The following is a 49,940-nucleotide window of genomic DNA, read 5'->3' on the forward strand; positions in this document are numbered from 1 at the left end:
CGCGGGGTGTCCGCTCTCGCTCCACAAACTCCAAGTCGATCCACTCGGTACACTCGGTGAGGCGGGCGGTTTTCGGCATAGAGCACTGAATCCTCGTCCCGCCTCTTCCTTAACTTAACACCGCGCGCCGATCGGGACGTAGTTTTAAGTCCCCGTACCGGGAGAAGCCGGACGAATGAGCCCTCCCACCACCGACGGGCCGCCGGCGCCGACGACCTCCCGGGAGGAGGCGTGGGTAGCTCACGCCGCGCTGATCGACGCCGCGACCGCGGCCACCGACGACGACAGGCCGTACCGCCGTTCGATCGAGTCGATAGAGCGCGGCGCGGCGCTCGACGACGAGGGGATCGCCCTGCTCAGGGACGCGCTCGTCGACTACCTCGGCGACGCCCCGGTTCGCGACCGCGCCCCCGCGCGGGCGCTGCTGCGGCGCACCGACGACGCCGCCGACCCGCGGTCGCCGCACGCGTAGGGTCGAATGGTCCCGAAAAACGAGTCCCCGACCGCTACGAGCCGGCCTCCACCGCCTCGATCAGCAGCTCCGCGATGTCGACGATCTCCACGTCGTCCTCGAAGTTCCCCGTCTTCCGCCCGTCCTCGAACATCGTCGTACACATCGGGCAGGCGACGACGAACTTCTCTATCGCCGCCCCCGCGTCGGTGTCCTCGACCGCCTCCCGGAGGCGCTCCTCGCTCGGCTTGACTTCCTCGTCGTGTTCGGTCCAGAGGCCGCCGCCGCCGCCGCCACAGCAGAACGAGTCGTCCCGCGAGCGGGGCATCTCGTAGAGGTCGGCGCCGGTCGCCCTGATGAGTTCCCGAGGCGCCTCGTACTCGTCGTTGTACCGGCCGAGGTGGCAGGGGTCGTGATAGGTGACGGTGTAGTCTAACTCGTCGCCGGCGAGGTCGAGCCGACCGTCCGCGACTAACTCCTCGACCACCTGCGTCCAGTGGAACACGTCGACCGCGCCGTCCGCGTTCCACGGCTCCTCGCGGTCGAACGGCATCATCGGGTCGTCCGCGAACTCCGCGAAGTCGACCTCGGGATACTCGTTTTTGATGGTGTTGTACGAGTGCGGGTCGGTACAGACGATGTTCTCGAACTCGCAGTCAGCAAACGTCTCGACGTGGTGACCGGCGAGTTCGAGGTAGAGGAACTCCTCGCCGATCCGCCGGATGTCGTTGCCGTCCGTCTTCTCGTCGTCGAACAGGATGCCGAACGACACGTCGGCCTCGTCGAAGAGACGCGCGAGCGCGCGGGCGACCTTCTTGTTCCGGTCGTCGAAGCTCGGGTAGTCGCCGACGTACCAGAGGTACTCGACCTCGGTCTCGCGGGCGTCGGGCACGTCGACGGCGTCGTCGAGGTCGTCGGTCCAGTCGCCGCGGGCCGACTGCGACTCGCCGAAGGTGTTCCCCTTCCCCATCACGTCCTGGAACACGTCCTGGAGGTTCGAGTCGACTGCCCCCTCGTCGACGAGCTGGCGGTTCATCTTCGTGAAGGAGGTGAGGTGTTCGATGTCGACGGGGCAGGCGTCCATACACGCCATACAGGACATACACGACTCCATCGACTCGGCGTCGATGACGCCGCCCTCGTCGGCGACGATGGGGACGGTCCCCCCGTCAGAGGCGGCGGTCCCGCCGTCGGTCGCCACCGGCCCGTCCCCGCGCCCGGCCACCGGGTCGTCGCTCACCGACTCGCGGTACGACTTCAGGTCGAGGATGACGTTCCGCGGGTCGAGGTTCCGCCCGACGGTGTCGGCGGGGCAGGCGTCTGTACACCGCCCGCACTTGGTACAGGCGTCGCCGTCGAGCAGCTCCTTCCACGTGAAGTCCTCTAACGACTCGGCGTTGGTGTGATCGAGGTCCGCGGGGACGTTCGGGAGCCGCGCGCCCGCCTTCTCGTCGCGGGCGACGACGTTCGCGAACGAGGAGATCATGTGGAACGGCTTCGCGTAGGGGATCCACGCGACGAACGCGAACGCGAGCAGCGAGTGGCTCCACCAGAGGGCGCCGTATATCGCCTCCGCGCCCGCGGCCGTGAGCCCGGCCGCCTCCAGCCCGGTCGCGAGCGCCATCCCGACGAAGCTCACGGTCTCGGTCGCCCGCTGCGGCTGGCCGACCATGCTCACGCCCTCGACGAGGAAGCCGCCGACGCCGAGGAGGAGCAGCGTCCAGACGAACGCGTCGTCTTCGAGGGAGGTGTGTTTGCCCCACAGCCGGCCCTCGCGCTGCCGGTAGCGGCGGTACGCGGCCATGCCGACGCCGACGACGAACAGCAGGCCGAACGCGTCGACGGCGAACTGGTATGCGAGGTAGAAGTCGCCGACCCAGAACGACTCGCCGGTGAGCGGGCGGTAGAGGTCGATGTCGATGCCGAGGATCGTCGTCGCGACGAGTAAGACGAGGAACCCCCACAGCACGAACGTGTGCATCACGCCGGTGTACAGGTCCCCGTCGAACTGGTTCTCGTTCGCGAGGACGGTCTTCGTCGCGGCGGCGACCCGGCCGGGCAGGTCCGACAGCCGGTCCCGCGGGTCGGCGCTACCGCGCGCGTACGCCGCGAACCGCGCGTACACGCCGTACAGAAAGACGAGGACCGCGACGGCGGCGAGCCAGTAGAACGCCGCCTTCCCCACCGGACCGATCGTCCAGAAGGTCTCTCGGGTGGCCGCCTGTAGGGGAGTCATGATCGATCACCGGGATACCGTGAGGTTAAAACTTGCCACAACCGGGCGGCCGTCGCTCGGCGTTCCCCGGTTTCGAGCGCTCGGCGACGCGCCGCCGGTGCCCTGCCGCCTCACGCGACCCGGAGGACCGCGGCCGCGAGCAGGCACCCGGCGAGCGCCAGCGCCGGGGCGTCGACGCGGCGGAACGCCAGCCGCGGGAGGGTCGGGTTCCACGCGAAACAGCGGGCGACGAGCGCCGTCCCGAGCCGGTCGGCCCGGGAGAGCGCGCGGTCGATCCCCGCGACGGCGACGATCCGCATCCGGTCGCAGACGGGGCGCTCGTCGCCGAGGCGCGCCCGCATGGCGTCGCGCGCCGCGAACAGGTCGCGCCGCAGGAGCGGCAGGAACCGGAAGACGAGTGCGACGCCCGCGCCGAGGAAGACGCCCGGGCGCCCCGGAATCGTCCGCTGAACCGCCGCGCGGGACTCCCGGACCGGCGTCGACCGGACGTACGCGGCCGCGACGACCAGGATGAGGAGGACGCGGTAGCTCGCGAGCGCCGTGCCGGCCGCGCGCTCGACCCGAAACCACGGCGCGCCGAGGGTCGCGCCGGCGACGAGCGGCGCGACGAGGAGGAACGGCAGCGCGACCCGGTACGCCCAGAGGTCGCGGGCGCCGCCGTCGGCCGCGAGGAGGCAGGCGGCGGCGAGGGGGGTGAGGACGGCGAGCCCGCGCGGCGTGGTGTGCGCGTACGCCGCCGCCGCGAAGGCGACCTGCACGAGCAGCTTCGAGCGCGGGTCGAGGCGGTGGCCGACCGAGTCGCCGGGGACGTACGACAGCGTCATCCGTCGCTCGGGCGGGGCTCGGCGGGGTCGGCCTCGGGGACGCGCACGTCGAGCCCGGGGAGCGCCGCGGCCGCCTCGGCCGGCGGCGCGTCGATCGCGACGCGGCCGTCCGCCAGGCCGACCACGCGGTCGGCGACGCCGAACACGTCCCGGAGGTCGTGGGTGACGACGACGACCCCGGTCCCCTCGCGGCGGAGCGCGCGGAGCCGCTCGACGACCGAGCGCCGCGCCGGCTCGTCGAGGCCGGTGAACGGCTCGTCCAAGACGAGGTGGTCGGGCTCCATCGCCAGCGCGCCGGCGATCGCGACCCGCTCGCGCTCGCCGCCTGACAGCGACGCGATCCGGTCGGTCTCGCGGCCGGCCATGTTGACGGCGTCGAGCGCGGCCTCGACGCGGCGGTCTATCTCCGCGTGCGAGAGGCCGAGGTTCTCCGGCCCGAAGGCCACGTCGGCGCCGACGGTCGCCGCGACGAACTGGTCGCGGGGGTCCTGAAACACCATCCCGACCGCGGTCCGGGCCGCGACGAGGTCGGTCTCGACCGGGGTCCCGTTGACCGCCACGCGGCCGGCGTCGGGGTCGACGAGCCCGTTGAACGTCCGGACCAGCGTCGTCTTCCCGGAGCCGTTCGCGCCCGCGACGATCAGGAACTGGCCGTCGGGGACCGAGAGTGAGACGTCGTCGACTGCCGTGACGCCGCCCTCGTCACCGGAGCCGCCGTACCGACAGGTGACCTCCCGGACCTCGATCACGGCGGGCCCCTCACCGCGCCGCGATCGCGTCCGACCGGACGATGCCGATCGCCGCGGCCATCTTCGCGCCCTCCGCCGGGAGGAAGACCACGGCGCCCTGGATCACGGACTCGGCGAGGGTGAGGTCGAGCGTCAGGTAGAGGCCGGCGACCCCCATCGCGTAGACGACGACCGTCCCCGCGGTCATGGCGGCCACGAGGAGCGGGGCGGAGACGGCGTCGAGGTCGCGGAGAGCGGCGCCGCGGTGCGCGATCGCCCCCACGAGCCCCGCCGCGAGCGGGTACGACCAGAGGTAGCCGCCGGTCGCGCCCACGAGCTCGCCGAAGCCCGCCGCGCCGCCGGAGAACACCGGCGCGCCGAGCGCCCCGGCCGCGAGGTAGAGGACCAGGGCGGCGGCGCCCCAGACGGGGCCGAGGAAGATCCCGGCGAGGAACACGCCGAGCACCTGGAGCGTGACGGGCGCGGGCGACACCGGGAACGGGAACGATACGTACGCGAACGCGCCGACGAGCGCCGCGAACAGCGCGGCGCGCGCGAGGTTCGTCGCCGCCTCGTCGCCGACGAGGTCGACGGACTCCGTGTTCGTTGCCATGGCTGAACGGACTCGTAAACCTACTTCAACGTAGCGGTTTACGAGTTCGACGCCGCCCGCTCGCCCCCGAGTCCGACTACCGTGAGAGCCCCCGGATAATCCTCGGATAATAACGTTCATCCCCGCCCGGCGTCCACGAGACGAGTATGCCCAAGATAAGCGTCGAGATCCCGGCGGAGCTGCTCGCCGACCTCGACGAGCACGTCGGCGACGACGGGAAGTTCGTGAACCGCAGCGACGCGGTGCGCGCGTCGATCCGCAAGAACCTCGACCTGCTCGACGAGATCGACGCCCGCCACGACCGACTCGACGGCGACCGCACGTCGACCGCGGCCGAGACGAGCGGAGGGACCGATGAGTAGCCGGACCGCGACCGGCGGGAGCGGGCCGTTCCGGACCGACCCCCTCGACCGGTCGGCGGTCGCGGCGGTCGGGCTGATCACGCTGTTCACCGTCGCGCTCGCGACCGCGCAGCTCACGGCCGCGAAGGTGCTGGCGCTGCCGCTCCCGGTCGCGTTACCGGTCGTCGGGCCGGAGATCCTGCTGCCCGGCGCGGCGCTGGCGTACGCGCTCACGTTCCTGGCGTCGGACTGCTACGCGGAGCTGTACGGGCGGCGGGCGACGCAGGTGGTCGTCAACGTCGCGTTCCTCGCGAACTTCCTCGTGTTGGCGCTCGTGTGGTCGACGCTCGCGGCGCCCGGGGTCGACCCCGAGGTGTCGGCCGCCTTCCAGACCGCGCTCGGGCCCGCGGCGAACATCGTCGCCGGGAGCCTGCTGGCGTACGTCGTCAGCCAGAACTGGGACGTGTTCGTCTTCCACGCGATCCGCGACCGCACCGGCGAGCGCATGCTGTGGCTCCGCAACCTCGCGTCGACGGCGTCGAGCCAGGCGATAGACACCGTCATCTTCGTCGGCGTCGCCTTCTACGCCGCGCCGCTCCTGCTCGGCGTCGGACCGGTGTTCGACCCGCCGACGCTGCTCGCGCTCGGCCTCGGCCAGTACATCCTGAAGCTCGGGATCGCGGTCCTCGACACGCCGGTCGTCTACCTGATCGTCGGCGCGGTCCGGGACTGACCGCGTCGCTCGGTTCCCGGTCCCTTTCTTCTCGCGGCCGTCAACCGACCGCGAGCGCCCGCGCCGCCCGGTCCGGGAGGTCGACCGGCACCTGCTCGAAGGAGTCGCCCGCGTCGCGGGTGACGAAGAGCCCGCGGTTCGAGAGCGCCCATATCTCCCCCGCGGCCCGACCGGCGGCCAGCACCGCCCGGTAGGTGCCCGCGCCCGTCGGGAACCCGCGGTCGTCGAGGCGCTCGAACGCGCCGGGACCGCGCTCCGAGCCCGCCGCTCCTCCCTCCTCGCCGCGCCGGTAGCGGTAGAGGTAGCTCTCGCCGCGGCGGTGGGCGGCCGTCGCGCCCGCGGCCGCGCTGACCAGCGCGGTGTCGGGGTCGTCCGGGTCGACCGCGAGCCCCCAGGCGTACCCGTGGTCGAGGCCGGCCTCGGGGACGCGCCACGAGTCGCCGCGGTCGTCGCTCTCGGCGAAGCCGTCGCCGGCCGCGGCGTAGACGCGGGCGGGCGCGTCCGGATGGGTCGCCATCGCGTGCGTGTCCCGCCGGGCGCCGGCCGGGCGGTCGGTCCACGTCGCGCCGCCGTCCGCGGTCACGGCGAGCGCGCCCGCCTCGATGCCGACGAGCCACCGCTCGGGGTCGGCCGGGCAGGGCTCGATCCACCGCACGTGGTGGGTGTCAGGCCGGGGCGGGAACGACCACTCCGACGCCGAGGGGAGGTCAGTCAGGCCGCCGACCGGATCGGCCGTCTCGCCGCCGTCGGCGGAGCGGTACGTCCGCGAGGGCTCCGTCCCGATCCACACGACCGCGGGGTCGTGCGGGCTCGTCGCGACCGCGGTCACCGCGTCGGGACCGGACCCCTCGGGGCCGAGCGTCGCCTCGGCCGCGCGGGCGAACCGCTCGCCGCCGTCGACGGAGCGGAACAGCCCCGCGTCGAACGTCCCCGCGAGGACGCGCGGTCGTCCGGGGTCGTCGGCCCCGGCCTCGCGGCGCGCGACGGAGAGGCACTCGACGCGCTGGCCGGAGAGGCGCGTCTCGACCGCGCCGGTCGCGGGGTCGACGATCCGGAGGCCGTCGTCGTAGGCCGCGTAGATCCGCATGGGTCGGGGTTCGGCCAGGAGGCCCAAAAGCGTACGCCGGCGCATCCCGGCGGCGAGGCTTCGGCGCGTCGACCCCGGACGCGGGCGGAACCGGGGTTCGACGAGCGCAAGAGACTTATCGCCGCCGCCCGTGTCAACTGTACGCATGGATCTTCGCGTCCAGGGGGACGTACCCCCCGACCCGTTTCTCGGCGCCGCGGACCTCTTCGAGACCGAGCGCTCCGTGGAGGCGCCGGTCCGCGTCGTGGTCCGCGAGGACCCGGACGAGCGGACCTGGGCCGGCCACTACGACGACCACCACGTGCTGAACGTCTCCCGGCGGGCCGCCACGAGCGCGATGGCGCGCGAGCTGGCGATCCACGAGCTCGCGCACATGGCCCGGTACGAGGAGGGCCACCCCTCGCACCTCCAGTCGACTGAGGAGGCGCTGTACCTCGGGCTCTCCGGCGAGACCGTGGAGCGCCGCAAGCTCGCGCATTGCTACCAGATCGCGAACCACATGAAAGACATCTACGCCGACGACATCACGCTCTCGGTCGCGCCCGCGGGCAAGCTGCTCGGGTTCCTCGAATCCACGCTGGCGGCCGCGGTCGCGGACCGCCCCGACGTGTCGCGCACCGGCTCGCCGCCGGTGACGGCGGGCGCCGACCCCGAGATAACGGCCGTCAACGCGGCGTTCGCGCTGGCGCTGGTCGAGCGCCACGGCATCGCGGGGCCCGACCACCGCATCTACGATCTCGCGCGCGCCGCCGGGAGCGACACCGACGCCGTCGACGTCGACGCGTTCAAGGAGCGCTTCCTCGACCTCGGCCACGACCCCTCCGAGAGCGACTACCGGAAGGCGCTCGTCGCCGCCGCGCGCGCCTACGCGGTCTGAACGGGGTAGCGCGTCGCTCGCGGGCGACGCTGCGGGGACGATGGTCGGTATCGGCAGTCGTCGACGGTCGATCCGAGTCCGGAAGGCGTCGGCGGCGCCGTCTCACTCCGCGTCGTTCTGGACCGGATCGCCCTCGCCGTCGGCCTCCGCCGCGTTCTCGTCGGTCGAGTCCGTGGCCTCGACGGGCGCGCTCGACTCCTCCGCCTCGGCGGCGCCGCCGTCGAGGACGGTCACGCGGGCGGACATGATCCGGGTGTTGTCGACGCGCTCGATGCGGATCCGGACACCGTCGAACTCGATCTCCTCGCCCTCCTCGACGAGCCGCCCCGCGCGGTTGAACACGAAGCCGGCGAGCGTCTCGAACTCCTCGCCCTCGGGCAGTTCGATCCCGAGTATCTCGTTGACCTCGTCGATGTTGACCTGTCCTTGGACGACCGCGACATCGTCGTCGACGAACTCCACGGGCGCCGACTCGTCGCCTTCGAGGATCTCGCCGACGATCTCCTCGGCCACGTCCTCCAGCGTGATGATCCCCTCCGTGGTGCCGAACTCGTCGATGACGGTGACCATCTGGAGGCGGTTCTCCTGCATCTCCGCGAGCAGCTCGTCGGCGTTCTTCGACTCGGGGACGTGGAGCGTCGGCTTGACGACCCGCTCCAGAGAGGGCGTCCCCTCGGAGTAGCGCAGCTCGCGGACCAGGTCGCGCACCGTGACGACGCCGACGATGTTGTCGAGGTTCCCCTCGTAGACGGGGACGCGCTCGTGGTCGGCCTGGATACACGTCTCGATCGCCTCCTCGACGGTGTCCTCCTTCGCGACCGCCGTGACGTCGAGCCGCGGCGTCATCACCTCCTTGGCGATGGTGTTGTTGAACCGGAAGATGCGGTCGAGCATCTCGCGCTCCTCCTCGTCGATGACGCCCTCGCGCTCGCCCGTCTCGATGATGTCCTGGATCTCGTCGCGGGTGACGTACGACGACTCGATCGCCGAGCGGCCGCCGGTGATCTTGTTGACGACCCGGGTCAGGTAGTCGAACAGGACCACGAGCGGGAGGAGGACGTACTCGGAGAGCTTCAGCGGGCGGGCGATGCGGAGCGCCCACGACTCGGTGTTCTCGACGGCGTACGACTTCGGCGCGCTCTCGCCGAACAGCAGGACGAGCGCCGTGATCCCGAAGGTGGCGATGGTGACGGCCTGCCCCTGCCCGAAGCCGAGGTAGACGAGCAGTCCGGTGGAGATGGAGGACATCGCGATGTTGACGATGTTGTTACCGACGAGGATCGTGATGAGGAGGCGGTGCGGGTCGGTCTTCAGCGCCTTCACCGTCTCCGATCCCGGCACCCCGTCTTCGACGAGGCTGTCGATGCGGTGCTGCGGCAGGGAGAACATCGCGATCTCCGACGAGGAGAAGAACGCCGACAGCGCGATCAACACCAGGATCGTGAGCGCGCCGAGCGCGGCGACGACGGTGTCGCCGGGCATCTGTATCTGGAGGAGACCGGCCGTCAGCGTACTCGACCACAAGCCCATATTCGTTTGTCATCCGTCGGCCCACGATTAAAGGGTTCCCTTCGGTGAGCCCCGCGGCGGGGCGGCTGAGTGCCGGCGGGGCGGCTGAGTGCCGCCGAGGCGCGTGCCGCCGCCGACACGGTTACCCGTCTCGCGGGCGAATCGCGGGACATGAGCGAGCCACAGATCACCCTGTACCGGCTTCAGGCGTGTCCGTTCTGCGAGCGGGTCGTCCGGACGTTGAACGAGCTCGACGTAGCGTACCGCTCCCGCTACGTCGAGCCGATGCACTCCGAGCGCAACGTCGTCAAGCGCGTCTCCGGCGCCCGGAGCGTGCCGGCGATCGTCGACCGCGAGACCGGCGTCACCATGTCCGAGAGCGCGAACATCGTCGAGTACCTGAAGGGGATGTACGGCGAGGAGGGGGCTTGAGATGCCGGATTTCGACGTCGTCTCCCTGCCCGAGACCGACCACGTCGCCGAGGGCGACACGGCGCCGGACTTCACCCGCCCGCTCGTGAACGGCGAGTACTGGGAGGACCGCGCGCTCGCCGACGTCGTCGACGGGCCGACGCTCCTCCTCTTCCATCCCATGGACGGCACCTTCCAGGGGACGTACCTCTACAACACGGTCGACGACCACGGGTGGAGCGACGACCTCGACGTGCTCGGCGTCTCCATCTCGACGCCGTACGCCCACAAGCGCCTGCTCGCCGAGCGCGGCGACGGCGTCCGGATCTTCTCCGACCCGGGCGCGAGCGTCGTCGAGGAGTACGGCCTCGCACACGAGATCGACGGCATGAGCGGGATCACGGAGAGCCGTCCCGCCGTCTTCCTGCTCGACGCCGACCGCACCGTGGAGTACGCGTGGGTCGCGAGCGAACACCCCGAGTTCCCCGACGCCGAGGCGATCGGCGACGCGGTCGCCGACTTCGTCGACTGACCGGACCCGGGACCGCGGCCCGGCGCGCGGACCGCACACACTCGTCACGCTTTTTCAACTCGCCGCCGAACGGTCGCGCGTGACCGCCGACACGAGCGACGACGGACCGGACCGATCCGAGGAGCTGCGCGCGGCGGCCGCCGCCGTCGACCGCGGCGACCTCGTCGTCTACCCGACCGAGACGGTGTACGGGTTGGGCGCCGACGCGCTGGACCCCGAGGCCGTCGAGCGCGTCTTCGACCTGAAGGGCCGCGACCGGTCGAACCCCCTCTCGCTCGGCGTCGCGAGCGTCGACGACGCGCTCCGCCACACCCGCCCGACGGAGGTGGCCGTCGCCTTCGCGCGGGCGTTCCTCCCGGGGCCGGTGACGGTCGTCGTCGAGCGCGGCGACCGGGTGCCCGACGCGCTCACCGCCGGGCGCGACCGCGTCGGGATCCGCGTGCCGGACCACGACCTCGCGCGGGCGCTGCTGGCCGAGACGGGCCCCCTCACCGCGACGAGCGCGAACGTCTCCGGGACGGGCAGCGTCACCGACCCGAGCGACCTCTCCGACCGGATCCGCGAGGGGGTCGACGCCGTGATCGACGGCGGCGAGACGCCGGGGACGGAGAGCACGGTCGTCGACCCCGAGGCGGGAACGATCCACCGCCGCGGGGCGATGGCCGGCGCCATCGAGGCGTGGCTGGCGGACCCGCCGGTGGACGGGTGAGTCGGCGAGAAGAGCCGTTCGCGGCGCTCAGACGGAGAGGTCGCCCTTCGCCTTGATCACGTCGAGGTCCTCGGCGTCGACCGTCTCGACGTCGAGCCAGTGGGGGACGTACTCGCGTTTGTCGTACGCCTCGCGCTCGTCTTCCGTGCCGACGGTACACCAGAGCTGCGGCTCGTCCGGGCCGTGCCAGCCGCCCTGAACGTTGATGCCGAAACAGACCAGCTCCTCGCCGTCGTGCTCGATCACTGCGTCCTTCCGGATGTCGGGGTCGCCGCGGATGATGAGGTGGTGCATGTGCCGGGGTTCGCGTGTTCCGGGCTTAATCGCTTCGATACCGCGGATCGAACGGCGGCGGCGACCCCGCGGACCGCGGGGGTGGCCCCCTACCAGCCCCGGTCGAGGTCCTCGACGAGCGCGCCGAGGATCTCCCGGGTCGTCGCGGCGACGATGGGTTCGAGCGCGTCCGGGTCGCTGTTCGTCGGGTCGCCGAGCCCGCCCAGCTCCGTCACCTCGTCGAAGTACTCGTAGCTCCGAGTGCTGGGCAGCTCCGCGGCCTCCTGCGGCTCTTTCTTTGCGGTCCGCACGAGGTCCGGGCGGTACAGCTCGACGAAGCTCGTCTCGTGGTCGCCGGCGTGGCCCCAGCCCTCGCCGTACGCCTCCGTCAGGTCCGCCTCCGCGAAGTCCGTCCAGTGGACGAAGTGGACGGTGAGGTCGGTGTCGCGACCGAGGCGGTCGGCGGCGATCGACAGCGGCTCGCGGTTCCCGCCGTGGCAGTTCAGAATTAGCAGCCGGTCGGCGCCGTGTTCGGCCACCGACTCGCCGATCTCACGGACCACGTCGACGTACGTCTCCGTCGAGAGCGTGACCGTCCCGGGGAACCGCATGTGGTGTTCCGACTGCCCGTACGGCAGCGTCGGGAGCCGAAGCAGGTCGAGGTCGAACTCGTCGGCGGCGGCGACGAGCTCGGCCGTGAGGTGGTCCGCGCGGAGCGTGTCCGTCGACACCGGGAGGTGCGGGCCGTGCTGCTCGATGCTGCCGGCCGGGAGCACCGCGAAGTCGGCGTCGTCGATCGCGGCGCCGGCGTCCTCCCACGTCATGCCGAACAGGTCGTCGTCCGTCTCGGGCATGGCGGAGGCTCCGGCGTCGGGCGACGAAAAGCTCGGGGTAGCGGCGAGAGCGAACCGGTCGTCCGAGCGACTGCCTCAGCCCGAGTAGTAGTACTCGCCGTCGCGCTTCTGCTGGCTGTCGAGCTGCGACCCCGGCTTGTTGATCCGGGGACGGCCGGTGCGCTCGTCGCGCCGGAAGGTGATCTCGAGGTCGGCGAGGAACTCGTTCATCCCGTCGCGCATGTCCTGCGGCGGCGCGGCGCGCCCGCGTTCGGCCGGCTCGCCGTCGAACACCATCAGGCGGTCCGCGAGGAGGTCGATCATGTAGATGTCGTGGTCGATCACCATCACGGTCGCGTCGTGGTTCTCGGCGTACCGGCGGATCGCGGTCGTCGCCCGCACGCGCTGCTCGACGTCGAGGTGGGCGGAGGGCTCGTCGAGCAGGTAGAGGTCGGCGTCGTCGGAGAGGCACGCCGCGATGGCGACGCGCTGGCGCTCCCCGCCGGAGAGGTCCGAGAGGTTCTGCTCCATCACGCGCTCCAACTGGAGCGGCTGGGCGATCTCGGTGTTCCAGTAGGAGGAGCCGAACTCGTCGGTGATAGAGGAGAGGAACGCGTCGACCCGCATGTGCCGGTCGATGTCGATGTACTGCGGCTTGTAGGAGATGTCGAGCGCGAAGTCGAGTTCGCCCTCTTCGGGCGCCAAGTCGCCCGTGAACAGCTGCGCGAGCGTGGACTTCCCGATCCCGTTCGGGCCGACGACGCCGAGCACCTCGGAGCGGTTGATCGCGCCGCCCTCGACGCGGAGCTCGAACTCGCCGTCGCCGTACGACTTCCGCAGGTCCGGGTACTCGATCAGCGTCTCGCTCCGGGAGGCGACCCGCGGCGCGTGCTCCTCGAAGGTGATCGCGGAGGGCCGGATCCGCATGTTCTCGTTGTCGAGGTACCCCTTCAGGTACTCGTTGATCCCCTTCCGGACCGACTTCGGGTCGGTGATGACCCCGTACGCGCCCGGCTCACCGTACGCGACGTGGAGCGTGTCGGCGAGCAGGTCGAGGATCGCGAGGTCGTGCTCGACGACGAGCATCGAGCGGTCGGCGGCGGCGTCGTCCGCGAGCTCGCGGATGAGCCGGGCGACGATCATCCGCTGGCCGATGTCGAGGTACGGCGTGATCTCGTCGAGGAAGTAGAAGTCCGCGTCGCGGGCGAGGCAGGCCGCGATGGCGACGCGCTGGAGCTCGCCGCCGGAGATTGAGTCGATGTCCTGGTCCATCACCGGGCGGATGTTGAGGCGGTCGACGAGGTCGTCGAGCGCGCCCCGCTCGTCGGTCCGCTCCAACAGCTCGCGGGTGTTCCCGTCGAACTGGTTGGGGATCTGGTCGACGTACTGCGGCTTGCGCGCGACCGTCACGTCGCCCGCCTTCAGCGATTCGAGGTAGTTCTGGAGGCCGGTGCCGCGGAAGCGGTCGAGGACGCGCTCCCAGTCGCCGTCGGCGGCGTGGTCGCCGAGGTTCGGGACCATCTCGCCGGCGAGCGCGTGGACCGCGGTCGACTTCCCGATCCCGTTCGGCCCGAGGATGCCGGTGACGCTGCCGGGCTCCGGCGTCGGGAGGCCGTACAGCGAGAAGGCGTTGTCCCCGTAGCGGTGGACCGGGTCGTCGTCGAGCTCGGAGGGGAGGTTGATGATCTCGATGGCGTCGAACGGGCACGACTGGACGCAGATACCGCAGGTCTCGCCCAGACAGATCTCCTCGGAGATGTGGATCTGGTCCGGGTCGCCCTCCTCGGCGTCCGGGCCGCGCTCCGTGATACACTCCTTGCCCGTCCGGTTTGGCGGGCAGTCCTTCATACACTCGTAGTTGCAGCGGTCGGGCTGGCACCGGTCGAGATCCACGACCGCGATACTGTCGTCGGCCATCTCAGACCCCCAGGTCGACGGCCGAGGTCAGCAAGACGGTGTAGCTGATGAACCAGAGGGTGAACGTGAGAAACGCCACGTAGAGGTTGTCTTTGATCCCGAGGTCGCCGACGCCGACCGCCTTGAATATCGGGTACTGGGCGATGACGAACGCGCCGAGCACGAATACCGCGGTGGTGCTCGCGGCGGACGCCGGGTCGGTGCCGACGTAGACGGCCGAGACGACGCCGGCCGCGATCCCGGCGAGACTGCAGATGGTCGTGACGACCACGCCGCGCGCGTGGTCGGACAGGCCCGAATCGTCGCTCATGGCTTCGGATCCGCGAGCGCCCGTGAAAAGCCGTTCGTTCCCGCCGTCGCTCGCGACCGGGACGGGCCGCCCTCGGGACGCGACGCTCGGGCACCGCCGCGCGTCGCCGCGGCCGAGGCGCGCGCGAGCCGAATCGCTGACTGACTGGTCAGTCCAGCGGGAAATTAGCGGCTTATTTTGCTGGTTTGTGACGCGAGATGCGGCCGATTTCGCCGGTAAACGGCGCTGAGACGGGGTTGCTCCATCAACATTTATGAACGTGTGCGGTTTCGAATCGTAACGATGGAAGGAACTCAAACGGAGGGGCTCGACGACCTCCCACCGAGCGCCAAACTCGTCTTCAAGGTGCTCGAGTACAACGGACCGCTGACCCAGAAGGGGATCGTCCAAGAGTCGATGCTGTCGGCCCGCACCGTCCGGTACGCGCTCGAACGGCTCGAAGGGATCGGCGTCGTCGACGAGGACGTATACTTCGCGGACGCCAGACAGAACCTCTACAAGCTCACGGAGCCGGCCCAGGAGTTCACCGCCGACGAGGGCGAGGCCTCCTGTACCGCCGACTGACCCGCGGCGGTCGACTCCCCGTCCCGTCCGTATTCTCACCCTCTCTCGGCGACGCCGAGCGACGCGTCCCGCGCGCCACGGACCGCCCCGCACGGCGTCCACCGCTACTCCGGCGGCTCCGCCCCGCCCTCGCGCGCGCCGCGGACCGCCGCCGCGACCGTGAGGACGACCGCCACCGCCAGCGCCGACGTCGCCGCCAGCACGAACGCGAGCAGGAGGAACCAGACGTCGGGCCCGAACAGCGGGTACTCGCGCGTGTCGATCACCGGCCCGAGCAGTTCGAGCGTCCGGACGAGGTACAGCGAGAGCGCGAGCAGCGCGCCGGCGGCCGCCCCGATCCGGACGTTGCGATAGAACGACAGCGACTCCAACAGGACCAGCATCGGGGGCTTCGAACTGTCCTCGCTCACGGGGGGACGTACGGCCGGCCGCCGCAAAGAGCCATCGGAACGCGGCGCCCGGTGCGGCGATCTGTCACGATCGAATCGGACGGAAGAGAGCCTGACAGCGTTAGTGACAGCCGTCAAGTGGGTCGGTGATGAAGGACCGCGCATGCCCAGAGTCGTGCTGTCGGCGTTCCCGATGATAGACCCGGAGACGTACCGCGAGGTACTCGCCGACGCGGTCGACGAGCCGGTCGATGTCGAGGTCGCGGAACTGGGGTCGACCGAGCGGCTGATCGACGCGGCGGCCGACGCCGACGCAGTCGTTACCGACATCAACACCCCCGTCACCGAGGCGGCGCTCGACGCCACGGACCCGCGGGTCGTCGTCCGCTCGGCCGTCGGCGTCGACAACGTCGACGTGGCGGCGGCCGCGGAGCGCGGGGTGACCGTCACCCGGGTGCCGGACTACTGTACCGACGAGGTGGCGACCCACTCCGTCTCGCTGCTCCTCGCCTGTCTGCGCTCGCTCAAGCCGTACGACGACGCGGTCGCGGAGGGCGGGTGGAGCTGGGAGGCGGGCGTCCCGACCCGGCGGGTGAGCGCGTCGACGATCGGCCTGCTCTCGTTCGGTCCGATCGCCCGCCGGGCGGCCGAACAGCTCTCCGGGTTCGGCGCCGACCTGATCGCGCACGACCCGTTCGTCGACGCCGAGGAGATGGCCGACCACGGCGTCGAGAAGGTCGAGTTCGAGGCGCTGTTCGACCGCGCCGACCACGTCGGCGTCTACGCCCCCCTGACCGACGCGACGCGGGGGATCGTCGACGCGGACGCGCTGGGGCGCCTGAGCGAGGACTCGGTGGTCGTCAACGTGAGCCGCGGCCCGGTCGTCGACGCCGACGCCCTCCTCGACGCGCTGGAGCGGGACGGAATAAAGGCCGCCGGCCTCGACGTGCTCGCCGAGGAGCCGCCGGAGGACGACCCGCTCGTCGGCCGTGACGACACGGTGGTCACGCCGCACGCGGCGTGGTACAGCGAGGAGGCGAAAGACGACCTGAACCGGAGCGGCGCCGCCGACGTGGCGGCGGTCCTCAACGGCGAGACGCCGGACGGTCGGGTCGACCCCGAGGCGGACTGGCTGTAGCGCCGCGGGAGTCCGGGGAGACGCGCCGGCCTACAGGCGGTCGAGGGCGTCGAAGTCGTCGTCATCGTCGAGCGGGTCGTCGTCCGACCCGTTCGACTCCCCCGGGGCGTCGTCCGCGGCGTCGGAGACGAGCGAGTCGCCGTCGTCGCCGCCCGGGTAGCTCGCGTCGAGCCCCGCCGCCAGCCCGGCCCCGAGGTCGTAGGTGTCACGGACCGTCTGCGCGAGGACGCCGTCGCGGTCGAAGACGACGTAGACGGCGACGAACTCGTGGGCCGCGGGGCGCAACACGAACACCTCCCGCGGACCGTCGTCGTCGCGCGACTCGTTCACGCGCGCGACGAGCGGTTCGATCGGGAGCCGACCCGTGCGGACCTCGTCGAAGGTGTCGCTGCCGGGCGCGTCCGCGAAGAGGTATAACGCGCCGTTGGGGTCGCCGTCGTTCGACCGGGTGGTGATCGAGCCGACGGGCTCGCCCTCGGCGCGGATCTGCCGCCAGGTCTCGACGGCCGCCTCGAACATCCCCTCGACGTCGTCGGCGAAGCGGAAGCGGGTCTTGCGGACGACCCCGACGTCGCGGAAGCGCGCGGAGCCGTCGGTCCACGCCAGCGTCGCGTCGACGACGAAGCCGGGCCGGAGCGCGTCGACGGCTTCGCCGAGGTCGCCCTCATATCCCTCCGCGGTGGCGTAGAGGGGGTCGTAACGGTCCTCGGCGTCGGGGGCCGTCGGGTCGACCGGCTCGTCGGCGAGCTCGACGAGGACGAACTCCTCGGCGTCGGCCGCGCCGGGGTCGCCCCCGTCCGACTCGTCGGCGATGTCCGGCCGCCGGCGCCGGTCGTGGACGCGGAACCGGCCGCTCGTCGTCGGGTCCATACCGAGCGGTGGGGCGGCGGGCGGAAAAGCCGGTCGGAAGCGGCGCGGCCCGCTCGTCCGCGGCCGATCCCGCCCGCGGATCCGTGTCGTTATGGGGCCGCCGGCCCAAGGAACCGGTAAATGGGGATCCTCGAGGACAAGTCGAACGCCCGGCTCTTCTACAAGTACCTCTCGAAGGTGTACGACCGGATTAACAGCTTCAACTGGAACGAGGAGATGCGCGCGGAGGCGCTCTCGTGGCTGGAGTTCGGCGACGACCCGACGGTGCTCGACGTGGGGTGCGGGACCGGCTTCGGCACGGAGGGACTGCTCGAACACGCCGACGACGTCCACGGGCTCGACCAGAGCATCCACCAGATGGAGAAGGCGTTCGAGAAGTTCGGGAAGCGCGACCGAGTGAACTTCTACCGCGGCGACGCCGAGCGGCTCCCGTTCCGCGACGACGCGTTCGACGTGGTCTGGTCGTCCGGCTCCATCGAGTACTGGCCGAACCCCGTCGACGGGCTGCGCGAGCTCCGGCGCGTCGCGAAGCCCGGCGGGCAGGTGCTCGTCGTCGGCCCCGACTACCCGCACAACCCGATCCTCCAGCGGGTGGCCGACGCGATCATGCTGTTCTACGACGCCGACGAGGCCGACCGGATGTTCGAGGCGGCCGGCTACGAGGAGTTCGAACACCACATCCAGCAGGCGACGCCGCAGAGCCCCCGCGCCATCACGACCGTCGCCCGCGTCCCCGACGACGGCGAATCGGGCGACGAGTCGGCCGCGGCCGCTCCCGACGCGGACCCCTCGGCGCCCGGCGCCGAGTAGCGGTCGGATCCCTCGGCGCTCGACGCCGAACCGGGACGCCGGTGCGAAGGCGTCCGAGACGCGCGTTCTACCCCGGCTCGACGACCGTCTCCAGCGTCGCGACCGGGCGGCCGGCGGCCGTGATCTCGACGGTGACTCGTCGGCCCGGTTCGAGCGTCGGGTCGTTGGTGTCAGCGACGCGGAACGCCGCCGTCTCGCCGACGCGCAGCGTGTCGTCGCCCGCGGAGTTGAACGGGCCGGTCGGACCGGGGTGGAAGCCGGCGGCCGAAAAGAACGGGAGCGGCGGCTGCTCGTCGAGCGGTTCGCCGTCGACGCTGACGCGGACCCGGACGGCCGCGACGTCGATCGGGTCGCCGCCGCGGTGGTCGATCGCGACCCGATCGTCGGTCGCCGACAGCGACAGCACCGCCGACGGCGGCACCGTCGCGCTCGGCCCGCCGAGCGCGGCGGCCGCGACGCCGCCGGCCAGCACGACCGTGATCGCGATGAGCAGCACGCCCGCGACGGGCGCCATCCCTCGGGCGCGGCGAGCAACTGGTGACACGGGGGCGGTGGGGCGGTTTCGGGTAAAAGCGTCGGCCCCGGGCGGTCACTCGTCGCCGACCGGCCGCGGCGTCGGGAGGGGTTCGATGCCGTCGAGGACGACGACGCGGGGCTCGTCGACGACCGTGATGCGGTACGGCTCGGCGGGCGAGAGCGTCCGGACGACGCCGTTCTCGTCGGTCGCGCCGATCGCCCGGCTGTCGCCGCCGCCGACGGACTTGGTGACGGTGACGCCGGAGACCGGTTCGCCGGTCTCGTCGTCGAGGACGGTCACGGTCACCGGCCCGCCGGGGTAGGTCCGTTCGACGGTGACGTTGAACCCGTCGCCGGCGGCCGCGACCGGCTCGGTGTCGGGGAACGCGGCCAGGTCGACGCGCTGGTGCTCGACGAACACCCGCTCGGTGCCGCCGCTGACGAACGTCCGGAGGACGCCGAACTCGTGCGGGATGGTGATCCGCTGGACCGCGCCCGCGCCGAACGCGTCGGGCTCGCGCAGCGCGGCCGTCTCGGGGTAGGCCGCCTCGGTGATCGCTATCGCCGCGTCATTCGAGATGTCGCCGCCGCCGCGGTCCCAGCGGTCGGTCCGGAAGACCTCGCGGACGTACTCGCCGTCGACGACGGTCGCGAGCACGACGGCGTCTTCGCTCGACGCGACGTAGATGTCGTTCGGCGAGGACTGGCCGCGAGCGGTCGCGAGCGCGTGGTCCCGGACCGGTCCCTCGTACACCTGGAGCGCCACCTGAAGCTCGTCGAGCCGACCGGGCGAGCTGAACCCGTCCGTCGACTCGGCGAGCGCGTCGATGGCCTCGAGCCGCTCGTCGTACTCGCGGGCGGTCGCCGCCACCCGGACGAGCTCGTCGACCAGCTCGCGGTCGCTCATCTCGCCGGCGGCGTGCGCGCTGAAGGCGTCCGCCTGGCGGCTGGACAGCGCCACCTCCGCGCGCTCGACGCGGTTGATCTCGACGAGGATCTGCTGTTGGCGCTCGACACCGGCCTCGGCGCCCTCGATCCGGTCGACGACGGCCGCGGTCTCGACGGCCGCGTCGGCGTCGGCGGTGGCGAAGCCGAGCGCCGAGCCGAGGTCGGGGCCGCGGGCGTACGTGCCGACCCGCGTCTCCGCCCCGGGCGGCGTCGAGAGCGTGCGGAGCGTCAGGTTCGTCGTTTCGATCTGCGTCGCCGGCTGGCCGGCGGCGACTGTCGGGTCCGCGGGCGACGTCGAACTACCGGGCGACGCCGGACCGGCGGGGAGGTCCGGAGCGGCCGGCGAGGCCGAATCGGCGGACTCCGCCGGGTCGACGGACGGGGAGACGGCGCCCGGCGCGGTGACGCCGGCGACCGGGGCCACGACCAACAAGACCGCGACCGCGGCGATCGGGAGGGCTCTCATCGGCCGACGGTTCGGCCCGGGACACAAAAAGTCCACCCACTGCGGCCGGCCGCCCGGGCCGACGGACCCGCGTCGCCGTCAAGCGGCACGCGGGCGCGAGCGGCGACTCGGCCGGGCGTCCTGTCAAAAAACAGCGTATGGAAAGCGTTTTGCCCGGCGCGCGAGTGGCCCGTGACGTATGCGGAACCCCGCTCTTCGCGCGCTCTTGGTCGCCGTCGTCGCGCTCGCGCTGATCGCGAGCGCCGGCGTCGCGGCCGACGGCGCGGTCACGGCCCCCTCCCCCCTCGACGCTGACAAGAACCCGACCCGCGCGTCGGCCGCCGCCGACGGCTCAGGCGTCGCCGGCGCCGTCGGGGACCGCTCGACGGCCGCTCGCCAGCAGACCGACGACGGCATCACGTCGCCGTCGACGACGCGGATCCGGATCGGTCTGAACCCCGACCGCAGCGCCGACTGGACCGTCGCGGTCCGGTACTCGCTGGCGGACGCGAACGAGACGGCGGCGTTCAGGACCGCCGGCGACCGCTTCGAGGACGGCGAGGTCGGCCCCGACGCCGCCCTGTTCGAGGGGTTCCGCCGCGAGGCGAGCCGCAACGTCGACCGCTCGATGGCGATCGAGGACGTCGAGCGCGAGGTCGAGGTGTACGAGGACCCGAGCGAGTACGAGGTCGCGACGGAGGACGCGGTCGCGGTCGGCGAGGTACGGCTCACGTTCACCTGGACGGCGTTCCTCGAACGGGACGGCGAGAGCCTCGTCCTCGGCGACGCGCTGACGACGCCGGACAACGAGACGTGGCTCCGCAGCCTGGAGGCGGGCCAGACGCTGGAGGTGGCGACGCCCGAGGGGTACACCGTCACCGGAACGCCGAGCAGCGCCGTGACCCAGCTCTCGGACGGCGACGTGATCATCGAGGGGCCACAGACGTTCGAGGAGGGCGAGCCCGTGGCGATCGTGTACGGCCCCGCCGGAGCGGGCGCCCCGTGGACGATGCTGATGGCCGCGATCGTGCTCGCCGCGGCCCTCGTCGCCGGGAGCGTCGTCGGGTACCGCCGGATCAACCCCGGGAGAGACGGGCCGGGCGAGTCGGCGGCGAACGGCGGCGAGGACGTGGCGACCGGCGGCGGGCCGGGTCCGGGCGGCGTCGGGAGCGCCGGTCGGGAACCGGAGGCGGACGACGACGGCGCCGACGCGGGCGACGAGGGGGACGACGGCGACGACGGCGACGACGGGGAGGACCTCTCGCTGCTCTCGGACGAGGAGCGCGTCGAGCGCCTCCTCGACGCCAACGGCGGCCGGATGCGGCAGGCCGACATCGTCGCCGAGACCGGGTGGTCGGACGCGAAGGTGTCGCAGCTGCTCTCGGCGATGGCCGACGAGGGCCGCGTCGAGAAGCTCCGCCTCGGCCGCGAGAACCTCATCTCGCTGCCCGACGACGAGGACGGCGGAGGGGCCGACGGCGACCGCGCCGACGAGTAGCCCGCCGATCGCGGCAGTGGTGGCGGGCAGCGGGGCGGTCGCCGCGGCGTCGGCCGTCGCCCAGAGTCGGACGAACCGAGGAAAACCGCTGGTCCGCCGTCGCTCGTTCCGAAAACCATTACAGGACGAGCGACTGAGTAACGATCATGAAGGTTCTGGTGACCGTCAAGGAGGTCGCGGAGGCCGACGACGACTTCGCGATCGAGGGGACCGATATCGCCGAGTCCGACCTCGAGTACGACCTGAACGAGTGGGACGACTACGCCGTCGAGGCCGCCGTCCAGCTCGCCGAGGCCGGGATCGCGGACGAGGTCGTGACCGTCACCGTCGGCCCGGAGCGCGCCGAGGAGACGATCCGGATGGCGCTCGCGAAGGGCGCCGACCGCGCGGTCCGCGTCTGGGACGACGCGCTCGCCGGCGGGTTCGCCGACGTGGCCTCGAAGGTCGACCTGTTCGAGGCGGTCGTCGAGGAGGAGGAGCCGGACCTGATCCTCGGCGGCGTCCAGGCCGCTGACACCGGCTTCGGCGCGACCGGCGTCGCGCTCGCGGAGCGGATCGGCTTCGAGCACGCCGCGGTCGTCAACCACCTCGACGTCGACGCCGACGCGGGCGTGGCGCACGTCCACCGGGAGCTCGAGGGCGGCGTCGAGGAGCTGACCGACGTGGACCTCCCGGCGGTGCTGACGGTCCAGACCGGGCTCAACGAGCCGCGGTACGCGAGCCTCCGCGGGATCCGACAGGCCCAGCGCAAGGAGATCGCCCCGAAGGACCTGTCCGACCTCGGACTGAGCGCCGAGGACGTGGAGAGCGCGCTGACGGTCACCGAGATGTACGAGCCGGAGAGCGAGTCCGACGCGGAGATCATCGAGGGCGACGCCGGCGAGTCCGCGGGTCGCCTTGCCGAGGTCCTGCGGGACAAGGGGGTGGGCGCGTGATGAGCGTGCTCGTCGCCGCCGAACACCGCCGCGGCGCGCTCCGGGACGTGACCTACGAGGCGATCACGGCCGGGCGGGAGCTCGCCGACGCGCGCGACGCCGACCTCCACGTGGCCGTCATCGGCGGCGACGTCGACGGCTTCGCGGAGGACCTCAACCGCGAGGGCGTCGACGCGATCCACGCCGTCGACGACGGCGAGGAGTTCGACCACAACGCCTACCAGGCGGCCGTCTCGACGCTCGCGGACCGGCTCGACGCCGGCGCGGTGGTGCTGCCGAACTCCGTCAACGGCCTCGACTACGCGCCGGCGCTCGCGGAGGACCTCGGCGTCCCCGTCGTGACCGACGCCGTCGGGATCGACTACGACGACGGGCTCACCGTCACCCGCGAGATGTACGGCTCGAAGGTGGAGACGACCGTCGACGTGGCCGGCGACCGCTTCGTCATCACGGTCCGCGGCGGCGAGTGGCCGCCGGCGGAGGGGGTCGGCGACGCGACCGTCGAGGCGGCCGACGTCGACATCCCCGAGTCGGGCGCCCGCGTCACGGGCTTCGAGGAGGTCGGCGGCGGCGACGTCGACATCGCGGACGCCGACGTGCTCGTCTCGGTCGGCCGCGGCATCGAGGAGGAAGAGAACCTCGAACTCGTCGAGGAGCTCGCCGACGCGCTCGGCGCGACCCTCTCGGCCTCGCGGCCGATCGTCGACAACGGCTGGCTGCCGAAGAACCGCCAGGTCGGCCAGTCGGGGAAGGTCGTCACGCCGGACGTGTACATCGCGGTCGGCATCTCCGGCGCGGTTCAACACGTCGCCGGCATGAAGGGCTCGGACACGATCGTCGCCATCAACACCGACCCGAACGCGCCGATCTTCGACATCGCCGACTACGGGATCGTCGGCGACCTCTTCGACGTGGTGCCCGAGCTGGTCGACGAGTTCGCGTAGTCGGCGCCGACCCCCTCGCAGCAACGTTCTTTGGCTCCGACCGAGTACCGGGCGGTCAGACGGCTCGGCCGTCCGTCAGTCATGACTCCGATCCGCGCCGCCGTCCCGACGACCGAGGAGGCGAGAGCGCTGCTCGTCGGGCTCCGCCGAGCGGTCGACGGCGAGCGGGACGCGATCGCCGCGGACCTAGCGGACGACGAGCCGGACGCGGCGCTGCTCGACCTCGTCGCGGCGCCGTTCGCGTCCGTCGCCGACGTCGACGAGCGGCTGGCGAAGACCGAGTCGTACCTCCGGGAGCGGGGCGACCGCCGCGCGGTGTTCCTCACGGTGTACAGCCGGATGACGGCGACCGTGCGGACCGCCATCGACGACGGCGCCTTCGTCGATCCGGAGTGGACCGCGGCGTACCTCGTCGCCTTCGCGGAGCGCTACCGCCGGGCGCTGGTCGCGTTCGAGCGGCGGGCGTTCGGCTCGCTCCCGCGGCCGTGGCTGCTCGCCTTCGCCGCCGCGGCCCGCGGGGAGACGCTCGTCGCGCAGGACGCCCTGCTCGGCATCAACGCGCACATCGCCTACGACCTCACGTACGCCCTCGGCGACGTGGGGATCGACCCCGACCGCGGCGCCAAGCTCGAGGACCACGACCGCATCAACGCGGTGTTGGCCCGGCTCGTTCAGACCGCCCAGGACGCCCTCGTCGATGCGTACGGGGCGCTCGGAATTGCCGGGATCGACGCGGCGTTCGACCCCCTCGACGACCGGCTGGCGCTGCTCGGACTGACGGCGACCCGCGAGTTCGCGTGGCGGAACGCCGTGCTGCGCGCGGACCTCCCGGCGCGGCTCGCCGAGCGGTACATCGACTGGCGGACGGAGACCGTCGCGACGGGCGCCGCGGCGGTCGTGCTCGCGCCCGAGTTCGACGCCGAGGCGGGCAGGCGACTGCGGGTCGCGGAGACCGAGGGCGACGCCGCGGGCGCGTTCCGCGAGGCGTTCGGACGGCTGACGTAGGGGACGAGGACGGGCATCGGACGAGGGGCCGGGGACGCGCGTCGGCGCGGCCGGCTCTCGGTTCGTTTATGACCCCGCCGGCCCTCGGATCCGGTAATGAGCGAGGCCGACGAGCAGGCGGCTGCGACCGCGACTGGGCGGGAGATCTGGATCGAGAAGTACCGGCCGCAGTCGCTCGACGACATCCACGGCCAAGAGGAGATCGTCGAGCGCCTCCAGAGCTACATCGCGCAGGACGACGTCCCCCACCTGCTCTTTTCGGGGCCTGCGGGCGTCGGGAAGACCACCGCCGCCACCGCCATCGCCCGCGAGATATACGGCGAGGACAACTGGCGCGGCAACTTCCTGGAGCTGAACGCCTCCGACCAGCGCGGGATCGACGTCGTCCGCGACCGGATCAAGGGGTTCGCGCGCTCGTCGTTCGGCGGCGACTTCCGGATCGTGTTCCTCGACGAGGCGGACAGCCTCACCGACGACGCCCAGTCGGCGCTGCGCCGGACGATGGAGCAGTTCTCCGACAACACCCGCTTCATCCTCTCGTGTAACTACTCGTCGAAGATCATCGACCCGATCCAGTCGCGCTGCGCCGTCTTCCGGTTCTCGCCGCTCTCCGACGAGGCGGTCGGCGGGATGGTCCGCGAGATCGCGGCCGCCGAGGATATCGAGGTGACCGACGCGGGCGTCGACGCCCTCGTGTACGCGGCCGACGGCGACATGCGCCGCGCGATCAACTCGCTCCAGGCGGCGGCGACGACCGGCGACGTGGTCGACGAGGAGGCGGTGTACGCGATCACGGCGACCGCCCGGCCGGAGGAGATCGAGTCGATGGTGACCGACGCGCTGGAGGGCGACTTCGCGCGGGCGCGGTCGACGCTCGACACGCTGCTCACGGAGACGGGAATGGCCGGCGGCGACGTGATCGACCAGCTCCACCGCTCCGTCTGGGAGTTCGACCTGAGCGAGCGCGAGGCGGTGCGGCTGATGGAGCGCGTCGGCGAGGCCGACTACCGGATCGCGGAGGGCGCCAACGAGCAGGTCCAACTGGAGTCGCTGCTCGCGGCGCTCTCGTTGGACGAGTAGGCTGTTTTCGGACCTCTGCTCGTCGTTCTGTACCCTGCTAGCCACAGATCGACGGAGAACACCGCCAAAGCCCCGGCCGGGAGGCGGGCGCGAGTTTTAACCCACGCTGGCGCGGACGGACGGTATGCTCGTCGTCGTCTCCGACACGCACGCACGCGAGGAGTCGAGGCTTCAGGGGCGGACCGCCGAGGCGGTCCGCGAGGCCGAGCTGGTGGTCCACGCGGGCGACTTCTACCGCGAACCGGTGTTGGACGCCTTCCGGTCGGCCGCCGCGAGCCTCCGCGCCGTCTACGGCAACAACGACGACGCCGCGATCCGCGACCGCGTGCCCGAGGTGCGGACGGTCGAGTGCGCCGGGGTCCGGTTCGCGGTCACCCACCGCCACCGCAGCGGCGACACGGGGCTCGTCATGCTCGGTCGCGGCCGCGACGCGGACGCCGTGATCTGCGGCCACAGCCACCGGCCGCGGTTCGACGACTCGGGCGGGCTGCCGATACTGAACCCTGGGAGCCACGCGCAGCCGCGCGGGAACCGCCCGGCGCACGCAGAGCTGACTCCGACCGAGAGCGAGAGCGGGAGCGGACTTGACGGACGGCTGGTGACCCCGGACGGCGAGGTCTTCGAGACGTTCCGCATCGAGGGCGGGAGCGCGGAGTAACGGATCGAGAGCGCAGGGTAACGGAGCGGGGCGCGAGAAGCGGGCGCGAGGCCGTCGTGCGCGGCGGCGGGGACCGATCGCGACGTCCCGCGTGCGGCCGGACCGGCCGACGGTCGCGTGCACGGTGGCGGACCCGAGTCGGTGCGGGTGGGAACGCCGGCGGGCGGACCGCACCCGGGGGAGGGGTTCTGGGCAGGGAGGGAGGCGGCGAGTCCGACCGGCCGGCGCGTCGACCGGCTTCTCCGGGCGTGTGAGGGCCGAAGCGGGGGTCGCGTTTCCACTTACGAGCGGCGCGATCTTATAGGTGTCCGAGGCGCAAACGAGCGTTTTAGTCACCGAAACGTGGCGGCCGCGGCCGACCTCAGGCGGTCGTCGGGTCGCCAGAGGGGCCCGCGGGCTCGACGCTGGCCTTGCGCCGGTTCCTGACGGTGAGCGCGACGAACAGCACGAGGCCGACGCCGCGGAGCGTCAGGTCGAGCAGGAGCGCGTTCACCGAGACGCTGACGCCCGCGAGGCCGAGGACGTCGAAGACCGACTCCGAGAGCAGTCGGGGCGCCATGAGCAGCAGCGAACTGAGCGCGAACACGGCGCGCTCGGGCTTCGGGACGTCGGCGTACAGCGTCCCGATGACGGTCGCGCCCAGCGCCACGACGCCGAGGAAGACGCCGACGACGGGGATCAGGATCTCCGGTACGGAGTACGACAGCTCCGCGAGGTCGGCGAAGTTGACGACGCGGTACTGCTCGCGGAGCGGCAGTTCGTCCGCGTTCGCCTTCTCGCGCAGGAAGACGATGCCGGGAGCGAGCACGAACGCGAAGGGGACGATCGCCTTGTTCAGCGACAGCGAGAACGCCTTCACGCCGGTCTCGAACGGGTCCGACTTCGCCACCCCGCTCGCGGCGTAGGCGGCCACCGCGACCGGCGGCGTGATGTCGGCCATCACGCCGAAGTAGAGGATGTACAGGTGCGCCGCGAGCAGCGGGATCCCGAACTCGACGAGCGGCGTCGCGAGCATCGAGATCAGGATGATGTACGTCACGGTCGTCGGCATCCCCATCCCGAGGATGATGCTCGCGACCGCGGTGACGAGCAGCATGACGACGATGGACCCGCCGGACAGCTCCAAGAGGAGCGAGGTGAGGTTCGGTCCGAGCCCGGAGACGCTGATGACGCCCGGGATGATCCCCGCCGCGGCGACCGCGATGACGACCGGGACGGCCGTCCGCGCGCCCTCCTCCATCGACTTCACGACGAAGGTCCCGACGCGGAACAGCTGGTTGTCGCCGAGGTCGCGACCGGTCCGCTCGCCGGCGGACTCGGCGGCGGTCTGAACGGTGGGGTTGAGATCGAGCACCGCCGACTGGACGTCGGCGTGGACGATCATCGTCGCGACGCTGCCGAGCATCGCGTACCACCCGATCCGCGGGCCGATGACCGCGAGGGCGTCGCCGAGCGGGACTCCGGCCCCGCCGGCGCCGGCGAGGAGTCCGGTGATCGGGACGCCGGCGACGATGTAACTCGCCAGTTCGACGCCGAAGATGGCCGCCGTCGACGCGAGGAGGAACGCCCGGGTCTGTTCGCTGTACGCCGCGATGAACGCGATAAGCGCGACCAGCGCGACGAGCGTGAACCACGCCGACCGCGACACGGAGAGCCGCGCGCCGATCAGGTAGTAGAGGAGCAGCACGATGGGGACCAGGTAGAACCATCCGCGCTTGAGGTGGGTCCCGAGCGACACGGTGTCGGCGTCGACGCCGCCGATCCCCTGTTGGACCGCCTTGAGGTGGACCATCACCCAGACGCCGAAGAAGAAGACGATCGCCGGGATCGTCGCGAGGATGATGATCTCGCGGAACGGCGTCGCGGTGTACTGGACCATGAGGAACGCCGCCGCCCCCATCACCGGGGGCAGGATCTGGCCGCCGGAGGAGGCCGACGACTCGACCGCGCCGGAGAACTCGGGCGAGTAGCCCGACTTCTTCATCAGCGGGATGGTGAACGCCCCCGTCGTGACCGTGTTCGCGATCGACGAGCCCGAAATGGTGCCCATGAAGCCGCTGGCGAGGATGCTCGACTTCGCCGGGCCGCCCTTCCGGTGGCCGGTGGCGGCGTACGCGAGGTCGATGAACCACTGGCCCGCGCCGCTCATCTCGAGGAACGAGCCGAACAGGATGAAGATGTAAATGAAGCTGACGGAGACGGTGACCGGGATCCCGAACACGCCGTTTTCGGTGTTGTACCACAGGTTCTGGATGATGTCGGGCCAGGTGAACTGGGGGATCGCGAGGAGCCCGACGAACGGCGTGTTACCGCTGATGAGGTACCCCCAGCGGGCGTACACGATGAAGCTGGCGACGATGATCATGAGCGGCAGCCCGAGCGTCCGCCGGGTGGCCTCCAGCACGAGGAGGACGCCGAGCACGCCGAGCAGCATCGCGTAGGAGTACTCGCTGACGAACGGGACGCCCCCGAGCAGCGGTTCGAGGACCGAGTAGACGCCGGTGATCGGGCGGCCGGACTCGAGCCCGAAGGCGCGGATGTCACGGATCTCCCGGAACTCGGTAAGGAAGTAGACGACCGCGAGCAGCGAGACGATCATACAGGCCACGTCGAACGGCGTGACCCGGCTGCGGTCCGGGTCGACGAACGCCCACCGGACCGCGCGCCGAACGCCGTCGAGGACCCGCGAGAGCGGGTTCGAACCGCCGAGGCGGCTCGCGGCGGCGTCGACTGCCCCGCCGAGCCGCCGCGAGAGGGGCCCGTCGCCCATGGTGGCCGGGAACATCAGGAAAGTGAGCACGAGCGCGAAGCCGACGTGGACCGCGTTGGCCTGGAGCAGTTGGAGCGAAATCTGTATCGGCCGCACCGTCAGCAGTCCGAGATCGACCGTCGGCAGCGGGATCGTGAAGGTGAAACTGCGCGCCGCGAGCGCCAGTTGGAAGAGCGAAAAGCAGATCCCGATGACCGCGACGGCGAGGGCGGCGAGCCCCTGTAACGACCGCCGGCGCTCGATCTCGTCGATTATCTCGTCGGCCTCTTCTCTGGAAATCTCCTCGGCGTCGTCCGGTTGTGTGTCGTTCGTGCTCATGAGAATACGTCCGTGAGGCCCCGGCGTTCCACGCGGATCCGAACGTCCCTCGCGCCGGTCTCCGCGACCAGGTCGTACCGTGTGTCCTCGACGATCAGAGTGTGGTTAGCGATCCGCCCCGGGGAGACCGACAGGGTCTCAAGCGTCGTTATCGGCCCGGGTGGGTCGTAGACGAAGGTCCCGTTGACGTTCGTGACGTTCACCCGCGAGGGGAGTCCCCAGCCGTACGACTCGAACTCCATGCGCGTGTTCACGAGCGTCTCGCCCTCGACGCGGTACTCGTCGTACACCGGGGTCTTCTCGACGCTGTGGGTGTACGACAGCGCGACCGTGCTCCCGTCGTCGACCGGGTGCGCCAGGTAGCGCTCGCCGGTGTCGATCCCCTCGACGACGAGCACCTGTCCGGAGGGGGCCGCGACGGCGGCGCCGGCGATCGACAGACACAGCGCGACCGCTACCACCGCGAGCGCCGGGCCGAGCAGGTCTCGCGAAGTCGCGTCTCGGAGTGCCACGTGTGATGTTCAGGTGCGGTGACGAGGGTCCCGCGTCGGACAGAGTGCGAGCGTCGCGTCTCGCGGACGGAGACGCGGACGCGAAGCGGTGCGTTGCCGCCGGAGCCGACCCGCCGAGCCGGTCAGGCGTCGAAGTACGCCGCGGCGCCCTCGTGTAGCTCGATGGACATCCCGTCCTGAGCGCTGTCGGCGGAGATGAAGTCGGTCTTGATGCTCAGCTCGCCGACGTTGTCGAAGATGGCGCCCGTCACGGTCTCGACGGTCTCGGCCGGGACGCCGGCGTGGGTGGCTATCATCGCCTGGACCGCGACGGTCTCGACGTCGCTGTCGATGCCCGTGTAGGTGCCACCGGGGATGGTGTCGTCGGCGAACCACGAGGCGGCGTCCTTGACGGCCTGGCGGTTGTCCCCCTGGATCGGGACGATGTTGATGTCGTTCGTGGTCGCGAGCTCCTCGATGGCCCCGACCGGCCAGCCGCCGACGACGAACGCGGCGTCGATGTCCCCGTTCGCGAGCTGTTCGGAGGCCTGCGAGAAGCCGGCGTTCTGCTCGTTGTAGTCGCTGATGCCGACGGCCTCGAGGATCTGGTTCGCGTTGACCTGCGTCCCGGAGCCGAGGTCGCCCGTGTTGATCGTCGCGCCGCTGAGGTCAGAGAGCGACTCGATACCGGAGCCCGACAGGGTGACGACCGTGATCGTCTCGGGGTACAGCGTCGCGACGCCCTGCAGGTTCTCGACGGCGTTGCCCTCGAACGTGTCGATGCCCGTCCCGTTCTTGGCGAAGTAGGCGATGTCGTTCTGGATCAGCGCGAAGTCGGCGGACTCGTCGCCGAGGCTGCCGACGTTCTCGACGCTCGCGCCCGTCGACTGAACGTTCAGCGAGAAGTCGGTGTTCTCCTCGACGACCGTCTTGATCTCGTTCGAGAGCGGGAAGTACGTCCCTCCCGTGCCTCCGGCGTGCCAGCTCAGGCGGGAGCCGTCACCGCCGTCGCCGCCGTCGCCGCCGCCGCTACACCCGGCCAGCGCCGCGACGCCGGCCACACCGATCGCTTCCAGTACCTGCCGTCTGTTCTGTTTGTCCGTCATACCACTATAACCCAGAACGATACAGCTATATAACTGTGTTCATGAGAAGAGTAAACAATACCCACTTTACGGGGGCAGAGAGGAGTTCGTTTCGCGACGGCACCGGATTCGTCCCGGCAACGAGCCGGTTCTGCCGCGCGTCGCGTCGATCGGCCTCACGACGGCGGGCCGGGGTCCTGAAGACGTTCGAGAGCGGGGCACCGCGCACGCCGGTCCCCGCCGCGTCGCCCGAAACGCATAACACCGTCCCGACGGATTCACGTCTATGCTCCCGGTCCAGCCGCTGTTCGTGCTTCTGTTGGTGGGTCTTCTCGGGCTGTTCTTCTTCGGGTTCCTCCTCGTTCGGCGCACGGTGAGGGGGCTGAACGAGGGGTACAACGACGGGCGGAGCTGATGGTCGTCGTCACCGCCGCGACGCTCGTCGTCGCCGCCGCGGCCAGCCTCTTCATGGCGTGGTCGATCGGCGCGGGCTCGTCGGGGTCGACCCCGTTCGCCCCCGCGGTCGGCGCGAACGCCATCTCCGTGATGCGGGCCGGCCTGATCGTCGGCGTCCTCGGGCTGCTCGGCGCGACGCTCCAGGGGGCGAACGTGACGGAGGCGGTCGGCACCGAGCTGATCGGCGGCGTGACGCTCACGGCCGCGGCGGCCATCGTCGCGCTCGTCACGGCCGCCGCGCTGGTCGCGGTCGGCGTATTCGCGGGCTATCCGATCGCGACGGCGTTCACCGTCACCGGGGCGGTCGTCGGCGTCGGCCTCGCGATGGGGGGCGACCCGGCGTGGCCGAAGTACGCCGAGATCGCGACGCTGTGGGTGCTCACCCCGTTCGTCGGCGGCGGCGTCGCCTTCGGCGTCGCCCGGCTGCTCATCGGCGAGTCGCTGCCCGAGCGCCCGCTGACCGCGGCGCTCGCCGGGCTCGTGGGCGCGCTCCTCGCGAACGTCGGGTTCGCGCTGCTCGGGCCGGCCGGCGAACAGGCGTCGGTGGCGGGCGTCCTCGGGGCGGATCTCGGGATCGGCGGCGCGGGGGCGCCCGCGGTGACCCTCGGGATCGCCGCCCTGGTCGCGGTCGCCGTGTACGCCGACCTCGGCCGCGACCGCGAGGGCGCCCAGCGGCGGTTCCTTTTGGCGATGGGGGGCCTCGTCGCGTTCTCGGCCGGCGGGTCGCAGGTGGGGCTCGCGATCGGCCCCCTCGTCCCGATCTTCAGCGAGGTCGGGGTCCCGCTGTGGGCGCTGCTCGTCGGCGGGGGCGCCGGGCTGCTGGCCGGGTCGTGGACGGGCGCGCCGCGGATGATCAAGGCGCTCGCGCAGGACTACGCCTCGATGGGGCCGCGGCGGTCGATCTCCGCGCTGATCCCGTCGTTCGCGATCGCGCAGACCGCCGTCGCCTTCGGGATCCCCGTCTCGTTCAACGAGATCATCGTCTCCGCGATCGTCGGCGCGGGCTACGCCGCGGGCGACGCGGGCGTCAGCCGGAAGAAGATGGGGTACACGGTCCTCGCGTGGGTCGGGTCGCTCGTCGGCGCGTTCACGCTCGGGTTCGGCCTCTACACGGCGGTCGACTTCGTCGTCTGAGCCGCGGCGGGCGCCGCAGCGGGACGCTCAGGCGCGCAGATCGGGGTACGTCGGCAGCCTCGCGGACGCCGCGCTCCCGTCGACGAACGGGAGGTCGACCGCGGCGGCCGAGACCTCCTCGCCGTCGACGCGGACGGTGACCGGGCCGAGGCCGGCGTCGAACGCGACGAGCGCGAGGGCGACCGGGACCTCGGTCGCGGGGCCGACCGCGGCCCGGGTCACCTCGCCTATCGCCTCGTCGCCGTCGAAGACGGCCGCGCCGGGGTCGGGGAGCGCGGCGTCGATCCCCTCGGGGTCGGCGTTCGCGTCGACGCCGGCGACCGCCTCGGCGGCGCCGTCGAGTTCGAGGCCGACCAGCCGGCGGCTCGGTCGCCCCTGGTTCTCCACGCGCGAGACGACCTCCTGGCCGACGTAACACCCCTTCTCGAAGTCGAGCGCGTTCCGGAGGCCGAGCACGTTCGGGACGGTGCCGGCCAGCTCGTGCTCGAAGAGGGGCGTCCCGGCCTCGGTCGCGAGCGCGTCCCACGTCCGGTAGCCGAACGGCGCGGCGTTGAGACCGCGGTTGATCAGGGTGTCGAACACCTCGCCCGCGTCGGCGGCGGCGCAGACGATCTCGTACCCCTCCTCGCCGAGCGGGGCGTCCGTCGCGATCACCGTGACGCCGGCGTCGACCATCGACCCGCGGACGAAGGAGAGGGGGTCCTCTGGCGCGCCCGGTCCGCCGAGGACGGAGGCCACCTTCTCCGTCGACTTCGGGCCGTGGACGCCGAACACGCCGAACTCGTCGGAGACATCGTCGATCTCCACGTCCTGGATGAACACGTTCTCCGCCCAGTCGGCGGCGACCGACTCGGCCCGCTCCGGGGGGAGGAAGACGAGCAGTCGCTCGTCGGCGTTGTACACGTACATGTCCGTCTCGATCCCGCCCTGCGGGTCGAGCAGCAGGGCGTAGGTCCCCTCGCCGTCCGCGGTCGGGACGCGGTTCGAGACGGCGTTGTCCACGAACTCGACGCGGTCGTCGCCTCTGACGGCGAGGACGCCGTACCCCATCTCGATCACGCCGGCGACGTTGCGGACCGCCTTGCCGACGCGGACGGGCTTCCCGTAGTGGTCGACGACCTCTCGGCCGCCGCGGTCGCGGTACACGGCGCCGTGCGCGTCGTGGGTGCCGGAGACGAGCGTCATGGCCGGAGGGACGCGAGCGAGAGCCAAAAGGTCGCCGTCTCCGGCGGCTACAGTCCGAGGCGGTCGCGGATCGCGTCGACGAGCCCCGCCGACGGGTCGTCGTCCGGCGCCTCGGGGTCCGGAACGACCTTCTCGTGGGCGTACACCCGGACGTGCTCGTCCGACTCCACGGTGATGAGCGAGTCCTCCTTCAGCGCCGAGAGGGCCTCCTCGACGGCGTCGATGTCGGCGTCGACGGCCGCGCGAAGTTCGAGGACCGTCATCCCCTCGTCGCCGCGGTCGACGAGCGCGTCGAGCAGCGCGACCTCGACGTCCGGCCGGTCGCGGTATTCCGGCTTTGCGGCCATACGTGTCCCTTGTGCGGGGCGGACTTTACGTCTACCGGCGGTCGGCGAGCGGGCGGCGGCCGCGCGCTCAGCGTATGAGCCGAGAACAGGTGCCGCAGAGGTTCTCCTCTTTCACGTCGACCTCGCGGACGGTGGGCGAAAACGACATCACGCACTTGCTGTTGTCGCAGTGCTCCAAGCCGAGCGTGTGCCCGATCTCGTGGACCACCTCCTTGCGGACGCGGTCGCCGAAGACGTCGACAGCGGGTTTCGTCGAGACGCCGCCGTCCGAGGAGGTGCGGAGCCGGTGGGTGGAGATGACGGAGCCGCTGCCGTTGAGGTACGCGAGGCCGAAGACGTAGTTCCGGCGCCGGTAGTAGAGGTCCTCGGGCGTGATGCCGATGTTCTTCTCGCCGCCGCCGACCCGGGTGACCGTCTCGATGAGGTCCTCGGCGCGGTACTGGTCGCGGTCGGCGTCGAACGCGGAGTCCGGGATCGCCTGGTCGTCGTGGACCGTCACGTCACAGTCGTACACGGAACGCAGCGCAGCGGAGGCCTCCCGTTTCACTCGGGGCGTGACCTCCCCGACCGGGACGATGTCCACGAGCATGGAACCGCTTTTGACCGCCGCGGTCATAAAGGCCGCGCCGTGGGGTCACCGCCGCCGTCCGAACGGGCGCTCGTCGCCGCACTCGACCCGTACGAGCGGCTGATCGAGGTCGGCGTCGGGCGGCGTCCGGACGTCGCCCTCGCGCTCGCGGACCGGGGCCGAGCGGTCGTCGCCGTCGACGTCACTGTGAGCGAGTCGGCGCGGGAGGCGGCGACGGCGGCACAGTCGGGCGAGGGGTCGCTCCGCGTCGCCGCCGCGGACGTGACGGCGTTGGCGGCCGACGACGGACGGGCGATCCGTGACGCGATCGGCTCCGAGTCGGTCGGAGACGGGGTCGACGCCGTGTACGCGCGGAACCTGCCCGCCGAGATCCAGCGCCCGACCGTCGCGCTGGCCGAGCGGCTCGACGCCGCCTGCCTGTTCACCACGCTCGGGTTCGAGGAGCCGGTCGTCGACGTCCGGCGGCGGTCGCGGGAGGCGGGGACCGTCGTGTACGTCGCCCGGTGACGCCGCGGCCCGGCGACCGCTCCGTCGCGACGCTCGAACCGGCGGTCGGGGCGTCCCTCGAACCGGCGACGCCGGCCGCGAACCCGAACGTTCATTCCGCCCCCAGACGGCCTTGCGGTATGCAGGTCGACGCAGTGGTCCTCGACATCGACGGGGTGTTGGTGGACGTGGCGGACTCCTACCGTCGGGCGATCCTCGAGTCGGTCGACCGTGTCTGCGGCAAGCCGATCGACCGCGACGCGGTCCAGGCGTTCAAGGACGCCGGCGGCTTCAACAACGACTGGGAGCTGACCGACGCGGCCGCGCTGTTCGTGTTGGCCCGCCGGGAGGGGCTCCGGATGGACGTCGAGGAGTTCACCGACCGCGTCCGCGAGCTCGGCGGCGGCCTCGACGCCGCCAAGGAGGTCGTCGGCGACCTCCCGCGGGTCGCGCAGGCCCGCGTCCGCGATCAGTGGGATCGGGACGCGCTCCGCGAGACGTTCCAGGCGCTGTACCTCGGCGCGGAGCTGTACCGCGAGCTGGAGGGCGGCGAGCCGCCGGTCGAGACGGACGGGTACATCCACGACGAGCCGACGCTCGTCGCCCCCGAGACGATCGCCGAGCTCACCGATCGGTTCGACGTCGGCGTCCTCACCGGTCGGCCGGCGGCGGAGGCCGACATCGCCCTGGATCGCGTCGGTCTCGACGTGCCCGAGGACCGGCGGTTCACGATGGACGACTGGGAGGAGGGGAAGCCGCACCCGCGGGCGCTCGTCGAGCTCGCCGAGCGGTTCGACGCCGAGCGCGTCGCGTTCGCGGGCGACACCCTCGACGACGTGCGGACCGCGCGCAACGCCGACGAGACCGACGAGACGCGCGTGTACTACGGGATCGGCGTCCTCACCGGCGGGCTCACCGGCGACGCGGGCCGCGAGAAGTTCGCCGAGAACGGCGCCGACGCCGTCGTCGAGGACGTGAACGAACTGGTGGAGCTGGTGGAGTGACCGACGGCGCGTCGCGGCCGTACAGCGCGGGCGACCGAGCCAATCGAATTCCTTCGGTCGACGCGGTCGCGGAACTCGCCGGTACCGGAGACGCGTCGCGGCGACGGCTGACGGCGAGCCGGCCGGGGTTGACACTCTCGACGCCCGTATGCTGCCTCGACGCGAGACGCGGGCCACGGCCACCGGCACGAACCGGACCGGTTTTGACGGTTTATGACCCATCGCCCGCTAGCGCGGTCGATGAGTGACGCCAACGCGACGCGGCGGATGGAAGTCAGCGGCGAGAGCGACGGCGAATCCGCGTTCGTCGCCCGGGCCCGCGACCACGAGCTGGTGATGGACGACCCCGAGTCGACGGGCGGCGACGACGCCGGCGCGGTCTCCGGCGTCTGGACGATTCGGGCGCTGCGAAGAGACTCTCCGGTAGCGAGTGTGATATCGATGGGCCCTGCCGGATTCGAACCGGCGATCAACTCGTTATGAGCGAGTCGCTTTAACCGGACTAAGCTAAGGGCCCGTATCTGTCGATACGTCGGAGACGTTTTTTAGCGTACCGACTCGCGACGAAGCAGGTGAAAGCAGGAGGCGCCGAAGCCAGGACTCGAACCTGGGACCGCCTCGTTAACAGCGAGGCGCTCTACCAACTGAGCTACTTCGGCTCACTTCCCGGTACTCGGGTCGTTTTGATAGGGCTTTCGTTTCCGCCCGACTGCGGGGAATCCGACTGCCCGGAAGGCGCGCTACGGCCCCCGATCAGACGCACCGCCGCGGGCGCCGATCCGACCGACACGTTTTCGGCCGGACCGCGAGACCGTTCGGTATGGACGAGTTGGAGGCGGTGCTGTCGCGGGTCCGCGAGCGGGTCCTGCCGGAGCCGGCGGAGCGCGAGCGCCTGCGGGAGACCGCCGCGACGCTGACCGACCGGACCCGCGAGGCCATCGCCGACCTCCCCGTCGGCGCCGACGTGGTCCAGGTCGGGTCGACCGCGCGCGGCACGTGGGTCGCCGGCGACCGCGACATCGACCTGTTCGTCCGGTTCGACGCGGACCTCGACCGCGCCGAACTGGAGGAGTACGGCCTCGAGGTCGGCCACGCGGTCCTCCCCGACGGCCACGAGGAGTACGCCGAACACCCGTACGTGAAGGGGAGCTACGAGGGGTTCGACGTCGACCTCGTTCCCTGTCACGACGTGGAGAGCGCCGGCGAGCTGGTCTCCGCGGTCGACCGCACGCCGTTCCACGACGCCTACCTCTCCGCGCGGCTCGACGACGACCTCGCCGCGGACGTGGTGCTGGCGAAGGCGTTCCTGAAGGGGATCGGCGCGTACGGGAGCGACCTCCGCACCGAGGGGTTCTCGGGGTACCTCACGGAGCTGCTCGTGTTGGAGCTGGGCGGGTTCGTCCCGCTGGTGGAGTCGGCGCGGAGCTGGCACCCGCCGGTGGAGTTCGACCCCGAGGGGCACGCCGAGCGGACGTTCGAGGACCCGCTGGTCGTCGTCGACCCGACGGACCCGACGCGGAACGTCGCCGCGGTGCTGTCGGCGACGAACCTCGCGCGGTTCCAGCACTACGCCCGGGAGCTCCTTGCGGCCCCGAGCGGGGACCTCTTCGAGCCGGACGAGCCGGAGCCGCTGGACCCGAGCGAGGTGCGCGCGCACCTCGACCGGCGGGGGACGACGCCGGTCGCGGTCGTCTTCGACGCGCCCGACGTGGTCGACGACCAGCTGTGGCCCCAGCTCCGGCGGTCGCTGGACGGGATCGTCGGCGGGCTGAACGACCGCGGCTTCGACGTCCTCCGAGCGCGGGCCATGACCGACGCCGCGAGGGCGACAGGGGACGTTGGGCGGCACGGCGCGGAGAGGACGGCGGGACGCGACGGGTCCGACGGGGCGACCCGGGCCGCGCTGTACGCCGAGCTGGAGGTGACCGAGCGGCCGGCCGTCGAGCGCCACGACGGGCCGCCAGTCGCGGTCCGGAAGCACGCCGCGAGCTTCTACGAGTCGTACGTCGACGACGTCGACCCGGACACCTACGGCCCGTTCATCGACGGGGACCGATACGTCGTCGAGCGGGAGCGGGAGTTCGCCACCGTCCGGGAGTACTTGGAGAGCGACGCCGCGAGCGACGTGGCGCTCGGCGCGCAGGTGGAGCCGGCGTTCGACGACCGCGACGTGCTGGTCGGCGAGGCGGTCGCGACGCTCGCGCCCGCGTTCGGGCGGCCGCTCCGGGAGTTCTACGAGCCGCGGCCGTGAAGTCAGCGGGACGGGTCGTGCGGGGTAGCGACCCGGAACGCCGACGGGCGGGCGGGGATCAGCCGGCGACGCGGTCGAGGAGCCAGTAGACGGCGGCGGCGGCGGCGGCGACGATCAGCGCGAGCGCCGAGAGGAGCCCGGCGGCGGCGGGGAAGGACAGCCAGAACGCGGCGTAGAAGGCGAGCGCGAACGCGAACAGGCCGACGACCAGCAGTCCGCGGGAGGGGTTCTGCGCGGCGGCGACGAAGGCGCGCTGGGCGATCGAGAGGTCGCCGAACTCGGGGACGTCTTCGGGGTCCACGGCGTCGGAGAACGGCCCAGAGTCGGCCGGGTCTGTCGACTCGCCGTCGACGGAGCGGTCGGTGTCGGTCACGGACGCGGGTACGGGCCGAGGGATCCTGTACCTATCGCTTGCGGGCGGACGCCGGGCGTCGACGCCCGTCAGAGGAGCCGCCCGGCGAGGAGCGAGCCGAGGAGAAACGCGGCCAGCGCGGCCGCGAGGTTCGACCCCGCGACGGCCGCGGCGGCGCGGGCCCCCGTCTCGCTCGCGGTCCGGACCGTCCCGACGGCGAACGAGGAGAACGTCGTGAACGCGCCGCAGAAGCCGACGCCGAGGAGCAGCGCCGCCGTCGACCCGACCGGGGCGGCAGAGACGGCTCCGAGCGCGAAGCTCCCGAGCGCGTTGACGAGGAGAACCGATTGGCGCCCCTCGACGCGGAGTCCGACCGCGTGCCGGGACGCGGCGCCGAGCGCGCCGCCGACGCCGACGAGCGCCGTCGCGAGGAGCGACGCGACGGTCATCGGCCGTCTCGACCCCCCACGGCGATCCCGAGCGCGGCCGCGGCGAAGCCGGTCGCGTAGCTGGCGGCGACGTACCACGCGCCGGCAGGCGTCCCGAGCGCGACCGCGTCGGCGACGAACGTGCTGTACGTCGTGAACGACGACAGCGCGCCGGTTCCGACGAACAGCCTGACTCGGTCGCTCGACGCGCGGGTCAGGAGGAGCCCGAGCGCGAACGATCCGGCGACGTTCGCGACAAGCGTTCCCGCGCCGGTCGGAGCGCCGCCGCCCGCGGCGGCGGTGGCCGCAGCGACGGCCTCGCCCGCGCCGAGGTCGACCGCGTGCCTGGCGACCGCGCCGAGGAAGCCGCCGGCCGCGACGAGCAGGAATCCGTACGGCATCCGTTCCATGAGCGTCGGTGTGTCCGCGGGGGCTTGTGCGTTCCGAGCCGCCTCGGCGCTACTCGGCGTCCGACGGCCGGCTGGCGCGGGGGCTCTCTCCCCCGTGCGGCGTGCGCCGTTCGCGGATCCGGACCGTGTGGGCCGTCTCCGTCGCGTCGTCGACGACGAGCGCCTCGCCGACGCCCTCGGGGAGCCGCGCGGCGAGGTCGCCGGCGAGGTACGTCGCTTCCGCCTCGGCGAGCCGGTCGACGTCGCGCGCGGCCGTGAGCCGGTGGGAGACGAGGAGGTCGGACTGGGAGACGGCGACGCTCGGCAGCGCGGCCGGCCGCTGGGTCGCACAGACCAGCGAGACGCCGGGCGCGCGGCCCCGCGTGAGGAGCGTCCGGAGCGCGGGCTCGGCGACCCCGTCGAAGAACGCGTGCGCCTCGTCGACGAGCAGCCACGGCAGCCGTCGGAGGCGCCCGTCGATCCGTGCGTCGTAGAGGCCGCGAGCGACCGCGCGAACGGCGGCCGCCGCGGCGGCGTCGGGCACGCCGGCGAGGTCGAGGACGGCGGGGTCGCCGTCGGCCGCGAGCGACGCGACCGGCGGCGCGTCGGCGTCGAATATTCCCCAGGAGGCCGCCAGCCGGAGGTGGTTCGCGGCGGCGCGGCGCGTCTCCGCCGGCGCGTCCGCGGCGGCGACCGCGTCCCGGAGCGCCGCGAGCGAGGGCGAGGCGCCGCCGTCGACCCCGTCGGCGACGACGCGCCAGACGAGGCTTCCCGGCCCGCTCTCGGGGTCGAGACCGAGTAAGTCCGGCCACGTCGACGGCGGTATCGAGCCCGGGCGGACCGCGGGGTCGACGACCTGTCCCCCGGCCGCTTCGAGGCCCCCGAAGACGCCCATCGGGTCGACGACGACCGGCGCGACGCCGTCGGCGGCGGCGAGCTCCTCCGCGAGGACGCCGAGCGTGTACGACTTCCCGGTTCCGCGCTTCCCGAAGACGACGCCCGCGTGCGGGCGGTCGAGGTCGACCCCGACGGGTGCGCCCGCGCTCCCGTCGCGAGCGAGGAAGGATCCGATCCGGGCGGTGTGGGACGGGAGGTCGCCGTCACGATCGATCGCGTCGCCGCAGTCGGAGTCGCGGTCGCTCGCGTCGCCGAGGTCGCGGCCGGGGTTGCTCGCGTCGTCGCCGTCGGGCTCCGGGCCGTCGCGGCCGAGTACGTACACGCGGACGGCTGGCCTCGGTATGAGATAAAAACGGTCGGGCGGCCGACCTTTTATACCGGATGCCGCGGCCAGCGGGGCGTATGTCCGATCGAACACACGACTCGCGCACCGCGAACCGCCGGACGTTCAGCACCGACACCCGCGCGATCGAGGGGCTCCCGGTCCGCCTCGTCATCGCGCTCGTCGTCGGCGTCGCCAGCCTCAGCGTGATGATGGGGATGATCGGCGACATCGACGGGTTGGCCGCGACGGAGCTCGACGCGCAGCCGCAGCCGGAGGTGACCACGCCCGGGGAGCAGTCGATCGACGTCGCGGTCGTCGACCCGGACGGCTCCCGCGTCGCCGACGCGACGGTGATCGTCCGCGGCGGCTCCGCGCGGATCGACGGCGTCGTCACCGCGGAGACGAACGGCGAGGGGATCGCGACCGTCGACGTCGACCCCGAGTTGGGGCCGAACCAGGCCGACGGGACGCTCACCATCGACGTCAAGCCGCCGGCGGAGGGCGACTACGTCGACGAGCGGGGGAACACCGAGGTGCTCGTCGTCGAGGAGTGACGCCGCGGCGGCGCGCTGCGAGAGGCGGTCAGAGCTGATCGTCCCAGTCGATCCAGTCCTGCTCCCAGCCGTGTCGGCGCTGCCGGCCGCGCTCGGCGCGCTCGGCGTCCTCGCGGCGGGTCCGGTTGCGTACCGTTCCCGGCTGTTCGCCGTCGACGAGCATCGGCTGGAGCCGTGCCGGGCCGTGGGTCGCGACCGTCTCGAACCCCGGCGGCGCCGGGTCGTCCCCGTCCTCGGGGGCGGTCGACGGCTCGATCGCCGCGACGGTCTGGACGCCCGCGCCGCGCGGGTATACGATCCGGCCCCCGGACGCCAGCTGTTCGCGGAGGGGTCGCGGCGGCTCGACCACGGCGGCTTCGAGGAGGATCCGGTCGTAGGGCGCGTAGGCGGGGAGCCCGTCGGCGCCGTCCGCGCGGTCGACGAGGACGGCGCCGTAGCCGGCCGCGTCGAGGTTCGACCGCGCGGCGTGGACGGCGGCGCGGTCGATGTCGACCGCGTGGACGCGCCGCGCGCCGGCGATCGCCGCGAGCAGCGCGACCGAGTAGCCGATCCCCGCGCCGACGACGAGGACCGAGTCGCCCTCGTCGGCGTCGAGCGCGGTGAGCAGTCGGACCAGCGTCGCGAGCGAGAGCGAGTGAGGGTCGTCGCCGTCGACGGCGCCCCCGCGGGGCGAGTCGTCGACGAAGGGGTCGCGGGGGACGCGCTGAAGGGCGGTCAGCACGGGCGGCTCGATCGGCTCGCCGATCTGGTGTTCGAGCCCCTCGATCATGTCCGCCCGGAGCGACGCGTCGTCCATGCGCCGTCTCGGGACTCGGTCCTCTAAAACTGTGCGTTCGGCCGCCCGCCTACCGCATCGGGACGAACCGCACGCCGCCGTGGTCCTCGCGGTCGATCCCGTCCTCGCGGGGGGTGAGCCGGACGAGCCGCTGGCGACCGCGCTCGCTGACGGGCGCGACGACGCGGCCGTCCGTCTGGACGCGGTCGACGACGGCGTCCGGGACCGCCTCCGGCGCCGCGCAGGTGAGGTACGCGGCGTCGAACGGGGCCGCGTCGGCGAAGGCCTCGCGCCCGTCGCCGGCCGACACGGTCACCTCGTACCCGAGGCGGTCGAGGCGGTCGCGGGCGGCGGCCGCCAGCTCCGGGACGCGCTCGGCCGAGAAGACGTTCCCCGGGCCGACGACCTCGGCGACGACCGCGGCGTGGTAGCCGCAGCCGGTCCCCACCTCGAAGACGCGGTCGCCGCGCTCGACATCGAGCAGGTCGGTCATCATCGCGACCATGTGCGGCGCGCTGACCGTCTGCCCGTGACCGATCGGGAGCGGTCGGTCGGCGTACGCCGACCCGCGCACCGACTCCGGAACGAACTCGTGTCGCGGGACGGCGCCGATCGCCGACAGCGTCCGCTCGCTCGCGTCGAGGCGGTCGCGGAGCGCGTTCACCAGGTCGCGCCTGGCGGCCGCGTGGTCGGCGTCGTTCATACGGAGAGTTACCACGGGGTCCGTGGAGAAAGCATCGGCCGGAAAGAGCGGGGGTCGGCTCGACCGCGACGCATCGAGTCGTTCGGTTCGCGTCGAGCACGGGTCGGTTCGCGTCGAGCACGGGTCAGTTCGCGTCGAGCACGGGTCAGTTCACGTCGATCCGGTGGCCCTCGTCCGCGTCGACGGCGTCGAGCGGGACCGTCACCGTGAGCACGCCGTGGCGGTACGTCGCGGTCGCGTCCTCGAGGACCGCGGTCGCGGGGAGTTCGATCGTCCGAGTGACGGACTCGTGACGGCGCTCGCGGCGGAGGTAGCGTCGGTCCCCGTCCTCGCGTTCCGTGTCGCGCTCGCCGGAGATAGTCAGCCGATCGCCGCTGGCGCGAACGTCGATCTCCTCGCGGTCGAAGCCCGGGAGGTCGGCCATCACGACGAACTCGTCGTCGTACTCGGCGACGTCGATGTCGGCGGCGCGGAGGTCGCGGCCCCAGGTCCGCCCGCCGGCGAAGGGCGTGCGGCCGAGGAACTGCTCGATCTCGTCGAAGGGATTCGTCGTGTTCATAAAGACAGAAAGGCGCCGTGAGATATTAAACACAGAGTGAGGCGTGCTATCCCACGACCGCGCCGGCGTCTCGGTTAGCGGCGGCGGCGCGCTCGCGCTCAGTTGACGTCGATCGTGTGCCCGCGGTCGTCGTCGGGCGAGCGCTTGGGGAGCGTGACGGTGAGCACGCCGGCGTCGAAGGCGGCCGTCGCCGCGTCGGCCTCGACCGGTTCGGGGACCGGGACGCGGCGCGAGACGGACCGGAGGCGGCGCTCGCGCCGGTGGTAGCGGACCTCGTCGCCCTCGTCCGCGTCGTCCGCGTCGTCGCCCTCGGCGGCGAACTCGGCGGACTCCTCCCGGGAGCCGGCGATCACGAGCGCGTCGTCGCGCAGCTCGACGTCCACGTCGTCGGCGTCGAACCCGGGGAGGTCGGCGACGACGGTGATCGACTCGTCGTCCTCGATCACGTCGACGTCCACCTCGCGGGCCCCGGGGAACCGCGGGACCTCGGGCCCGGCCCCCTCCAGCGTGCCGCCGAGTTCCTCGAACTCGCGGCCCATCCGTTCGAGCAGGTCCTCGATCTCGTCGAAGGGATCGCGTCGTGTCATACGGGTCAGGATTCGAGGCGGAGCGCCTTGAACGTACTGGCGGCGGGACCGGCCCCGGGCGACAGACACTATCTGCTGGCGCCCCTGGCGATCGTATGCGCCTGTTCTGGCACCGAGGCGACGCGCGGACGCGGGACAACGCCGGCCTCGCGGCGGCGGCCCGCGAAGGAACGGTCGTTCCCGTCTTCGTGTACGACGCGGACCTGCTCGCGACGGTCGGCGCGCGTCAGCGCGCCTTCTTCCTACGGCACGTGAAGCGCTTAGAGGAGCGGTATCGAGAACTCGGGAGCGACCTCGTCGTCCGCGCGGGCGACCCGGACGATGTCCTCGTCGACCTCGCCGACGAGCACGACGCCGAGGCGGTCGTCTACAACGAGCACTACCGGCCGGCCCGCCGGAACCGACAGCGCGCGGTCGAGGACGCGCTCGCCGGCGCGGGCGTCGCGACGGACTCCCGGACGGACCTCGTGTTGGTCGACCCCGGGCGGCTGGAGGAGCGGTACCCGAACCACAGCCAGTTCCACGGCGACTGGGAGGCCGTGCCGAAGCGCGGGCCGTACGCGGAGCCCGACCCGGACGCGCTGGCCGACGTGCGCGACGGGAAGACGGTCCCCGAGCCCGACGCCGACATCGACCTCCCGGGCGCCGGGTACGAGGCCGCGCGCGAGCGGTTCGACGAGTTCCTCGACTACGGGATCACCTCCTACAACGACACCCGCGACGACCTCTCGCGGGCGGTCGAGGCGCCGACGCACGCGGTCTCCAGGATGTCGCCGTACCTCGCGACGGGGGCGATCGGGATCCGCGAGGTGTGGGCGGGCGCGAGCGACGTCTACGACGCCGTGACGGGCGGCGAGCGCCGCAACGTCGACAAGTACCGCTACGAGCTGTCGTGGCGCGAGCAGATGTACCACCTGCTGTACTACACCCCCGACCTCGCCGTCTCGAACTACAAGTCGTTCCCCAACGAGGTCGCGTGGCGGGAGTCGGACGCGGACTTCGAGGCGTGGACCCGCGGCGAGACCGGCTACCCGCTCGTCGACGCCGGGATGCGACAGCTGAACGAGGAGGGGTACGTCCACAACCGCCCGCGGCAGGTGGTCGCGAGCTTCCTGACGAAGCACCTCCTGATCGACTGGCGGCGCGGGGCGCGCTACTTCACGAAGCAGCTGATCGACCACGACTACGCCTCGAACCACGGCGCCTGGCAGTGGACCGCCTCCACCGGCACCGACTCCGTCGACGTGCGCATCTTCGACCCGGTGAGCCAGATGTCGAAGTACGACGACGGCGCCCGATACGTGAAGGCGTACGTCCCTGAGCTGTCGGACGTGCCGGCCGGGAAGGTCGTCGACTGGCCGACCCTCTCGCGGGCGGAGCGCGAGGAACTGGCGCCCGACTACCCGCACCCGATCGTCGACCGGAACGAGGGGTACGAGCGGGCCCAGCGCGTCTTCAAGGAGGCGCTCGGGAAGCGATAGGTGCGGCCGGGGCGGAAACGGCGTTCCGTATCCGAGTTCTTTTCACGGGAACCGGCGAACACCGCGCCCATGTCCCCCGTCACGGTCGACGACGTCGAGGCCGCGGCCGAGCGGCTCGCCGGCACCGACATCGCCCAGCGCACGCCCGTCGAGCGGAGCCGGTCGCTGAGCGAGCGGTGCGGGGCCGACGTGCGGCTGAAGATGGAGCACCTCCAGCGCACCGGCTCGTTCAAGACGCGCGGCGCGTACAACGCGATCTCGCGGGCGGTCGACGGCTCCGGCGAGGGGGCCGACGAGCCCGCGGTCGAGCGCGTCGTGGCCGCGAGCGCGGGCAACCACGCGCAGGGGGTGGCGCTGGCGGCGTCCGACGCCGGGATCGACGCGACGATCGTGATGCCGGAGTCGGCGCCGGCGGCGAAGATCGAGGCCACCCGCGCGTACGGCGCCGAGGTCGTCCTCCGCGGGAGCGCGTTCCCCGAGGCGATGGCCCACGCCCAGACGCTGACCGACGACCCCGGGACGCGGTTCGTCCACGCCTTCGACGACCCGGACGTGGTCGCCGGCCAGGGGACGCTCGGCTTAGAGGTGCTCGACCAGGTGCCCGCCGCCGACACCGTCCTCGTCCCGGTCGGCGGCGGCGGGCTCGCGGGCGGCGTCGCGACCGCGGTGAAGGCGCGCTCGCCCGAGACGCGCGTGATCGGCGTTCAGACCGAGGGCGCGTCGACCCTCTCGGAGAGCCTCGCGGCCGGCGAACTCGTCACGCGCGACGAGCCGGACACCATCGCGGACGGCATCGCGACCGGCGGGCTGAGCGACCTCACCCTCGGCCTGCTGGACGAGCACCTCGACGGCGCCCTCGTCGTGAGCGACGACGACGTGGCGAGCGCGATCCTCCTGCTCTTGGAGCGCGCGAAACAGCTGGTGGAGGGCGCGGGCGCGACGGCCGCGGCCGCCCTGTTGAACGACGACGCGGTCGACGAGCTCGACCTCGCCGGCGAGACCGTCGTCCCGCTGCTCTGCGGCGGTAACATCGACGTGACGACGCTGAAGGAGGTGGTGACCCACGCGCTCGTCGACCGCGACCAGCTGATCGAGCTCTCCGTCCGCATCGACGACACGCCCGGGACGATGGGGGAGATAGCGACCCTGATCGGCGGCGAGCGCGCCAACATCCGGACGGTGCGCCACGAGCGCAGCCGCCCGGACCTGCCGGTGGGCGACGCCGACCTCGTGTTCGAGGTGGAGACGAACGGGCCCGCCCACGTCGACCGCGTCCTGACGGCGGTGCGCGAGGCGGGCTACGAGGTCGAGTGGACGACGCGCGAGGCGTGAGAAGCGAGGTCGGGTGTTTATAAACTGGACTGCGGTGGCGCGCGCCTCCGAGCGGCCGCCCCCGGCGGCCGCGAGGAGCGCGTGCGAGGGAGTCGGCCGACCGGAGCGAAGCGGAGGGAAGCCGACGAGGTTGGGGAGGTAAGAGGCGCGGTTGCGGTGCGGGGTGGGACTCGAAGGGGCGGCCGGGAGGCGGGCGCGGGCGACGCAAGCACCGCAGGGAGCGAACGGAGTGAGCGACCGAGGAGCACAGCGAGCGCGCGCCCGCCTCCCGGCCGGGGCTTCGGCGGTGTTCGCCTCGGCGACCATGTACCGCCGAACGACCGGAACTTTGGCGGCGTCTGTCGCCGATTCGTCCGCGTCTCGCTCGATCCGACGATTTGAAACGCTCACCTCGGCAACCACGTCGTAATGAGTCTCGTCGTTACCGACACCCTGGAAGGCGAGCGCGTCGAGTTCACGGCCGACGGCGACGTCACGCTGTACGTCTGCGGCCTGACGGTGTCGGACGACCCGCACCTCGGCCACGCCCGCCTGTGGTTCCACGCCGACGTGCTCCACCGGTGGCTCGAACACGAGGGGTACGACGTGCGCCACGTCGAGAACGTCACCGACGTCAACGAGAAGATCACCGCCCGCGTCGGCGAGCGCGACGAGTGGGCCGCCGAACGCGACGTGGCCGAGACGTTCACCGCGAGCGTCTTCGACGCGATGCGCGGGCTGAACCTCTTGCGCGCGGAGGTGTACCCCCGCGTCACCGAGCACGTCCCGGAGATAATCGACCTCGTCGAGACCCTGATACAGAAGGGGTACGCCTACGAGTCGAACGGCTCCGTCTACTTCGACGTGACGCGCTTCGACGGGTACGGGAAGCTCTCGAACCAGGACCTCGACGCGCTCGAAGCGCAGGGCGAACCGGACGAGCGCTCGGAGAAGCGCAACCCCGCGGACTTCGCGCTGTGGAAGGCCGACGGCGTCAGCGAGACCGCGGCGCGGGAGCACGCCAAACACGACCACGGCGCCGAGACGCCCGACGGCGAGACGTGGGACTCCCCGTGGGGCGAGGGGCGCCCGGGGTGGCACGTCGAGTGCTCGGCGATGTCGACGACGCACCTCGGCGACACGCTCGACGTCCACATGGGCGGGCGCGACCTCGTCTTCCCGCATCACGAGAACGAGATCGCGCAGTCGGAGGCGGCCACCGGCGAGGCGTTCGCGCGCCACTGGCTCCACGTCGGCCTCCTGGAGATGGACGGCGAGAAGATGTCCTCCTCCATCGGCAACTTCTGGACCGTCCCGGACGCCCTCGAGGAGCTCGGCGTCAACGTGGTCCGGACCTTCTACGCCGGCGCGGCCTACCGCTCCGAGCAGGCGCTCACCGAGGAGACGATCGCCGAGGCCGAGGAGCGCTGGGAGCGCCTCTCGCGCACCTACGACCGCGCCGTCGAGGCGCTCGACTCGACCGACTCCCGCGCGAAGGCCGCGGACGACGACCTCCGCGAGGCGGTCGCGACCGCGCGAGAGGGGTTCGCGGCCGCGATGAACGACGACCTCAACCTCCGGGAGGCGACCGCGGCGCTCCTCGATCTCACCGACGCGGTGAACCGCCACGTCGACGGGGTCGACGAGGCCGAGGACGCCTACGATTACCGCGGCCTCCGCGAGGCCGTGGCGGCGTTCGAGGACCTCGGCGGCGACGTGCTCGGGCTCCAGTTCGAGACGGAGAGCGGCGGCGACGTGGAGCTGGCGGGCGAGCTGGTCGAGCTCGTGCTCGACGTGCGCGAGGCCGAGCGCGAGGCTGGCAACTACGAGCGTGCGGACGAACTACGGGACGCCCTCCGCGAGGTCGGCGTCGAGATAGAGGACGGGCCGGACGGCGCGACGTACCGGTTCGAGTAGCGGGCGGAGCGGCGCTCGCTCGGACAGGGCAGTCAGTCCCAGGTCACGTAGACGAGGAACGCGATGCCGACGAACTCGAGGACCTGGAGGTACATCATCGCGCGGACCGCGGGCGTCGACATCTGCGGCGGGTTCAGGTAGTAGAACAGCGCCAGCGCGTTCTCCGCCAAGAGGAAGGCGGCGAACACCGCCGACCCGAGCGTGTGCTTCGACCGCACCTCGAGGTAGCTGCGCCCCCAGATGCCGAGGAGGACGAGCAACAGCAGGATGTTGACCCCCGCGGCGACTCGCGCCACGTCGAGCGTCAGGGTCATTCCGCGTCGCCTCCGATTCCACGATCAGTCGCCGCGTTCCAGGTTCGGGTCATGCTCACTCCAGTTGGTCGATGATGGATTCGACGGTCTCCCAGTTGTCTCGGGTGCGCTCGGTCGGTAGGTACACCGCGCCGTAGGTCTGTTCCGTGCTCTCGACCACGTCGTTCTCTTCGAGCACGTCGAGGTGGTGTCGCACGGTCTTGTACGCCAGGTCGAGGTCCTCTGCGAGCTGGTTTGCGTTCCGCGGGCGCTCGTCGAGCGCGCGGAGCAGGCGGGCCCGGTTGGGACCCCCTCGCGTTCCGGCCAGCACCTGCCAGAGAACCGGCTCCATCGACAGTACCGATCGGCGGAGCGGCCTATAAACGCGTGGATACCAGCACCGCGAGGGCGGAGGACGGGAGCGTCGGCGGGGACCATCTGGCGGCTCGGGGCCGCTACGGTTGTAACACGCCGTCGATGACGTGGATGATGCCGTTCGAGGCCTCGATGTCCGTGTCGACGATATCGGCTTGGTCGCCGTTGAGATCGGTCCCGTCGACGTCGACCTTCGCGCCGTTCAGCGTCGGCACCTGGCTCGCGTTGACGATCGAGTTCGCCTTCCGGCGGCCCGGCACGACGTGGTAGGTGAGCACGTCGCCGAGCCCGTCGACGTCGCCGACGTTGTCGACCGTGATTCCGGCGGCGTTGAACGCCTCGTCCGTCGGGGCGAACGCCGTGAGCTGTCTGTTCCCGCTCAGCGTGTCGACGAGCCCGGCCTCCTGGACCGCGGCGACGAACACGTCGAACCCGTCGGCCGCGACGGCCACGTCGACGATCGTTTCCCCCTCGCTCGGCGGCTTGGCGGCGGCCGCTCCGACGCCGCCGACCAGCGTCGCCGTTCCCGCGCCGAGGCCCTTCAGTACCGTCCGTCTGTTCGCGTTCATGGGAGACACCCGGCCGGGAGAACGTTTCAGTATGTATTCAATAATTTGGAGAAAGTAACCCGCATCCGGCACGAAAGCGACCCGAATCTTCGACAGTATTGCCGGTAGGGGGCGGCGACCGGACC

At 71.8% G+C, this 49,940-nt stretch carries 56 protein-coding genes and 2 tRNA genes; 25 read left to right on the forward strand and 33 right to left on the reverse strand.

Annotated features, from left to right (window positions below):
• Positions 1-175: 175 nt before the first annotated feature.
• A complete protein-coding gene (locus tag EXE50_RS16395; RefSeq protein WP_053771810.1) occupies positions 176-472 on the forward strand; it encodes a hypothetical protein in 297 nt (98 codons plus the stop codon).
• A gap of 34 nt (positions 473-506) precedes the next feature.
• Here the strand turns inward: EXE50_RS16395 and EXE50_RS16400 are convergent, their stop codons facing one another.
• From EXE50_RS16400 to EXE50_RS16415, 4 genes are all read right to left on the reverse strand, one after another.
• The gene (locus EXE50_RS16400; RefSeq protein WP_137705595.1) at positions 507-2,687 is read right to left on the reverse strand and encodes a (Fe-S)-binding protein; all 2,181 of its coding nucleotides are present in this window, start codon (positions 2,685-2,687) and stop codon (positions 507-509) included.
• A gap of 110 nt (positions 2,688-2,797) precedes the next feature.
• On the reverse strand, positions 2,798-3,511 hold the full coding sequence (locus tag EXE50_RS16405; protein ID WP_137705596.1) for an energy-coupling factor transporter transmembrane protein EcfT: 714 nt from the start codon (positions 3,509-3,511) through the stop codon (positions 2,798-2,800).
• Positions 3,508-4,260: an energy-coupling factor ABC transporter ATP-binding protein gene (locus EXE50_RS16410; RefSeq protein ID WP_137705597.1), complete on the reverse strand. Its 753-nt coding sequence runs from the start codon at positions 4,258-4,260 to the stop codon at positions 3,508-3,510. Before EXE50_RS16410 ends, EXE50_RS16405 begins: the two co-directional genes overlap by 4 nt.
• A gap of 10 nt (positions 4,261-4,270) precedes the next feature.
• On the reverse strand, positions 4,271-4,852 hold the full coding sequence (locus EXE50_RS16415; protein ID WP_053771813.1) for a biotin transporter BioY: 582 nt from the start codon (positions 4,850-4,852) through the stop codon (positions 4,271-4,273).
• A 146-nt stretch (positions 4,853-4,998) separates the two neighbouring features.
• Here EXE50_RS16415 and EXE50_RS16420 point away from each other — a divergent pair, with 146 nt between their 5' ends.
• Positions 4,999-5,214, forward strand: coding sequence for a type II toxin-antitoxin system ParD family antitoxin (locus tag EXE50_RS16420; protein ID WP_053771814.1), 216 nt, complete (start codon positions 4,999-5,001; stop codon positions 5,212-5,214).
• Positions 5,207-5,926: a queuosine precursor transporter gene (locus tag EXE50_RS16425; RefSeq protein ID WP_053771815.1), complete on the forward strand. Its 720-nt coding sequence runs from the start codon at positions 5,207-5,209 to the stop codon at positions 5,924-5,926. Before EXE50_RS16420 ends, EXE50_RS16425 begins: the two co-directional genes overlap by 8 nt.
• Before the next feature lie 40 nt (positions 5,927-5,966).
• Here the strand turns inward: EXE50_RS16425 and EXE50_RS16430 are convergent, their stop codons facing one another.
• Complete coding sequence (locus tag EXE50_RS16430) at positions 5,967-7,013, reverse strand: hypothetical protein (protein ID WP_137705598.1); 1,047 nt, start codon at positions 7,011-7,013, stop codon at positions 5,967-5,969.
• Between the two features lie 145 nt (positions 7,014-7,158).
• Here EXE50_RS16430 and EXE50_RS16435 point away from each other — a divergent pair, with 145 nt between their 5' ends.
• Positions 7,159-7,890 carry a DUF5781 family protein gene (locus EXE50_RS16435; protein ID WP_121600955.1) on the forward strand — a complete coding sequence of 244 codons (732 nt, stop codon included), beginning with the start codon at positions 7,159-7,161 and terminating at the stop codon, positions 7,888-7,890.
• A 102-nt stretch (positions 7,891-7,992) separates the two neighbouring features.
• On the opposite strand, the gene EXE50_RS16440 is transcribed toward EXE50_RS16435, so the two are convergent.
• Positions 7,993-9,420, reverse strand: coding sequence for a hemolysin family protein (locus tag EXE50_RS16440; protein ID WP_053771818.1), 1,428 nt, complete (start codon positions 9,418-9,420; stop codon positions 7,993-7,995).
• A gap of 150 nt (positions 9,421-9,570) precedes the next feature.
• On the opposite strand from EXE50_RS16440, the gene EXE50_RS16445 reads away from it, so the two are divergent.
• From EXE50_RS16445 to EXE50_RS16455, 3 genes are all read left to right on the forward strand, one after another.
• Positions 9,571-9,831, forward strand: coding sequence for a glutathione S-transferase N-terminal domain-containing protein (locus EXE50_RS16445; RefSeq protein ID WP_053771819.1), 261 nt, complete (start codon positions 9,571-9,573; stop codon positions 9,829-9,831).
• 1 nt (position 9,832) lies between these two features.
• A complete protein-coding gene (locus EXE50_RS16450; RefSeq protein WP_137705599.1) occupies positions 9,833-10,342 on the forward strand; it encodes a redoxin domain-containing protein in 510 nt (169 codons plus the stop codon).
• Positions 10,343-10,421: 79 nt separating this feature from the next.
• Entirely contained in the window at positions 10,422-11,051 is a 630-nt protein-coding gene (locus tag EXE50_RS16455) for an L-threonylcarbamoyladenylate synthase (protein WP_053771821.1), read from the forward strand.
• Positions 11,052-11,078: 27 nt separating this feature from the next.
• Here EXE50_RS16455 and EXE50_RS16460 read toward each other — a convergent pair whose 3' ends face one another.
• The 4 genes from EXE50_RS16460 to EXE50_RS16475 all read right to left on the reverse strand — a co-directional run bounded on the left by EXE50_RS16460 (position 11,079) and on the right by EXE50_RS16475 (position 14,384).
• On the reverse strand, positions 11,079-11,345 hold the full coding sequence (locus EXE50_RS16460; RefSeq protein ID WP_053771822.1) for an HAH_0734 family protein: 267 nt from the start codon (positions 11,343-11,345) through the stop codon (positions 11,079-11,081).
• An 89-nt stretch (positions 11,346-11,434) separates the two neighbouring features.
• A complete protein-coding gene (locus EXE50_RS16465) occupies positions 11,435-12,178 on the reverse strand; it encodes a creatininase family protein (protein WP_137705600.1) in 744 nt (247 codons plus the stop codon).
• Positions 12,179-12,253: 75 nt separating this feature from the next.
• On the reverse strand, positions 12,254-14,074 hold the full coding sequence (locus EXE50_RS16470; protein ID WP_137705601.1) for a ribosome biogenesis/translation initiation ATPase RLI: 1,821 nt from the start codon (positions 14,072-14,074) through the stop codon (positions 12,254-12,256).
• Position 14,075: 1 nt separating this feature from the next.
• On the reverse strand, positions 14,076-14,384 hold the full coding sequence (locus EXE50_RS16475) for a hypothetical protein (protein ID WP_053771825.1): 309 nt from the start codon (positions 14,382-14,384) through the stop codon (positions 14,076-14,078).
• 282 nt (positions 14,385-14,666) lie between these two features.
• Between EXE50_RS16475 and EXE50_RS16480 the strand changes: the two genes are divergently transcribed.
• Positions 14,667-14,948 (forward strand): helix-turn-helix domain-containing protein, encoded by a 282-nt coding sequence (locus tag EXE50_RS16480; RefSeq protein ID WP_008443026.1) that lies wholly within the window; start codon positions 14,667-14,669, stop codon positions 14,946-14,948.
• Positions 14,949-15,052: 104 nt separating this feature from the next.
• On the opposite strand, the gene EXE50_RS16485 is transcribed toward EXE50_RS16480, so the two are convergent.
• Positions 15,053-15,331, reverse strand: a complete 279-nt coding sequence (locus tag EXE50_RS16485; protein WP_053771968.1) for a hypothetical protein — start codon at positions 15,329-15,331, stop codon at positions 15,053-15,055.
• Positions 15,332-15,500: 169 nt separating this feature from the next.
• Between EXE50_RS16485 and EXE50_RS16490 the strand changes: the two genes are divergently transcribed.
• The gene (locus EXE50_RS16490) at positions 15,501-16,475 is read left to right on the forward strand and encodes a C-terminal binding protein (protein WP_121600960.1); all 975 of its coding nucleotides are present in this window, start codon (positions 15,501-15,503) and stop codon (positions 16,473-16,475) included.
• 30 nt (positions 16,476-16,505) lie between these two features.
• Here the strand turns inward: EXE50_RS16490 and EXE50_RS16495 are convergent, their stop codons facing one another.
• On the reverse strand, positions 16,506-17,345 hold the full coding sequence (locus EXE50_RS16495; RefSeq protein ID WP_137705602.1) for a DUF6663 family protein: 840 nt from the start codon (positions 17,343-17,345) through the stop codon (positions 16,506-16,508).
• A gap of 120 nt (positions 17,346-17,465) precedes the next feature.
• Here EXE50_RS16495 and EXE50_RS16500 point away from each other — a divergent pair, with 120 nt between their 5' ends.
• Positions 17,466-18,155, forward strand: coding sequence for a methyltransferase domain-containing protein (locus EXE50_RS16500; protein WP_137705603.1), 690 nt, complete (start codon positions 17,466-17,468; stop codon positions 18,153-18,155).
• A gap of 67 nt (positions 18,156-18,222) precedes the next feature.
• Here the strand turns inward: EXE50_RS16500 and EXE50_RS16505 are convergent, their stop codons facing one another.
• Together EXE50_RS16505 and EXE50_RS16510 are read right to left on the reverse strand one after the other, a co-directional pair.
• Positions 18,223-18,669, reverse strand: coding sequence for a type IV pilin (locus EXE50_RS16505; RefSeq protein WP_053771829.1), 447 nt, complete (start codon positions 18,667-18,669; stop codon positions 18,223-18,225).
• A gap of 75 nt (positions 18,670-18,744) precedes the next feature.
• Positions 18,745-20,085, reverse strand: coding sequence for a hypothetical protein (locus EXE50_RS16510; RefSeq protein ID WP_053771830.1), 1,341 nt, complete (start codon positions 20,083-20,085; stop codon positions 18,745-18,747).
• A 178-nt stretch (positions 20,086-20,263) separates the two neighbouring features.
• On the opposite strand from EXE50_RS16510, the gene EXE50_RS16515 reads away from it, so the two are divergent.
• The 6 genes from EXE50_RS16515 to EXE50_RS16540 all read left to right on the forward strand — a co-directional run bounded on the left by EXE50_RS16515 (position 20,264) and on the right by EXE50_RS16540 (position 26,184).
• Positions 20,264-21,562, forward strand: a complete 1,299-nt coding sequence (locus EXE50_RS16515) for a hypothetical protein (protein ID WP_137705604.1) — start codon at positions 20,264-20,266, stop codon at positions 21,560-21,562.
• A 146-nt stretch (positions 21,563-21,708) separates the two neighbouring features.
• Positions 21,709-22,497 (forward strand): electron transfer flavoprotein subunit beta/FixA family protein, encoded by a 789-nt coding sequence (locus tag EXE50_RS16520; RefSeq protein WP_053771832.1) that lies wholly within the window; start codon positions 21,709-21,711, stop codon positions 22,495-22,497.
• Positions 22,494-23,441, forward strand: coding sequence for an electron transfer flavoprotein subunit alpha/FixB family protein (locus EXE50_RS16525; protein WP_121600965.1), 948 nt, complete (start codon positions 22,494-22,496; stop codon positions 23,439-23,441). Before EXE50_RS16520 ends, EXE50_RS16525 begins: the two co-directional genes overlap by 4 nt.
• An 81-nt stretch (positions 23,442-23,522) precedes the next feature.
• Positions 23,523-24,446 (forward strand): DUF5995 family protein, encoded by a 924-nt coding sequence (locus EXE50_RS16530; protein WP_137705605.1) that lies wholly within the window; start codon positions 23,523-23,525, stop codon positions 24,444-24,446.
• Between the two features lie 96 nt (positions 24,447-24,542).
• Positions 24,543-25,526, forward strand: coding sequence for a replication factor C small subunit (locus EXE50_RS16535; protein WP_053771835.1), 984 nt, complete (start codon positions 24,543-24,545; stop codon positions 25,524-25,526).
• Between the two features lie 124 nt (positions 25,527-25,650).
• Positions 25,651-26,184, forward strand: a complete 534-nt coding sequence (locus tag EXE50_RS16540) for a metallophosphoesterase (RefSeq protein ID WP_137705606.1) — start codon at positions 25,651-25,653, stop codon at positions 26,182-26,184.
• A 361-nt stretch (positions 26,185-26,545) separates the two neighbouring features.
• Here EXE50_RS16540 and EXE50_RS16545 read toward each other — a convergent pair whose 3' ends face one another.
• The 3 genes from EXE50_RS16545 to EXE50_RS16555 form a co-directional block, all read right to left on the reverse strand.
• On the reverse strand, positions 26,546-29,272 hold the full coding sequence (locus tag EXE50_RS16545) for a TRAP transporter fused permease subunit (RefSeq protein WP_137705607.1): 2,727 nt from the start codon (positions 29,270-29,272) through the stop codon (positions 26,546-26,548).
• Positions 29,269-29,733 (reverse strand): DUF1850 domain-containing protein, encoded by a 465-nt coding sequence (locus EXE50_RS16550; protein WP_137705618.1) that lies wholly within the window; start codon positions 29,731-29,733, stop codon positions 29,269-29,271. Before EXE50_RS16550 ends, EXE50_RS16545 begins: the two co-directional genes overlap by 4 nt.
• 173 nt (positions 29,734-29,906) lie before the next feature.
• The gene (locus EXE50_RS16555) at positions 29,907-30,869 is read right to left on the reverse strand and encodes a TAXI family TRAP transporter solute-binding subunit (protein WP_137705608.1); all 963 of its coding nucleotides are present in this window, start codon (positions 30,867-30,869) and stop codon (positions 29,907-29,909) included.
• A 265-nt stretch (positions 30,870-31,134) separates the two neighbouring features.
• Here EXE50_RS16555 and EXE50_RS17910 point away from each other — a divergent pair, with 265 nt between their 5' ends.
• Both EXE50_RS17910 and EXE50_RS16560 read left to right on the forward strand, forming a co-directional pair.
• Positions 31,135-31,263 (forward strand): hypothetical protein, encoded by a 129-nt coding sequence (locus EXE50_RS17910; protein WP_255410387.1) that lies wholly within the window; start codon positions 31,135-31,137, stop codon positions 31,261-31,263.
• Positions 31,263-32,438: an inorganic phosphate transporter gene (locus EXE50_RS16560; protein WP_137705609.1), complete on the forward strand. Its 1,176-nt coding sequence runs from the start codon at positions 31,263-31,265 to the stop codon at positions 32,436-32,438. The genes EXE50_RS17910 and EXE50_RS16560 overlap by 1 nt, the downstream gene beginning before the upstream one ends.
• Positions 32,439-32,465: 27 nt before the next feature.
• On the opposite strand, the gene EXE50_RS16565 is transcribed toward EXE50_RS16560, so the two are convergent.
• The 3 genes from EXE50_RS16565 to EXE50_RS16575 all read right to left on the reverse strand — a co-directional run bounded on the left by EXE50_RS16565 (position 32,466) and on the right by EXE50_RS16575 (position 34,559).
• On the reverse strand, positions 32,466-33,623 hold the full coding sequence (locus EXE50_RS16565; RefSeq protein WP_053771840.1) for an aminomethyltransferase family protein: 1,158 nt from the start codon (positions 33,621-33,623) through the stop codon (positions 32,466-32,468).
• Between the two features lie 47 nt (positions 33,624-33,670).
• Positions 33,671-33,970, reverse strand: a complete 300-nt coding sequence (locus tag EXE50_RS16570) for a DUF6432 family protein (protein WP_121600969.1) — start codon at positions 33,968-33,970, stop codon at positions 33,671-33,673.
• Between the two features lie 67 nt (positions 33,971-34,037).
• Positions 34,038-34,559: an archaemetzincin family Zn-dependent metalloprotease gene (locus EXE50_RS16575; RefSeq protein ID WP_053771842.1), complete on the reverse strand. Its 522-nt coding sequence runs from the start codon at positions 34,557-34,559 to the stop codon at positions 34,038-34,040.
• Positions 34,560-34,598: 39 nt separating this feature from the next.
• Here EXE50_RS16575 and EXE50_RS16580 point away from each other — a divergent pair, with 39 nt between their 5' ends.
• A complete protein-coding gene (locus tag EXE50_RS16580) occupies positions 34,599-35,066 on the forward strand; it encodes a UPF0146 family protein (protein ID WP_053771843.1) in 468 nt (155 codons plus the stop codon).
• 119 nt (positions 35,067-35,185) lie between these two features.
• Positions 35,186-36,049: a TIGR01548 family HAD-type hydrolase gene (locus EXE50_RS16585; RefSeq protein ID WP_053771844.1), complete on the forward strand. Its 864-nt coding sequence runs from the start codon at positions 35,186-35,188 to the stop codon at positions 36,047-36,049.
• Positions 36,050-36,491: 442 nt separating this feature from the next.
• On the opposite strand, the gene EXE50_RS16595 is transcribed toward EXE50_RS16585, so the two are convergent.
• Positions 36,492-36,566: transfer RNA gene (locus EXE50_RS16595), tRNA-Ile, on the reverse strand.
• A gap of 69 nt (positions 36,567-36,635) precedes the next feature.
• Positions 36,636-36,708, reverse strand: a tRNA-Asn gene (locus EXE50_RS16600).
• Positions 36,709-36,869: 161 nt separating this feature from the next.
• Here EXE50_RS16600 and cca point away from each other — a divergent pair.
• A complete protein-coding gene (gene cca, locus EXE50_RS16605) occupies positions 36,870-38,300 on the forward strand; it encodes a CCA tRNA nucleotidyltransferase (protein ID WP_137705610.1) in 1,431 nt (476 codons plus the stop codon).
• Between the two features lie 58 nt (positions 38,301-38,358).
• Here the strand turns inward: cca and EXE50_RS16610 are convergent, their stop codons facing one another.
• From EXE50_RS16610 to EXE50_RS16625, 4 genes are all read right to left on the reverse strand, one after another.
• Positions 38,359-38,673: a hypothetical protein gene (locus tag EXE50_RS16610; protein WP_053771846.1), complete on the reverse strand. Its 315-nt coding sequence runs from the start codon at positions 38,671-38,673 to the stop codon at positions 38,359-38,361.
• A 68-nt stretch (positions 38,674-38,741) separates the two neighbouring features.
• Complete coding sequence (locus tag EXE50_RS16615) at positions 38,742-39,101, reverse strand: CrcB family protein (protein WP_121600975.1); 360 nt, start codon at positions 39,099-39,101, stop codon at positions 38,742-38,744.
• Positions 39,098-39,490, reverse strand: a complete 393-nt coding sequence (locus tag EXE50_RS16620) for a CrcB family protein (protein ID WP_137705611.1) — start codon at positions 39,488-39,490, stop codon at positions 39,098-39,100. The genes EXE50_RS16615 and EXE50_RS16620 overlap by 4 nt, the downstream gene beginning before the upstream one ends.
• A gap of 49 nt (positions 39,491-39,539) precedes the next feature.
• Entirely contained in the window at positions 39,540-40,688 is a 1,149-nt protein-coding gene (locus EXE50_RS16625) for an ATP-binding protein (RefSeq protein WP_394347762.1), read from the reverse strand.
• Between the two features lie 80 nt (positions 40,689-40,768).
• Here EXE50_RS16625 and EXE50_RS16630 point away from each other — a divergent pair, with 80 nt between their 5' ends.
• Positions 40,769-41,245, forward strand: coding sequence for a carboxypeptidase regulatory-like domain-containing protein (locus EXE50_RS16630; protein WP_137705612.1), 477 nt, complete (start codon positions 40,769-40,771; stop codon positions 41,243-41,245).
• 28 nt (positions 41,246-41,273) lie between these two features.
• On the opposite strand, the gene EXE50_RS16635 is transcribed toward EXE50_RS16630, so the two are convergent.
• From EXE50_RS16635 to EXE50_RS16650, 4 genes are all read right to left on the reverse strand, one after another.
• A complete protein-coding gene (locus EXE50_RS16635; RefSeq protein ID WP_137705613.1) occupies positions 41,274-42,041 on the reverse strand; it encodes a protein-L-isoaspartate O-methyltransferase in 768 nt (255 codons plus the stop codon).
• Between the two features lie 49 nt (positions 42,042-42,090).
• A complete protein-coding gene (locus EXE50_RS16640) occupies positions 42,091-42,723 on the reverse strand; it encodes a protein-L-isoaspartate(D-aspartate) O-methyltransferase (RefSeq protein ID WP_137705614.1) in 633 nt (210 codons plus the stop codon).
• Positions 42,724-42,868: 145 nt separating this feature from the next.
• A complete protein-coding gene (gene hsp14, locus EXE50_RS16645) occupies positions 42,869-43,282 on the reverse strand; it encodes an archaeal heat shock protein Hsp14 (protein WP_053771851.1) in 414 nt (137 codons plus the stop codon).
• 98 nt (positions 43,283-43,380) lie between these two features.
• A complete protein-coding gene (locus EXE50_RS16650) occupies positions 43,381-43,869 on the reverse strand; it encodes an Hsp20/alpha crystallin family protein (protein ID WP_053771852.1) in 489 nt (162 codons plus the stop codon).
• Positions 43,870-43,964: 95 nt separating this feature from the next.
• On the opposite strand from EXE50_RS16650, the gene EXE50_RS16655 reads away from it, so the two are divergent.
• From EXE50_RS16655 to cysS, 3 genes are all read left to right on the forward strand, one after another.
• Positions 43,965-45,350 carry a deoxyribodipyrimidine photo-lyase gene (locus tag EXE50_RS16655; protein WP_137705615.1) on the forward strand — a complete coding sequence of 462 codons (1,386 nt, stop codon included), beginning with the start codon at positions 43,965-43,967 and terminating at the stop codon, positions 45,348-45,350.
• Positions 45,351-45,419: 69 nt separating this feature from the next.
• Entirely contained in the window at positions 45,420-46,682 is a 1,263-nt protein-coding gene (gene ilvA / locus EXE50_RS16660; RefSeq protein WP_053771854.1) for a threonine ammonia-lyase, read from the forward strand.
• Positions 46,683-47,090: 408 nt separating this feature from the next.
• Positions 47,091-48,578, forward strand: a complete 1,488-nt coding sequence (cysS, locus tag EXE50_RS16665; RefSeq protein ID WP_053771855.1) for a cysteine--tRNA ligase — start codon at positions 47,091-47,093, stop codon at positions 48,576-48,578.
• 32 nt (positions 48,579-48,610) lie between these two features.
• Here the strand turns inward: cysS and EXE50_RS16670 are convergent, their stop codons facing one another.
• The 3 genes from EXE50_RS16670 to EXE50_RS16680 form a co-directional block, all read right to left on the reverse strand.
• Complete coding sequence (locus EXE50_RS16670; RefSeq protein ID WP_053771856.1) at positions 48,611-48,892, reverse strand: hypothetical protein; 282 nt, start codon at positions 48,890-48,892, stop codon at positions 48,611-48,613.
• A 55-nt stretch (positions 48,893-48,947) separates the two neighbouring features.
• Positions 48,948-49,223, reverse strand: a complete 276-nt coding sequence (locus EXE50_RS16675) for a winged helix-turn-helix domain-containing protein (protein ID WP_053771857.1) — start codon at positions 49,221-49,223, stop codon at positions 48,948-48,950.
• Between the two features lie 103 nt (positions 49,224-49,326).
• Positions 49,327-49,815 (reverse strand): fasciclin domain-containing protein, encoded by a 489-nt coding sequence (locus EXE50_RS16680; protein WP_137705616.1) that lies wholly within the window; start codon positions 49,813-49,815, stop codon positions 49,327-49,329.
• Positions 49,816-49,940 lie beyond the last annotated feature (125 nt).

The organism is Halorubrum sp. ARQ200 (genome assembly GCF_005435115.1).
In the GTDB taxonomy this organism is placed as follows: domain Archaea; phylum Halobacteriota; class Halobacteria; order Halobacteriales; family Haloferacaceae; genus Halorubrum; species Halorubrum tropicale.

What these genes read in the sequence shown, in the direction of transcription:
- EXE50_RS16395 (WP_053771810.1), top strand. Translation starts at nt 176, where the DNA reads ATGAGCCCTCCCACCACCGACGGGCCGCCGGCGCCGACGACCTCCCGG.
- EXE50_RS16400 (WP_137705595.1), bottom strand. Translation starts at nt 2,687, where the DNA reads ATGACTCCCCTACAGGCGGCCACCCGAGAGACCTTCTGGACGATCGGT.
- EXE50_RS16405 (WP_137705596.1), bottom strand. Translation starts at nt 3,511, where the DNA reads ATGACGCTGTCGTACGTCCCCGGCGACTCGGTCGGCCACCGCCTCGAC.
- EXE50_RS16415 (WP_053771813.1), bottom strand. Translation starts at nt 4,852, where the DNA reads ATGGCAACGAACACGGAGTCCGTCGACCTCGTCGGCGACGAGGCGGCG.
- EXE50_RS16420 (WP_053771814.1), top strand. Translation starts at nt 4,999, where the DNA reads ATGCCCAAGATAAGCGTCGAGATCCCGGCGGAGCTGCTCGCCGACCTC.
- EXE50_RS16425 (WP_053771815.1), top strand. Translation starts at nt 5,207, where the DNA reads ATGAGTAGCCGGACCGCGACCGGCGGGAGCGGGCCGTTCCGGACCGAC.
- EXE50_RS16430 (WP_137705598.1), bottom strand. Translation starts at nt 7,013, where the DNA reads ATGCGGATCTACGCGGCCTACGACGACGGCCTCCGGATCGTCGACCCC.
- EXE50_RS16435 (WP_121600955.1), top strand. Translation starts at nt 7,159, where the DNA reads ATGGATCTTCGCGTCCAGGGGGACGTACCCCCCGACCCGTTTCTCGGC.
- EXE50_RS16440 (WP_053771818.1), bottom strand. Translation starts at nt 9,420, where the DNA reads ATGGGCTTGTGGTCGAGTACGCTGACGGCCGGTCTCCTCCAGATACAG.
- EXE50_RS16445 (WP_053771819.1), top strand. Translation starts at nt 9,571, where the DNA reads ATGAGCGAGCCACAGATCACCCTGTACCGGCTTCAGGCGTGTCCGTTC.
- EXE50_RS16450 (WP_137705599.1), top strand. Translation starts at nt 9,833, where the DNA reads ATGCCGGATTTCGACGTCGTCTCCCTGCCCGAGACCGACCACGTCGCC.
- EXE50_RS16460 (WP_053771822.1), bottom strand. Translation starts at nt 11,345, where the DNA reads ATGCACCACCTCATCATCCGCGGCGACCCCGACATCCGGAAGGACGCA.
- EXE50_RS16465 (WP_137705600.1), bottom strand. Translation starts at nt 12,178, where the DNA reads ATGCCCGAGACGGACGACGACCTGTTCGGCATGACGTGGGAGGACGCC.
- EXE50_RS16470 (WP_137705601.1), bottom strand. Translation starts at nt 14,074, where the DNA reads ATGGCCGACGACAGTATCGCGGTCGTGGATCTCGACCGGTGCCAGCCC.
- EXE50_RS16475 (WP_053771825.1), bottom strand. Translation starts at nt 14,384, where the DNA reads ATGAGCGACGATTCGGGCCTGTCCGACCACGCGCGCGGCGTGGTCGTC.
- EXE50_RS16480 (WP_008443026.1), top strand. Translation starts at nt 14,667, where the DNA reads ATGGAAGGAACTCAAACGGAGGGGCTCGACGACCTCCCACCGAGCGCC.
- EXE50_RS16485 (WP_053771968.1), bottom strand. Translation starts at nt 15,331, where the DNA reads ATGCTGGTCCTGTTGGAGTCGCTGTCGTTCTATCGCAACGTCCGGATC.
- EXE50_RS16490 (WP_121600960.1), top strand. Translation starts at nt 15,501, where the DNA reads ATGCCCAGAGTCGTGCTGTCGGCGTTCCCGATGATAGACCCGGAGACG.
- EXE50_RS16495 (WP_137705602.1), bottom strand. Translation starts at nt 17,345, where the DNA reads ATGGACCCGACGACGAGCGGCCGGTTCCGCGTCCACGACCGGCGCCGG.
- EXE50_RS16500 (WP_137705603.1), top strand. Translation starts at nt 17,466, where the DNA reads ATGGGGATCCTCGAGGACAAGTCGAACGCCCGGCTCTTCTACAAGTAC.
- EXE50_RS16505 (WP_053771829.1), bottom strand. Translation starts at nt 18,669, where the DNA reads ATGGCGCCCGTCGCGGGCGTGCTGCTCATCGCGATCACGGTCGTGCTG.
- EXE50_RS16510 (WP_053771830.1), bottom strand. Translation starts at nt 20,085, where the DNA reads ATGAGAGCCCTCCCGATCGCCGCGGTCGCGGTCTTGTTGGTCGTGGCC.
- EXE50_RS16515 (WP_137705604.1), top strand. Translation starts at nt 20,264, where the DNA reads ATGCGGAACCCCGCTCTTCGCGCGCTCTTGGTCGCCGTCGTCGCGCTC.
- EXE50_RS16520 (WP_053771832.1), top strand. Translation starts at nt 21,709, where the DNA reads ATGAAGGTTCTGGTGACCGTCAAGGAGGTCGCGGAGGCCGACGACGAC.
- EXE50_RS16530 (WP_137705605.1), top strand. Translation starts at nt 23,523, where the DNA reads ATGACTCCGATCCGCGCCGCCGTCCCGACGACCGAGGAGGCGAGAGCG.
- EXE50_RS16535 (WP_053771835.1), top strand. Translation starts at nt 24,543, where the DNA reads ATGAGCGAGGCCGACGAGCAGGCGGCTGCGACCGCGACTGGGCGGGAG.
- EXE50_RS16540 (WP_137705606.1), top strand. Translation starts at nt 25,651, where the DNA reads ATGCTCGTCGTCGTCTCCGACACGCACGCACGCGAGGAGTCGAGGCTT.
- EXE50_RS16545 (WP_137705607.1), bottom strand. Translation starts at nt 29,272, where the DNA reads ATGAGCACGAACGACACACAACCGGACGACGCCGAGGAGATTTCCAGA.
- EXE50_RS16555 (WP_137705608.1), bottom strand. Translation starts at nt 30,869, where the DNA reads ATGACGGACAAACAGAACAGACGGCAGGTACTGGAAGCGATCGGTGTG.
- EXE50_RS17910 (WP_255410387.1), top strand. Translation starts at nt 31,135, where the DNA reads ATGCTCCCGGTCCAGCCGCTGTTCGTGCTTCTGTTGGTGGGTCTTCTC.
- EXE50_RS16560 (WP_137705609.1), top strand. Translation starts at nt 31,263, where the DNA reads ATGGTCGTCGTCACCGCCGCGACGCTCGTCGTCGCCGCCGCGGCCAGC.
- EXE50_RS16565 (WP_053771840.1), bottom strand. Translation starts at nt 33,623, where the DNA reads ATGACGCTCGTCTCCGGCACCCACGACGCGCACGGCGCCGTGTACCGC.
- EXE50_RS16570 (WP_121600969.1), bottom strand. Translation starts at nt 33,970, where the DNA reads ATGGCCGCAAAGCCGGAATACCGCGACCGGCCGGACGTCGAGGTCGCG.
- EXE50_RS16575 (WP_053771842.1), bottom strand. Translation starts at nt 34,559, where the DNA reads ATGCTCGTGGACATCGTCCCGGTCGGGGAGGTCACGCCCCGAGTGAAA.
- EXE50_RS16585 (WP_053771844.1), top strand. Translation starts at nt 35,186, where the DNA reads ATGCAGGTCGACGCAGTGGTCCTCGACATCGACGGGGTGTTGGTGGAC.
- cca (WP_137705610.1), top strand. Translation starts at nt 36,870, where the DNA reads ATGGACGAGTTGGAGGCGGTGCTGTCGCGGGTCCGCGAGCGGGTCCTG.
- EXE50_RS16615 (WP_121600975.1), bottom strand. Translation starts at nt 39,101, where the DNA reads ATGACCGTCGCGTCGCTCCTCGCGACGGCGCTCGTCGGCGTCGGCGGC.
- EXE50_RS16620 (WP_137705611.1), bottom strand. Translation starts at nt 39,490, where the DNA reads ATGGAACGGATGCCGTACGGATTCCTGCTCGTCGCGGCCGGCGGCTTC.
- EXE50_RS16630 (WP_137705612.1), top strand. Translation starts at nt 40,769, where the DNA reads ATGTCCGATCGAACACACGACTCGCGCACCGCGAACCGCCGGACGTTC.
- EXE50_RS16635 (WP_137705613.1), bottom strand. Translation starts at nt 42,041, where the DNA reads ATGGACGACGCGTCGCTCCGGGCGGACATGATCGAGGGGCTCGAACAC.
- EXE50_RS16640 (WP_137705614.1), bottom strand. Translation starts at nt 42,723, where the DNA reads ATGAACGACGCCGACCACGCGGCCGCCAGGCGCGACCTGGTGAACGCG.
- hsp14 (WP_053771851.1), bottom strand. Translation starts at nt 43,282, where the DNA reads ATGAACACGACGAATCCCTTCGACGAGATCGAGCAGTTCCTCGGCCGC.
- EXE50_RS16650 (WP_053771852.1), bottom strand. Translation starts at nt 43,869, where the DNA reads ATGACACGACGCGATCCCTTCGACGAGATCGAGGACCTGCTCGAACGG.
- EXE50_RS16655 (WP_137705615.1), top strand. Translation starts at nt 43,965, where the DNA reads ATGCGCCTGTTCTGGCACCGAGGCGACGCGCGGACGCGGGACAACGCC.
- ilvA (WP_053771854.1), top strand. Translation starts at nt 45,420, where the DNA reads ATGTCCCCCGTCACGGTCGACGACGTCGAGGCCGCGGCCGAGCGGCTC.
- cysS (WP_053771855.1), top strand. Translation starts at nt 47,091, where the DNA reads ATGAGTCTCGTCGTTACCGACACCCTGGAAGGCGAGCGCGTCGAGTTC.
- EXE50_RS16670 (WP_053771856.1), bottom strand. Translation starts at nt 48,892, where the DNA reads ATGACCCTGACGCTCGACGTGGCGCGAGTCGCCGCGGGGGTCAACATC.
- EXE50_RS16675 (WP_053771857.1), bottom strand. Translation starts at nt 49,223, where the DNA reads ATGGAGCCGGTTCTCTGGCAGGTGCTGGCCGGAACGCGAGGGGGTCCC.
- EXE50_RS16680 (WP_137705616.1), bottom strand. Translation starts at nt 49,815, where the DNA reads ATGAACGCGAACAGACGGACGGTACTGAAGGGCCTCGGCGCGGGAACG.